Below are 57671 nucleotides of genomic sequence, written 5' to 3' on the forward strand. Positions count from 1 at the left end.
TATCACCTGCAACAAGAACGGCGTGCCGTTTGACCCGGAAAAGCCGACCATCACGTCGGGCATCCGCCTGGGCAGCCCCGCCGGCACCACCCGCGGCTTTGGCGAGGCCGAGTTCCGCCAGATCGCCGACTGGATCATCGAAGTGGTCGACGGCCTGGCTGCCAACGGCGAAGACGGCAACGCCGAAGTCGAAGCCCGCGTCCGCGCCCAGGTCGCAGACCTCTGCAACCGTTTCCCCATATACCCAAACCTGTAAGCCGAAAGGTCCCAACCATGAGCTTTCATTCGATTGAACAAGCCCCCGCCCGCCTGAACCGCAGCGAGCTTGCCGTGCCCGGCAGCCAGCCCGGAATGTTTGAGAAGGCTGCGAAATCGGACGTGGATGTCATCTTCCTCGATCTGGAAGACGCCGTCGCGCCCGATGAAAAGGAACAGGCGCGCAGGAACATCATTCAGGCGCTGAACGATATCGACTGGGGCAACAAGACCATGTCGGTGCGGATCAATGGTCTGGATACCCATTACATGTACCGGGACGTCGTGGATGTTGTCGAACAGGCGGGCCAACGTCTGGACCTGATCATGATCCCCAAGGTCGGGACAGCTGCAGATGTATATGCAGTCGACATGCTGGTGACCCAGATCGAAGACGCCAAGGGATACAAGAAACGGATCGGGTTCGAACACATCATCGAAACCGCGCTTGGTATGCAGAATGTCAGCGCGATTGCGGCTGCATCAAAGCGCAATGAAAGCCTTCATTTTGGTGTCGCGGATTATGCCGCCTCAACCCGCGCGCGAACCACAATCATCGGGGGCGTGAACCCGGATTATTCGGTTCTGACCGACCCGGATGCCGACGGCGGCCGCCTGACCCACTGGGGCGACATGTGGCACTATGCCCTTGCCCGCATGGTGGTTGCGGCGCGCGCCAACGGGCTACGTCCGATTGATGGGCCTTTTGGCGATTTTCAGGACCCCGACGGCTATAAGGCCGCGGCCAAACGCGCCGCTGTTTTGGGGTGCGAAGGGAAATGGGCCATCCACCCCAGCCAGATCGCGCTTGCCAATGAGGTGATGTCGCCCTCGGATGCCGAAGTTACCAAGGCACGGCGTATCCTTGTCGCCATGGCCGAGGCCGAGGCAGACGGAAAAGGTGCCGTGTCTCTGGATGGTCGTCTGATCGACTATGCCTCGATCCGGCAGGCCGAAGTACTGGTTGAAAAGGCAGGCCAGATCGCTGCGGCCTGATCGCCCCGCACCAAACCTGACTTGCGTGGGCGCACTGTCCACGCATATTCTCCAGCGCTTTGACGGGCGGACCACGGCGCTAACGTAAACCGCCACGACAGAAGCGCGGTTTGTTTCCGAGTTCGACACCTGAATCCGGCTTCCCGCCAGCCCGGGCTCATCGCCCCGACAGGTTTCCGTTTCGAAATGCGGTCGGCGTCTGACCGAACTCGGCCTTGAACGCACGCGTCATGGCGCTGGCATTTTCGTATCCACAGCGCCCCGCGATCTCGGCGATGGATTGTTCCGTATCCTCGGCCAGATTGCGTGCGCGGTTCAGGCGCAGACGCCGGTACAGCGCTTGAGGAGTTGTTTTCAGTTCCGCCTGAACACGCGTTTCAAGCCGTTTTTGCGAACACCCGATTTTCCGGGCCACACTTCGGACTGACAGCGGTGCTTCAAGATGCGCCTGCATGACGGTCAGCGCGCGATTGACCAGCGTGTCCTCGGATTTCAGAGGCAGGTCATAATGGCCGCGCCCGTTCCGGCTCATGAACAAGTGCTCGACCTCCATCGCCAGCAGCGGGCCGTGATCCCGGCGGATAAGGGTCAGGGCCAGATCAAAGGCGGCCATGGCCCCGGAACAGGTCAGCCGGTTGCCATCGATGACAAACCGTTCCTGCACGGCCTCCACCGCCGGAAACCTTTCCTCGAACCGCGAAAACTCGTCCCAATGAATGGTTGCCCTGTGGTCATCCAGCAATCCCGCGCTGGCAAGCAGCCAGCTTCCCGTATCCAGCCCGGCCAGGTGCTTGTGTTTCTTGGCCGCAGCCAGCACGGCACGCATGGTCGACCGCGTATCCAGCTTCAGGTATCCATATGACGGCATGACAACAAGAAAATCCCCCTGTTGATCGCCGATGGCCCCGTTCGGGGTGACGACAAGGCCGCTTGAACTTTGAACAGGGTTGCCGTCAAGCGAACAGAAGCGCCATGCATATAATGCCTGCCGTGACAGGGTGTTCGCCGCCCGCAACGGTTCGACCATGTTCGCAAGGCAATGGTTCGAGAACCCGTCGAACAGAAGGACATTGTATTGCTGCGATAATATTTTCGAACTCGGCATGAAAATGATCTATCTCTGCATGCCGCGACCATGAGCGATGGCGTTTGGTTGGTCAACCACCGATCCAGGGAACACGCGCCATGCAGTTTGGTCTGACAGAAGAACAGGACATGATCGTCTCGACGGTCCGCAGCTTTGTAGAAAAAGAAATCTACCCGCATGAAGACGCGGTCGAACGCAGCGGAACGGTCCCGCCGGAGCTTGGCAACGAGATCAAGCAGAAATGTATCGATCTGGGGTTCTATGCCTGCAACTTCCCCGAAGAAGTGGGCGGCGCGGGCCTGTCGCATCTGGATTTTACACTGGTCGAGCGTGAACTGGGCCGTGGGTCGATGGCGCTGACGCATTTCTTTGGCCGCCCGCAAAACATCCTCATGGCCTGCAACGACGAACAGCGCGAACGCTATCTGCTGCCCGCAGTGCGCGGGGAAAAGATGGACGCGCTGGCGATGACCGAACCGGATGCCGGATCGGACGTGCGCGGCATGAAATGTCAGGCGGTGCGCGACGGTGGCGACTGGGTCGTCAACGGATCAAAACACTTCATCTCGGGCGCGGAACACGCGGATTTCTTCATTGTCTTCGTTGCCACCGGCGTGGATGAGACCCCTAAAGGCCCCAAAAAACGCATCACCACCTTCCTGGTGGATCGCGGCACACCGGGCTTTGAAGTGCGCGACGGCTACAGATCCGTCAGCCACAGGGGCTATAAAAACTGTATCCTGTATTTCGACAATTGCCGCCTGTCCGATGCGCAGGTTCTGGGCGAGGTCGATGGCGGTTTTGCGGTGATGAACGAATGGCTTTACGCGACCCGTCTGACGGTTGCGGCCTTCTCGGTCGGGCGCGCGCGGCGCTGCTTTGACTATGCGCTGAATTACGCCGCCGAGCGCAAGCAATTCGGCCAGCCCATCGGCAAGTTTCAGGGCGTTGGCTTCCAGATTGCCGACATGATCACCGAGATTGACGCCGCCGATTGGCTGACCCTTGCCGCCGCTTGGCGTCTGGATCAGAACCTGCCCGCAAACCGCGAGATCGCCTCGGCCAAGCTCTATGCCTCCGAGGCATTGGCGCGGGTCACCGACACGACGCTGCAAATCTTCGGCGGCATGGGCCTGATGGATGATTTCCCGATCGAACGGTTTTGGCGCGACGCCCGGGTCGAACGGATCTGGGACGGCACCAGCGAGATTCAGCGCCACATCATCAGCCGCGATCTTCTGCGTCCGCTGGGCGCCTGACCATGACCAAAGACCTGACCCGGCTGCTGCGCCCGAAATCCATCGCAGTCATTGGCGGCGGTGCATGGTGCCAACAGGTTATTCTGCAATCCGAACGCATGGGATATGCCGGTCAGATCTGGCCGGTCCACCCCAAGGCTTCGGACATTGCGGGCCACAAGGTTTATGGCCATATCGAAGACCTGCCCAACGCACCTGACGCGGTTTTTATCGGTATCAACCGCCACGCCACGATTGAAGCGGTTCAAGTCCTGTCCAGTATGGGTGCGGGTGGCGCTGTCTGCTTCGCCTCGGGCTTTTCCGAGGCCGTGGCCGAGGACGACACCGGCGGGGATTTGCAGGATCAACTGATCGCAGCGGCCGGTGACATGCCCATTCTGGGCCCGAACTGCTATGGGTTCATCAACGCGCTGGACGGGGCATTGCTGTGGCCGGATCAGCACGGGGTTGTGCCCGTCGACAAGGGCGTGGCGATCCTGACGCAAAGCTCGAACATCTCGATCAACCTGACCATGCAGAAACGCGGGCTGCCGATTGCCTATATGGTCACCTGCGGAAATATGGCTCAGACCAGTCAGGCGCAAATCGCCTCGGCCCTGATCGATGACCCGCGCGTGACCGCAGTGGGCCTGCATATCGAAGGCTTCAAGAACATCCGCGAGTGGGAGGCGCTGGCCGCCAAGGCCCACGCAAAAGGCATCCCTCTGGTAGCCCTCAAGGTCGGCGCATCGGAACAGGCGCAAGCGGCAACCGTTTCCCATACCGCATCTCTGGCGGGCAGCGATGCCGGGGCGCAGGCGCTGCTTGACCGGCTTGGCATTCCGCGCGTTTCGGCACTGCCTGACTTCCTTGAAACGCTCAAACTGTTGCATTGCTACGGGCCGCTGCCGGGGGGCAACATTTCCTCGATCAGCTGTTCGGGGGGCGAGGCGAGCCTGATTGCCGATATGGCCGTCGGCACGGGGTTGCAATTTCCACGGCTGAGCGGTGAAAAGCTGACCCGCCTGCGCGGCGCGCTCGGGCCAATGGTCGCGCTGAACAACCCGCTGGATTATCACACCTATATCTGGCGTGACGAGCAGGCGATGACGCGGGCCTGGTCGGGCATGACGGGTGACGATATCGACATGACATTCTCGATCGTCGACTACCCGACCACCGACTCCACCGATTGGGCCTGCGCAACGCAGGCAGCGCTGAACGTACGGGCAGAAACCGGCGCCCGGTTTGCGATTGTCGCCACCTTGCCGGAACTTTTGCCGGAAGACATCGCACAACAGCTGATGGCCGGGGGTGTTGTCCCCTTCATGGGCCTGCGCGAGGCGCTATCTGCGACCCGCGCCGCAGGGCAGGTCAAGGCCCCATCCGCTGCGCCCGTTTTGCAACCGGGTATGATGGAACCAACCCAAACCCTGACCGAAGGCGCCTCGAAGGCGGCGCTGGCGGAATGCGGCCTGCGTATCCCGCAGAACCGGACGGTGCGGGGCGCGGAAGCTGCCCGTGCCGCAGCGGACCAGATGGAAGGCCCCTTTGCCGTCAAAGGTGTCGGGCTTGCGCATAAATCCGAACACAGCGCCGTTCGGCTGGGCATCCGGGCCCAGGACGTCGCGGCTGTCGCGGCAGATATCGGCACCGAAGACATCCTGATCGAGGAGATGGTCACCGGACCCGTTGCGGAACTTCTGATTGGCGTGGTGCGTGATCCCGCCCATGGGTTTGTTCTGACCCTTGGGGCAGGGGGCGTGCTGACCGAACTGCTGCGCGATACGGTATCCGTGCTGGTGCCCAGCCCGCCCGAAGACATCCGCTCCGCCCTTAGCCAATTGAAGATCGCCCCGCTGCTGGCGGGCTATCGCGGTCAACCGGCGGCTGATATGGATGCGGTTGTTGCCGCGGTCGAGGCCGTTCAGACCTATGTCATGCAAAATGCCGACACGCTTGGCGAGGTCGAGATTAACCCGCTCCTGTGCACGCCGGACAAGGCCGTTGCCGTGGACGCCCTGATAAGAAAGGCCTGAGATATGGACCCGATCAAAACCCGCCGCGATGGTTCGATCCTCGAGGTCACGCTGGACCGCCCTAAGGCAAACGCGATCGATCTGATCACCAGCCGCAGAATGGGCGAGGTCTTTGCTGAATTCCGCGACGACCCGGACCTGCGCGTGGCCATCCTGACCGGCGCGGGCGAAAAATTCTTTTGCCCCGGCTGGGATCTGAAAGCTGCCGCCGACGGCGACGCGGTGGACGGAGATTACGGCGTCGGCGGGTTCGGAGGCCTGCAAGAGCTGCGCGACCTGAACAAACCCGTGATTGCCGCCGTCAACGGTATCGCCTGCGGCGGCGGGCTAGAGCTGGCCTTGTCAGCAGACATGATCCTTGCAGCTGACCACGCCACTTTTGCCTTGCCGGAAATCCGCTCGGGCACCGTTGCGGATGCCGCCAGCGTCAAACTGCCCAAGCGCATCCCCTATCACATCGCGATGGAGCTGCTTCTGACAGGCCGCTGGTTTGATGCCGAAGAAGCCAACCGCTGGGGTCTGGTGAACGAGATCGTCGCCGCTGATCAGCTGATGGACCGCGCGTGGGACCTCGCCCGACTGCTGGCGTCAGGGCCGCCTCTGGTCTATGCGGCCATCAAGGAAATCGTGCGCGATGCCGAAGACGCCAAGTTTCAGGACGCCATGAACCGCATCACCAAACGGCAACTGCGCAGCGTGGATGTCCTCTATTCCAGCGAGGACCAGCTTGAAGGCGCGCGTGCATTTGCCGAAAAACGTGATCCGGTCTGGAAAGGCAAATAATAACGCGGTGTGTTTGTCGCGCGGATCCGGTAAATTTCCCATTTACTGATCCGCGCCACAGGTGCACAGTTGGGCATGCCTTATTTCGAACGAAAACCATACGTTAGCACGCCACTTCCGGTCAGCCCGATCGCGCCGCAGCCGGATGCGCAACCGATCTCGGATATCGCCCGCCGCGTGCTTGGGGCTGAACGGGACACGCAACAGCCGCTTGAGGGGCCATTTGCGTGCCGCAAAACCTGCCACCCCGGCGGCACCGCGACCATATTGCTGTCCTTTGATGCGCCAAGTGGCGGCGGGCCTGTCGCACTACAGTTCGAACCGGGTGACCTGATCAACCGGAACGGCGACACTCTTCCGGCAAACCGGGTCAATGTTGTCCCCCCGCGAATCCAGTTAAACCCCGGCGAGTCAACGGATGTTGCCGTCATTGTAACCGTACCGGATCTTGCCGATCCCGGCGAATATCACGGCCGGATCGCCTGCACAGGCACAGTGCAAACGTCGATCGTCGTGATGTATGAGGTGGCGGGCGCTCAAACCTGACGGGTTACGAGATAGTCCATGAAATGGCCCAGAAACGCGCGCGGCACTTCTTCGGTGGCTGCAAAAACCTGCGCAAACTCCTGACGGGCCGAGGCCAGCAAGTCATTGGCCGCGTCCTGTGCATATCTGATGCAGCCATAGTGATCCATGCGATCCAGAACCCAGCTGACATCCTGCGTCGAGCGGCTGTCGCGCGGGTTTGACAACATCTCCGACAGGCGCGCTTTTTCGGGCTCGTCCGCCTGCAAGCTAAGCCGCCCCAGCATCAGCGTGCGTTTGCCTTCGTAGATGTCCCCGCCGATCTCTTTGCCATATTTGTCCTGCGAGCCCACGAGGTTCAGAACATCATCCTGTATCTGAAACGCGGCGCCCAGAAAAAACCCAAACGCGTTGAAATCGTCCAGGTTCAACACCCCGGACGCGACATCATGCGGTCGGGCAATCAGCGCCCCGATGCGCATGGGGTGAATGAAGCTGTACCAGCAGGTCTTTTTCAGACACATCGTCAGATAATCCGATGCATCCACGTTCAGCCGGTTGTCCCGTATCCAGCCAAGCTCCAGCGCCTGACCTTCAATGGACTGCTGCAAAAGGTGATCAAACTCGTCCACCACGCGTATACCCGTGTCAGGGCCCAGCGGCCCAAGGTTCTGGCGCAACAGGCGCAGGGCCAGCGATTGCATCCCGTCACCGGTATTGATCGCCAAAGGGACCCCAAGACGCTTATGCATACATTCGCGCCCGCGCCTGAAATCGCTTTGATCCTCGATATCGTCATGGATCAGAAACGCGTTATGCAGCAGTTCAAGAACGGCGGCTGACACTCGCGCGGTCTCGCTGTCACCACCGAAAGCCTCGCAGGTGGCCAGCAACAGCGCGGGCCGCAACCCCTTGCCCGAGGTTTCGATGTAATCCCGCATCGGCCCGTACAGATAAGCCTGCGGCTCGCCTGTCGGCAGCAGCTGCAAAAGCGTCTCACGGGCCCGATCCCCGTATGAGGTCAGCGTTTTCAGAAAATCCTGCTGTGCCGCAGGATCCAGATGTGCTGTGCCAGTGGCCACAGGGTCATCCCTTCTGGGTGATGATCACACGGGTTTTGGTCTCGTTCCTGCCCGTTTCGGCAAGGTTGGGTCCGGTTGCGGAAAAAGGTGAATCCGTCAGCGGCAAGGCTTTGGACAACACCCCCGTCTGGCCGCTGTCCCGTCCCAGATCAAAGGCAACATCCTCTGCAATCTCCTCTCCCGGGATCGGAAGATCAGCGGTCGGCTCGTAGGCCGCCATCAGGTCAAACAGCTCTTTCGGAGGGCAGATCATGCGCAACGCGTCCGCAATCGCAGGGTCTTCGGTAATCCCGCCGGGTTTTGAATACTCAGCCGCTGGTTCCCCAATGACGGCAAGCGGCCCTTCACCGCCACGCTCAACACCCACGGAATCCTGTCCCATCCTCAGCGCGGCTTCGACTGCAACCGCAAACCGGTTGTCCCAGGGCAGGCCGGCCTGATAGCGGGCAAAATCATAGGCGCGCAGCGGTTTCAGGATATCCGGCTCGTGCAGGTCCCAGATCTGGCAGGGCTCAGCTTTTGATCCGCCGCGTTGCAGGATGGCATTGACCGCCCGGCGCGCCGCTTCGTTCGCCCCTTCCATGGTGGCAAGATCGGTGTAGGTGCGCACATAATCTGATGCCAGCATGAAGTTCGGGATCAACGTGGCCGCCTCAGGGCGCAACCGCCAGCTGTTGATGCGATTGACCAAAAGCGGCTCCACATTGGTTTGGCGCTTGGGGTCGTTGGGATCCTGCACAATATCCGGATCAAGGAACCAGTAATGCATGTCCTCGTCGCGCAGGACGGTCTGGCCATCCACGTTGACGCTCCGCTTGAGTTGTTCCCAAACCTCGTGCGCAATCTCCTCACGGCTGCAATCACGCGCGGTTTTTCCATTCAGGCCCGGCTTGTCCCATTCCGAGATATCTATTGAAAGCAAACCCTTGGTCTTGCCTTCTGCCCAGTTTTCAAAGTTGATGGCCGACCAGAACTGTTTTTGTGAAACAGCGGTCAAGGCCCAGGGGCTGTCAATGAAAATGACATGGCCGTGCGTCAGTTCAACATCCTTGGTCAGGTAGAACTGAATTCCGTTCATCCATTGCACGTCTTCGGCCAGCAGGGGCAGCTTGGCCAGAGACGGGTCAATTGCCGTCATCGCAGGGGTGATCAGCGGCGCGATCCGTTCGATCGGCATCGCACTGATGAACCAATCCCCGGTGACCTGCTTTTCCTCGCCATCCTGTTCAACCGTCGCGCTGACGATGCGGCCATCCTGGCAGTCGATGCCCGTAACCTTTGAGTTGAACTTGTACACGACCCCCTTGCTTTTGAGGTAATCCAGCCACGGCTGTATCCAGACAAGGTTAGTGGGGCCGTTCAACAGCCGGTTGCCATGCGGCTCGGGCGTCGCGATACCCAGCTGAAGCTGAACCGCAATGTCGCCCACGGTCTTTGTACTGGCAGTTGTCGCCTTCGCGGCCACCAGCGAACGGGTCAGGCCAATGGCCAGAAACTTCTGATACGCTTCCGAGCGTTGTTCGGCACCGATGAAATCCCACCACCCGATGCGCTCATATTCATCGAACCGGCGTTCCTTGCAAGATGTCGCGATGCGCCACATGCAGGCGATGAAATGTTCGACATCCTCATAGGCGATCTGGTCCCGGGGCGAGAGCGTGAATGCAACCGTCTTGAGCACGTCGGCCACGTCTTTCAGCGTGCGGGGAAACCTTTCGGGAACAATGATGCCTGGGTCGTCGAACTGGCTGACCAGAACCTGAGTGGTGGACACCAGATTATCGTAACAGGTGCCTTTGCCGTAATAGGGCGTGCGCGCCATCGTATCGGTGATATGGCGGTAGAAATTCGGAAAGAACCGGAACCCATGCTCGCCGGGCAGCCAGGGGCGTTTCACACCGGGAGGATAACTGGCACCGTCCATCTCGGCCCATTGTTCAAGCGCCTTGATGTGTTTCGCCTTAGACCCGTGATCGCCTTCGCCCTTCATCACGGGGATGCTGCGTGCCTTACCGCCGGGGATCAGCTGGCGCTCGTGAATCTCGACCTCGTACCCGCGCTCGATCAGCTCATGCGCGGCGCTCATTCCGGCCACGCCACCGCCCAGTATGACAACCTTTTCAGCCATCGGATGTTCCTTTCGCGGAATAGACGTCAAAGCGCAGGGTGATATCGGACAGGCTGGCTTCGCCGATGCCGAACCCCTGCAACCTGTTCATCCAGGCATAATTCGGGTTTGACGTCAGGTATCGCGGTGCCAGCCGGACCGGGGCCGAGGCGGGCAGAGTGCCCTTCGCCAGCCCGGCATACCCATCCGGGCCAAAATCACACACGCCGGTATCTTCAAACAGGATCGGCGCACCCCCTTCAACGGGTTGGATAAGCGCTCGGGCGTGCAAAAGCCCAACTCCGTCGGATCGCACGCGCATCCAGTCGCCCCCCAGCGGATCGATCGTCCCCTTCAGATGAGGTCCTTCAACCGTTCCGCCCTCTTTGATCCCGAAATGCAGCCAGATGCCGTCCGGTGTTTCACCTGACGGATAGAACTCGTCGGTGAACGGCACCACAAACCTGCCAACGTGTTCAAGCGCGGGCATTTGCGTGACAGGCTTTGCCGGGCTTGGCGGCGCAGGCTCGGGGGCCTTTCCGGGGCCGGGATCATATTCGCGACCACCGGTCGTCAGCACCGGTCGCCAGGTCAATGTCTTTTCCTGGGTCACAGATGGCAGCATGGCTGCAAACTGCTGAAACCCCGTCATCGGGTCGCATTGCAAGGGCCAGCCGCGAATGGCGCGTTCGGGGCCGCCATCTTCGGAACAGATCACGCGGACCACGTCATGCGAAGACACAGCGGGTCCGGCTTCGATCAGCACCCGATTAAGCCCATTTTCGTTGATCAGCTCCGACCAACGCAATGTCACGCCCCGGTCTGTAAACTCCCCCATGACCAGATCTCCGGTCAGCACGTAATGGTGCAGATCGCCTGTGCTTCCTTGATCCTCAGGTGGAACTTCTGCTGCACGCGGAAGATGTGCTCACCGTCAGACGAGGTTTGCAGATACTTCACCGCGATATCCGAAGGCACGACAATCTCGACCGGCGCACCTTGCAGCGATACAAGTGCTGCCTTGTTTGCGGGCAGGGTGCCCGATCGCAGCAGCGGGCCGTCAAGGAACGGAAGAATACTGTCACGCGGCAGCACCATCGAGTTTTCGATCGGCGTGGTCACGGCCTGAAACAGCCCATTGCCCATCACGCAGGCAAAAGGCCCAAGGTATCCATGCGCTTCCAGCTTGTTGATGCCCGCGACCACGGCCTCGAAAACCTCGGGGCCGGAACAGGGTTTTTTCTTCCCGTTGATCGATATGGATTGACCTTCGCCAGCCTCCAGCAGCCCCGGGTATTTGCCGCCACCGCTGACGGTATAGATCGGCGGTAGATCCGCAGGTGCGCCACCGGCATGTTTGGGCGCTTCGCTGCTGCCTGGCTGGCCGTTGAAAACGATGTCATCCTCGACCTTGGCCACGACGGCGGCGGCCCGGCGGAACATGATCATGGCCGCGGCCAGTTCCGGATCAGCCACCTGCGCGCCTTTCAGGTAGACGTTGACGGAAACCGTCGTCAGCCGCAGGGTGTCATAATCATTCACTTCCAGACGCTTGGCCGCGCCTGATGCGTTGTCGACCAGACCCAGCTTGTTCAGGGGAATAGATTGCGTGTCCGCCGGCAGCGGCCCATAAAGCGGCAGAAAACTCGCAGCCACCCGCGCACGCAGCGCTTCATCATGGACGGCCTTGTTAACGGCATTCCACTGTTCGGTGTTCCAATCCAATGCGTCGGTCATTGTAAATCCCTCTTGGTGATGCTGCCCTGTTTGGCCGGGCAGTCCGTCTCGTTCATTCGGCTTTCGTCAAACTGTCCAGAAGTGCCTCGGCGCGTTGTTCCTGAACAACGGCACCACATTCGCGGGCAAGCGCCAATGCCAGTTCACCCTCGGCAATCGCGCTATCCCGATCACCCTTGGCAGCAAAGGCTTTGGCCCGCACGCGGTGATATTCCGGTTTGTTCAGCGTTTCTCCTCGTTCCCAACCGGGGGTACACACGGTTTCAAGCCGGTCCAGGGCCTGATCAATATCCCCGTGATCGATCATCAACTCAGACAGAACAATCTGATTCTGCGGAAAAGTAAAGTTTCCACCAGACTTTGAGATCAGGTTCATGCAGGCCTCGATATGGGCCGGGACGCCCTCGATGTCACCTTTTCCCGCCTGCGCAAGACCCATGTAGATATCCTGCATGGCGTGAAGATACAGGAACCCTTCCTCATCGGCGATCTTGCGCGCTTCTTTCATAGTGACGTCCAGCCGGTCCCATTCGCCCGCGTAGGGCAGGAACATGCTGCACGCGCCCATGACATAGACAAGATTGGGTGCGTGGTTCAGTGCCCGGCTGACGTCGATGGCTTTCAGACGTGCGGCCTCCGCCTCATCAAACTTGCCCTGCTGCCACAGAAGGCACCCCTGAATGGCCAGCAACGACGCCGTGGTCGAGGACTGGGTCATCGGCATCATGGCCATGTCCAGCTCAGGCGTGATCAGCGCAAAGGCACGGTCAAGCTGCTGCTCGCAATCCGCGAACTCCCCGCGGAAGTAATGCGTGAAACTCAGCGCGCGGGCTGCCAGCACGTTGGCGACAGGATCGCCACTCATACCGGCCATCGCGTCCAGAGCCTGTCCCATCTCCATTGCCCGGTTCATCTGGCCTGCCACAAAGAAATTGGTCCAGCGGCAGAAGGTGGCCGCGAAAAGGGTTTCGCCATCGCCCAATGCATGGGCAAGCTCCATCGCGCGGGCGGCTGTCTCTCCGACCTGATCGGAGGACCATCCATAGATCGCCATGTAAGCCGGAAGGATATTCATCTGCACCCGAAGCTCGAACCCGTCACGCTCGGCATTGGCGGGCATCGTTCCGATATTGCGCAGTGCCGCGCGAAATGCCGAGATTGCAGGCAGGTTCGCCAACCGCGTCAGGGCTTGTTCGCCTGCCGTAAACCAGTTGGACACCGCCTCATCCTTCAACCCGCCATGGTCGCAGTGATGCGCCACGGTATCGGGGGCAGGGTTTCCGAATGCGTTATGTCCGGCCAGCAAGGCCCGTGCGATTTTAAGATGAACCTTCTGCCGGTCTTCGCGCAGCAGCGAGTTATAGGCCGTATCCTGAACCAGCGCGTGGTTGAACGTGTAGGTGGCCGTTCCGGCTTCGCCCGTGATCAGCACAACGCCAGCCGCCATCAGCTGCATCAGCGCGCTTTCCACATCCATGTCTTCCTGCGCCACCGCCTGGATCATCGCCGAGGTGAAACTGCGCCCGATAACAGACCCAAGCTGCGCAATGGGCTTGGCGTTTTCCATCCGGTCAAGACGCGACATCAACGAATCCTGAAGGGTTGCGGGGATACTCAGGGCATCCAGAACCTCGGCGTTGATCGGCGCATCTTGCGGCAGCTGGTCCAGAACCGCCTTGGTCATCTCTTCGATGTAAAGCGGCACGCCATCGGCCTTCTCGACAATCTGCCTGATCAGGATGACCGGCAAACTGTATGGCTCGGCCACGCGCCGGACCAGTTCCGAGGCTTCACTGCTGGCCAAAGGCGTCAGATCGATGCGCGCCGCGCGGCCCTCGTAATGCTCAGGCGGCTCGTATTCAGGGCGATGCGACAGGACCACCAGTATCGGGAACCCGTCCAGACCTGATGCCAGCGCCTCCAGCACGTCCAGCGTGGTTGCGTCAGCCCAGTGCACGTCTTCCACCACCAGCAGCAAGGTGCCGCGCCTGTCACACAGGCTGCCAAGGCTGCGCAACAACACGTCCAGCGATTTGCGGGCCTTCTTCAGGGGGTCTGGATCCGGCTCTGCCCCCGTTTCGACCCCGGCCATATCGAGAAGAACAGGCAAATCCGCGTCGCTCAGACGAGAGGCGGCCTGAACAAAATCGGAAATCGCGCCCCGGATGCTGTCATCGGACTTGTCGCCTGAAACACGCCTCAACTCTCCCACGATCGGGTGAAGCGGAAGGCTGGCCAGATGCGGAATGCACTGCAAGGTAAAGGGTTTGACGCCAATTGTTTCAGACAGGGACTTGATCAGCCGCGATTTGCCAATGCCTGCGGCGCCACCGACAAACGCAAACCTGCCGGAGCCCGCCTGTGCATCTTTCCAAAGCTGGGTCAGGACCGAAAGATCGTCGCCCCGGGCGACAAGATCAACGGCTGACTGTCCGACACGCGCATCGAACCGGCTGGTCGCGACGCTTTCGGAAATGGCGCGATAGACGGTGCGCTGATTGTCAAACCCTTTCAGGTTCTGGCTGCCACGGGGCTCGAATTCGAATGCGCCTTGTGTCAATCGCCACGTCTCTGCGGAAACGATCACCTCACCCGGCTCGGCCAGACCTTGCAGGCGGGATGCAAGGTTCGCGGTTTCACCGACCAGAAAGTCCTGCGACCCAAGACTTGTCGACGAAACCACCCCTACAACAACCATACCGGTGGCAATTCCCGCGCGCAGATCCAGTTTTTCGCCAAACCTGTTTTCAAGGTTTTGTACGGCTTCGATGGTCTCCAGCACGGCGCGAACGGCGCGCTCGGCATCGTCCTCCATGGCTTTGGGATATCCGAAATAGACCATGATCCCGTCGCCCTGCCTGTAGGCCAGATGACAGCCATGCTGTTTCAGGGTGCCGATCGCCGTATCCAGATACAGATTCATGATCTGCATCAGGTCTTCCGGGTCATACCGCTGGGCCAGATGCGTGGACCCTACGAGATCGCAGAAAACCAGCGTAAGCTGCCGCCGTTCGGCTTCCGACCTAAGCTCCTGCCGGGTCGAAGCTTCCTCAGATTTCAGACGCGCCTGCGCCTTGCGAAACCGCTTTCTTTCACCAACCGTCAGCCCCAGATCGCGCAGTTCGGGATCTGTCAGCTCGTCCAGAATATCATCATCCACGCCTTCCTGCCGAAACAGCGTGGCATGGTTTTCCAGATCAGCCAGTTGAAGAACTTTTGAGATACGCGGCGATGCCTCAAGGACCCCCGTCATCGTTCTGCGCCCCCGCCCATTTTCCTTCCCCCCTTACTCCCCTCAAAACATATTGTATTTGTATAAGCAAAAATAGAGAGGAATTTACGTTCTATCCACATGACGCAGGGACACCATTATTAACTTGTTATCTGCTGTGACAGATGTCGTTTCGAATTTCCACTCCACTTTGAATTTTTCTTGTCAAATCATTGGCTTTCGGTTTCATATTGATTTTTCACGCGCAAATCTGGGCCGGGCCTGCTGCCTTGCCGCACGGAATGGGAATGGGTGTTTTTCCCTAGGCTCTAGGGCCTCATGCGATTTCATTGAAGTTGTGGAAATGCGAAAATCACACCCTGCCAATTTTTGGCGCCACCGCGCGCCTTAAACGCTTCCCTAGCGTCAATAGACGCGTCGCGCGCGGCACAAGCATCTGCTTTGGCGCGGGAAACGTGACCCGGCAGGATACCGGCTCCACCAATGGGCAGAACCGGTTTCTTCTTCAGACGGTTGCGCCTTTCAGGCGGATGGCAGTGCCAAGGCTGCCCGCGCAAAGCCCGACCAGAACCGAGATACCAAGTTCCAGCGCTTCCACATGGGCAAACTGAAAGCCCGCAAAAACCAGCGTTTCCAGAATGCCGACAACGGCCCCCAGTGCCGCGCCCAACCACAGCTTGCGGGTCATCATTCCAAGCGCCAGTCCCAGTATGCCGGGCAGGCCCAGGACATTGGCACCGATTGTTCCAAGTAAGTCTAACATGTCTGCCCCCACCCTAATTCGAGCTGTTGTTCAGAAACGCGCGGATGTCGCTGCCCGAGGCGGATGCATGTTCCTGAAGAACCACGCCCTCCACGGCCTCGCTTATCTTCTGGTATTGTTCCAGATAGTTCGCGGGCAGATTATGCGCGATGCCCTGATGGCAGTCGATGCATGTCATGCCGGTGTCGATGGCGCGCTGGTGTTCCGACGCGGCGCGGGTTTCCTGAATGGTAAAGTCCATGTAGTCAAAGTTGTGACAGTTGCGGCATTCACGGCTGTCAGATTCCTTCATCTTCTTCCAAACGGCCGAAGCCATGCTCAGGCGATGCGCCTCGTACTGCTCGGGTGTGCTGATGGTTCCAGCCAACTCATGATAGACGTCTTTGACGGCCATGATCTTGGCTTTGATCTTGTGGCTCCATTCATCCGGCACGTGGCAGTCGGAACAGATCGCGCGAACGCCGGAATGGTTGTTGTAATGGACCGTTTCGCGATACTCGCCCAGGTTGGTTTCCATTGTGTGGCACGAGGTACAGAATTCTTCGGTATTCGTCAGCTCAAGGGTCCAGTGAAATCCACCCCAGAACAGGATACCGGCCAGAAATCCGGCCAGGACAAGAAAGCCTGAACTGAACAGCACCGTCGGCGTCCAGATCGCATTCCAGAGGCGACCAAGCAAGCCGCGGTTTTCAGGAGAGTCGGCCATATCGGTGCTCCTTTCAGTCTTGCGTTGGATCAATTGCCGGCGGAGGGCTGGAACACGTTGTCGACCAGCGGCGGGGCGTCGGCCTGCGGTACGTGGCACTGGTTGCAGAAATACCGGGTTCCGGCGATCCGATCCAGTTCGCGGCCTTCACGGTCCAGGTAATGAGTCATCGACAGCGTCGGCGCGTTGCGGTCACCGGCTTTGGTCCAGTCATGGCAGGACAGGCACTGGTTGGTACGGATGTCGATCTGGTACTGTTCGACCGAATGCGGGATGACTGGCGGCTGCTGACGGTAATTGCGCTGCTGGCGCCCTTCGACATTGCGGTGGATCTGGTCCAGCGGCACCGGCTCATCCACGTCCGCACCGCGCAGGGATTCAACCTGAGCAGATTGCGCGAGGGCCCATCCGCTCAGCAATAATACGGGTAGAAGGGCAATTCCGCCTGTAACGATTGATTTTTTCATCTTGGCACTCCCCTAGATAGGTCTGGCGGCGCGCGGCTCGGGCGCGGCAACTGGATCGGAAGGTTGGACGACATGGTCGTCGAACCGGTGAGTAAAGGTAAAGACGTCGACCGCGCAGACATCGATGCAGCGGCCACAATTCGTGCAGTCGGGTGACAGGATCAGCGGGGTACTTCCCGGTTTGCCCTTCAGCGCGGGCGAGATCACCTGATTTTCCGGGCAGACCGCATAACAATCCATGCAGTCATCGCAGGCGGCGCGGTTTGCGGCGCTGATCCGCAGCAGGCTTTTTGCTCCGATCAGGCCATAGAACGCGCCCACCGGGCACAGGTGTCCGCACCATCCGTGGCGCGAGACAAAAACGTCAAAGACAAAGATGGCTGCGATCAGGGCCCAGACAAAGCCCATTCCAAAGACCAGCCCGCGATGCAGCATGGTGATCGGGTTGATCAACTCCCACGCGATCATTCCGCTCAGACCCGAAACAAGCAGGACGGTTGCCAGAATCCACAGGCGCGTCCCGCGCTTGGGTTGCCAGCCTTTCGGCAGGTCCAGCTTGCGGTGCAACCAATTGGCCGCGTCCGTCACCGGATTGATCGGGCAGACCCAGGAACAATAGACACGGCCACCAATCAGCGCGTAGACCACCAGAACGATCAGCCCACCGATCAGCGCGGTCACCTCGGGCCAGTGGCCCGCAACCATGCTCTGCAACAGGATGAACGGATCGGTCAAAGGCAGCACGCCCAGCGTCAGCGACCCGGCCAGCGTGCCCTGAACGACCCAGATGCCGAACCATGGGCCCAGCAGAAACAGAACCAGAAAGAACAGCTGGCTTGCACGGCGCAGCAGCAGATAGCGATGCGCGCCGATCCAGCCCTTGCTGGCGATGGCCTCGTGACCTGTGGGCATATCTGTGCGGGCGCTCATTGTCCCACCCCCGGCAGATCATATCCCGGTGCAAATCCGCCGGGCGTGGCCAGATTGTCCGTGCCCGGTCCGGGCAAACGGTCCGGCAGGTCGATGATCCCCTCGACCACCGGCGCGCCTTTCGCGGCCTTTTCTTCCCAACCCTTGCGGTAATGCTCTGCCGAACTGCCCCGCGCCAGCCGGGCAGGCAGCACCTTGATGGCGGCCTCGGGCAGAACACAGCTTTTCTCGCACATGCCGCAGCCGGTGCAGCGGTCGGCGTGGACGGTCGGGATGAACATCGCGTGATGACCCGACCGCGTGTTGTGCGTGGTGTCCAGCGTGATCGCCTCGTCGATGACGGGGCAGACGCGGTAACAGACATCGCAGCGCAACCCGAGGAAGTTCAGGCAGTTCTCCTGATCGACCAGAACCGCGACCCCCATCTTCGCATCGTCGATATTGTCCAACGCCGGGTCCAGTGCCCCGGTCGGACAAGCGGTGACACATGGGATGTCGTCGCACATCTCACAGGGAATATCCCGCGCGGTGAAAAAGGGTGTTCCCGTCGCCACCGCGTCCGAGCCCAACTCGGCCAGTTTCAACGTATCATATGGGCAATCCCGCACGCATAAGCCGCAGCGGATACAGGCTGACAGGAACTCCTTTTCCGACAGCGCGCCGGGCGGGCGCAAAGCCTCGGCCGGCAGGGCGTGGGCGTCGCGGGCCAGATAGGCCAGCACCGTCCCGGCGACCACGCAGCCGCCCGCCGCCCGCGCCGAATCCTGCAGGAACCGGCGCCGCTGCGGCGAAAGGGGTTTGTCGGCAAAAGACATGAGGATTTACCCGTACGATCCTTGTTGCCTATGCGCGCTCGACCTTGCAGGCGCATTTCTTGAAGTCGGTCTCTTTCGACAGCGGGCAGGTCGCGTCCAGCGTCAGCTTGTTGGTCAACTGGCCTTCGTCGAACCACGGCATGAACACCAGACCGCGCGGCACCTTGTTGCGCCCACGGGTCTCGACCCGGCTGGTGACCTCGCCTCGACGGGTAGACAGAACAATCTCCTGACCCCGGCGCAGATCCCGGTCCTTGGCGTCCTGCGGATGCATGTAAACCACAGCCGCCGGGTAGGCGCGGTGCAGCTCTGGGACACGGCGCGTCATCGACCCCGAATGCCAGTGTTCCAGCACACGACCGGTGCACAGCCACAGATCATATTCCGCATCCGGTTCCTCGGCCGCAGGCTCGTAGGGCGCAAAGATGATGCTCGCCTTGCCATCCTTCTTGCCATAGAACTTCACGCCCGCGCCTTCGGGCACATAAGGGTCATAGCCTTCGCGGAAACGATACAGCGTTTCCTTGCCATCCACGACCGGCCAGCGCAGGCCACGGGCTTGGTGATAGGTTTCAAACGGTGCCAGATCGTGCGCGTGGCCGCGTCCGAAATTGGCATATTCCTCGAACAGACCCTTCTGAACGTAGAACCCGAAATGCTCGGATTCGTCGTTGTCAAAGCCCTCGGCAGTTTCCGACAGCGGGAACTTGTCGACGCTGCCATTGGCAAACAGAACCTCGTACATGGTCTTGCCGCGATGTTCCGGCATGGTGGCCAGCAACTCTTCGCCCCAGACCTCTTCAACGGTGAAACGTTTCGAGAATTCCATCACCTGCCACACGTCCGACTTGGCCTCGCCCGGTGCCTTGACCTGCTGCCGCCAGAACTGTGTACGGCGCTCGGCGTTACCATAGGCGCCTTCCTTCTCGACCCACATGGCGGTGGGCAGGATCAGGTCGGCGGACACGGCCGTGACGGTCGGGTAGGGGTCTGAAACGGTGATAAAGTTCTCGGGGTTGCGATACCCGGGATAACCTTCTTCGTTGATATTCGGTGCCGCCTGCATGTTGTTGTTGCACTGCACCCAATAGGCGTTCAGATCGCCATCCTTCAGCTTGCGGTGCTGCAGTACGGCGTGAAAGCCGGGCTTGGCCGGAATGGTACCCGCAGGCACATTCCAGGCGGTTTCGCAAATCTTGCGGTGCTCGTCATTCATGACAACCATGTCGGCAGGCAGACGGTGGGCAAAGGTGCCAACCTCACGCGCGGTTCCGCAGGCCGACGGCTGACCGGTTAGCGAGAAGGGCGAGTTTCCGGGCTCGGAAATCTTGCCCACCAGCAGGTGCACGTTATACATCAACGAGTTCACCCACGACCCGCGGGTATGCTGGTTGAACCCCATGGTCCATAGGCTCATGACCTTGCGGTTCGGGTCGGCATATTGCTGGGCCAGACGCTCCAACTTGTCCGCCGGAACACCGGACAACTCCGAAGTGTATTCCAGCGTGTATGCCGATACCGCCTCGGCATATTCCTCAAAGCTGATCGGCTCCATCTTGCCGACATTGGGGTTCGCGGCCTCTTGTTGCAGCGGATGATTGTCGCGCAGGCCATAACCGATATCGGTGGCGGTCTTGGTAATGTTGACGTGGTTCTTGACGAACTCTTCGTTCACCGCGCCATTCTGGATGATGTAATTGGCGATATAGTTCAGGATCGCCAGATCGGTCTGAGGGTTGAACACCATGCCATTGTCGGCCAGCTCGAACGAGCGGTGCTCGAAGGTCGACAGAACATGCACTTCGCATCCCGGCTTGGTCAGGCGCGTATCGGTCAGGCGCGACCACAGGATCGGGTGCATCTCGGCCATGTTCGACCCCCACAGAACAAACGTATCCGCGTGCTCAAGGTCGTCATAGCAGCCCATCGGCTCGTCGATGCCGAAGGTACGGATAAAGCCGACCACGGCCGACGCCATGCAGTGACGCGCGTTGGGGTCGATGTTGTTCGACCGGAACCCGGCCTTCATCATCTTGGCCGCCGCATAACCTTCCCAGACGGTCCACTGACCGGAACCGAACATGCCCACGCTGGTCGGGCCTTTCTTGGCCAGCGCCTCTTTCCACTTGGCCGCCATGACGTCAAAGGCTTCGTCCCAGCTGACCGGCTCAAACTCGCCGTTCTTGTCATATTCGCCGTTGGTTTTGCGCAAAAGCGGCGTGGTCAGGCGGTCCTTGCCATACATGATTTTGGACAGGAAATAGCCCTTGATACAGTTCAGACCCCGGTTGACCGGCGCATCTGGGTCGCCTTGCGTGGCGACTACGCGGCCATCCTTGGTGCCCACCAGAACCGAACAGCCTGTGCCGCAGAACCGGCAGGCGGCCTTGTCCCAGCGGATATCAGGCGCAGCGGCCTGAGCGCTGGCCGAACCAGCGGCCAGTGGGATGCCGGCAGCCGAGGCCGTGGCAGCCGCTGCGGACGCTTTCAGGAATGTACGACGGGATTCAGAGATGGTCATTGCATGGGCCTCCTGCTGGACGGTTGGCTTGGAGCATCAGGACGCGGAGCAACCTCCGCGGGATCTTCGAAATGGTGATAGGTCAGCGATAGCGAGATCACGCCGGGGATCTGGTGCAGATCCATGATGGTTTCCGAGGCCAGCCGGTCGGCTGTATCCTCGACAACCACGACGAACCGGCCATCCCCGGCCTCGGCATGAAGCTCGACGCCATCGGTGCCGGTCATCGCCGCGCGCGCGGCGTCGGTGTGATCGGGGGCGATGTGGACAAGACAGCCACAGATATTCATTGGGTCACCTCCGGGTGCAAAGGGGCGGGGCGGTGCATCGTGATGGCCCCGGCGGGGCAGGCGGCAGAACATGTGCCGCATCCGATGCAGGTTTCGGTTTCAAGCGCCGGTTCAGCCCGCCCGCCCAGTTGCAGGCGAAAGCGGATGGCTTCCTGTTCGCAAGTGTCCTGGCACAGGCGGCAGCTCACCCCGTTCATCGACAGGCAGCTTGCAGCCTCGATCCGTGCGCGCCACGGCCACTCTGCCACACGCTCGGGTAACAGCGCCGGGGTCGGACAAACCTCGGCACATGCACCGCATAAGGTGCAGCCGCCTGCAGAAAGACCCAGAACCGGAAAGCCGCTGTTGTCGAATGTGATGATGTCTTCCGGGCAGGCCCCGGCGCAGTCTTCGCAGCCGGTGCACAGATCGGCAAATCCTGTCACGCCCGCACCCGGCGGTCGGATCGCATCAGGATCCTCCCGTAGGATACGTGCGCTCAGAAATGCGCGTCTGCTGGTCAACTGGCTCATGGCTGGCGACTCGAGTGTGGATAGATTGGTTCGCGCCTATACTTCCTAGCGGCCTGAAGCGTCGCACGAATTGACTTATATCATATCTTTGCTGATTTTGTTGATCGGTTTTCGGTTTGTGGTCCTTCTCTATACGTTCAACTCGACCCGAGCCTGCGGGAAATGGCGCGCTATTTCAGTGGCTTGGCTGCCAGATGCCGCGCAAATTGCTGTGGACAGGCCATCTGCCACCACCGCGTCAGGGGCAGAAACCGAAACCGTTCTGTCCCGGTTTGCAGGCCCGTCCAGGGTGATGATGTGACCGAAACCTCGTCCCAGCCGCGTCCCCAGCGACGATGATGTTGCGACCGCGCGGTCACGCAGCGCGACCCGCTTCAGAACCCGCTGATCCGGCGCGGCCAACCCGACTTTCCACGGGGCGCCGTCGCCTCGTGTACCCATGGCGGCAACCTCTCCCATATCGACCAGAACATCACGCAAGCCAAAACCCCGCAGCAGCGCGGCGATCCGATCCGTGATGGCCCCTTGGGCGATACCGTTCAGCGTCAGGGCCGACTGGCCCGGCACCGGCAGCCGCACCGACGCAGCATCGAAAGACACCCGTTCCCAACCCACAGCAGCGCGGGCGGCAGCCAGATCTCCGGGGCCTGCCCCTGTTGCCAAAGCATACCACAGGGGCTGAATGCTGGGATCGAAAGCGCCGCCGGAGGCCTGATGCAGCGCACTGCTCAGGCTCAGCACATTCAACAGCTCAGGCGCGGGTGCGGTCAAAACACCGTCGCGGTTCAGGCGGCTCAGCTGTGACTGCGGACGGTACAGGCTGAAGATATCCTCCAGCCGGGTCACCTCACCCTCGACGGCGGCAATGATCGGTGCGGCCTCGACATCCGCCAGCCCAACCAGCCGCAGGCTGGCCGCAGCCCCAAGGGCTGTGCCGCGCCAATGCGCGTCCGAAGCCATGGCCGGGGTGGCCGCACAGGCAGCTGAAATGATCAGAAAACGGCGACGGGACAGGGCGGTCATACGGGGGTCTCCAATGTCAGATCAAGATCGACAGGGCCAAGCACTTCGGCGTCGGGAATGTCGGGCAGGCGCATCGCGGTCCCGCCATAGGTCTCCGCGAAAACCTGCGCATCGGCAGGATCAGCAAAGGGCACCACTTCGCGCGCCCCCATGCCACCTGCCACATCGGCACCAACGACAAAAGTCGCACCATCCGCAGCGATCCAGTTCGAAATCCCTGGCTGCCGCCAGCTTGGCGCGACACCCATATCGCTGACATATATGGCAGTGATATCCGCATCGCGCTCGGGGCTTTTCAGATAGGCCACCATGTCCCGCACCTGCGCGAAAAACAGCGGGGCCGGATAGCCTTCCAGATGAACCTGCCCCTTGGGGCCGCCATGCTCGGTGACATTCATCTGACAGAAATAGCTCAGCGCATCGGGTGTCAGATCGACCGGGTCAGGGGCCTCTGCCAGCTCTTCCTTGCAGGCCGCCAGTGCAAGCAATGCGATCAGGGCAAGATGCCTCATGGCTCGACCCTCCGGAAAGCCAGCCGGGCGAGGGCAAAGCCCAGCACCGGCCAGATCAGCAGCGACGCGGGTGCGGCCCAGACCGGCAGCGCCTGTGCGGCCCCGGTCATGCCCGAGGCCATGGCAACGCCTTCCGTCGCGGCGATGTTCCACAAACGGAACGCGTCGGCCGGGTTGGCCACCATCACCCATGGAAAGACGGATTGGGTGAATGCGCCGCCCTTGTCCATGACGACGGCCCCCAACAGGCCCAGATCATAAAGGACGACAAAAACCAGCCAAAGCCCGGCCGACAGACCCGCTGCCGCCGTGGCGCCCCTCGCCAAAGCGGACAGCAGGTATCCAAGCGCCAGAAACACGGCGCCCAGCAGGATCGAGGTCAGGATAAGTCGCACCAGCGCCATCAGGCTTTCCGGCCCCGCACCACCAAAGAACGCGGCTACCGCGCCTGCGGTGCCAAAACCCACGGTCATGGCAAAGGCCAGCGCGGCCAGATGGGCGCAGAACTTGCCCAACAGGATTTCCCCGCGTCCAGCCGGATAAGACAGCAGCAGCGACAGGCTGCCCCGGTCCACATCGCCCGCGATGGCATCGAAGGAAATCATCAGCGCCAGCAAAGGCGCAAGGTAAACCGACAGCGTGGTCATCGACGCGACCGAAACGGTCAGCATATCAACACCCAATGTGCCGGTGGGCGCGCTGCCCGCAAAGGTCAGCGCCAAGGCGAACAGCACCATGATCAGCGTGGCAACCAGCAGCCAGCGGTTGCGGCGCAGGATCAGCATTTCAGTTCGGGAAATGGCAAGGAAGCGGGTCATGTCCTCTCCTCCTGTGCGTAGTGGCGATAAAGGTCCTCCAGCTTGGGCGGTGTCATTTCCACATCCGCCACCGCATCGCCCAATCCGGCGATCCGGCGCAGGGCCTCCATCTTGTCTTCGGGTGTGCACAGCAGCTCGACCGATGCGCCGTTGATCCGGTTGCCGCCCAGTTCGGCGGCCAGGGCATCCGCATTGGCGCTGGCGCGCACCTTCAGGCGGATCGGCAGACCGGCCAGCGCCGACAGGTTGTTCAGCGTGTCATCGGCCACCATCCGACCCTTGCGCATGATGGCGATCCGGTCGGTGCGCGCCTCAACCTCGGTCAAGGCATGGCTGGCAATCAGCACGGCGGTACCCTGCGCGGCCAATTCGTCAATAATGGCATAGAGGTCCTGCCGCGAGATCGGGTCCAGGCCCGATGTTGGCTCATCCAGCAGCGCCACTTTCGGCTGTCCCAGCAGCACCTGCGCCAGCCCCAGACGCTGCCGCATCCCCTTGGAATAGGCACCGATCCGGCGGTCCAATGCGTCGCTCAGGCCAACGCGCTCCAACAGGCCGGGCACATCGGCTTTTGACCCGGACAGTTTTGCAAACAGCGTCAGCTGCTCGCGTCCGGTCAACGCCGGGTGAAACGAGACCGCCTCGGGCAGATAGGCCGTATCCCGCCGCGCCTGCGCGCTGCCGGGGGTGGCGCCCCCGATCCGAATGGCTCCGTCCCGAATGGGCGTCAGGCCAAGGATGGATTTGATCAGGGTCGACTTTCCCGCGCCGTTATGGCCCAGCAGCGCCACGCGCTGACCGGGGGCAAGGGACAGGGTGATATCGTCAAGAACGCGGGTTTTCCCCCGGTTCTTGCAAACATGGTCAATTGACAGGGCCTTATCCGTCATGAGGCACCTTTTTCATAGCTGGGGGTTCAGGGGCTTGCATCAATGGGTTGCTGTCCATCACACCCCCCGGCAACAACGCCGGGAAGGCCGATTGCGACCAGCGCACCAGCTGCACGGCAGGCGAGCCGAGCAGCAATTTGGCTGCGGGTTGGGTCCACAGCACATGGTCCATACTGTCATTGGGTCGATAGGGGACATCGGCGATGCCGTTGCCATCCACATCATAGGCGGCAAAATCGGACCAGTAATTGCCGCGCCCGTCCTCGGACCACTCGACCCACTTGGTCGAGACATATTTCACCTGCGTCCGGTTTCCGATGAATGAATTGCCAACAATGCGGTTGCGTTCGCTGCCAGCGGTAAAGTGGATACCGATGCCACATCCCTCGAACCAGTTGTCGGTGAATTCGTTCTTGTTCGAGTTATACAGGAAAGTGCATTTTTCCTTGGCACCTTTCACCACATTGCCGGTGATGACGCTCTTGTTGGCATAGTTCAGCATCACGCCATGTTCGCGGTCCCCGATCGAGATATTGTTGGCGACCCGCACATTGGTCGTGAACATCACCGCATAGCCCAGATCGTTGCCGATCGAGACATTGTCGCTGACAACCGAGTCGTCGGCATACATGTAGTGAACGGCAAACCGCAGATCGCGGAACAGGTTGCCGGTAAAGGTGTTCTTCTTGGACGAATTCACAAAGATCCCGTCGCGCCCATAGCGGATGTCATTGCCTTCAACCACCGCACCCGGCGCGTTCCAGACATAGACACCATTGCCGCGCGCGTTCATATGGCGATCCTGTCGCCCTTCAATCCGGTTGCGTCGTACGATGCTGTCCTGCGCACCGTGGATGTCGATGCCGTAAAGATTGCCCAGCAGCACGTTATCCTCGACCACCGGCGCGCGCGCCGTCTTGGTCAGCTGGATGCCGCTGTCGATGCCGTCATGATCCGAGCCTGATCCGATCACCGTCAGCCCGCGCAGGGTCACGCCCGGCCCGGTCACTGTGATCACGCTGCCTTGGCCTTGGCCGTCGATGGTGGCCTGTCCCAGCCCGTCGAGGGTCACGGGCCGGTCCAGAACCAACTGCTCGACGTAAACGCCGGGGCTCAGGCGAAGGGTGTCCCCATCCGCCGCCTGCGCCAGTATCTCGTTTATGGCCCCCGCCCGGTTGGGCACATCCCAATCCGCCGCCCAAAGGGGCGAGCCGAGCAGGAGCGGTATGAGCAGGGGCCAACGCATGTTTATGCGCTCCGCGGCTCAACAAACATCCGGCCGCGCATCTCCATGTGCAGCGCGTGGCAGAACCACTGGCAATAGAACCAGTGCACGCCCGGCCGGTCGGCAATGAACGTGACCGAGGCGGTGGCCTGCGGTGCAACTTCCATCGCGATACCGAAGTTCGACAGACAGAAGCCGTGGGTCACATCGTCCACGTCGTCCAGGTTGGTGACATAGACGGTCACCTCGTCACCCTGTTTGACGGTGAACTTCTCCATGCTGAACACGGGCGCGGTCGAGGTCATGTAGACCCGCACCTTGTTGCCATCCCGGATCGGCTCCTCGGCACCTTCGTCCAGATCGACACCGTCAGCGGCAGCCTGCGCGCGCGCCTCTTCCCACATCGGGTCGTTGCGGTCCCAGACGTTGACCGGGTTCACCTTGGACCGGTGAACAATGATCGAGTCATGCGGCTCGGCAAAGGTCGGGCCGTCATGGACCACCTTCATCTTGTCGCCGGAAATATCGATCAGCTGCTCATTCTCGGGCTTCAGAGGACCCACGTTCAGGAAGCGGTCTTTCGAGAACTTGTTCATCGAAATCAGCCACTTGCCATCGGCTTCGGCAGTTTCACCCATCGAGGTCGAGTTGTGGCCCGGCTGGTAATGCACGTCGACCTTGTCGACGATCGGGTCAACATCGGCACCCGCATAGGCCTCGATCGCCTTGGCGATGTCCCACTTCACCACCTGGCTGTCCAGGAACAGGGTGGTATAGGCGTTGCCCTTGCCGTCGAATGCCGTGTGAAGCGGGCCAAGGCCCAGCTGCGGCTCGGCGACAACAGCGGAACGCGGATCGGCGTTTTCGCTGAACAGCGCATCGACCTTTTCCACATCGATCACGGATACAGTCGGCGACAGCTTGCCGTTGATCATGATGTGTTTCTTGTCGGGTGCCGCATTCACACCGTGTGGCGAGTTCGGGATCGGGATGTACCGGGTCAGGTTTCCACCCGCCTCTTTACGCCCGTCCACGACCTTGACGCCGTTCAGTTCCTGATAGTTCCCGGCCGCTACGGCTTCTTCGATACCTTTGAGGTTGAACACGACCACATGGTCCAGCTCGTTCTCGGTCATCTCGGCCAGGTTCATACCCATTTCCGAGTTATACGAGGTCGAGAAGGCGTATTTGCCCTGATAGTCGCAGTCGGTGTTGTCGAGGTTGCCCGACACCATCACCTGCCATGCAACTTCCATGCTGTCGCCGTCGATGGCGGTAAAGATGTTCACATATTGCGACGGATCATCAAGGATCTGGCCGTCATTGACCAGCGGGGCCTCGTGCTCACCATTGGCAAAGACATAGCCGGTGCGCGGGAATTTCTGCGGACGCAGGCCGTGGATGTCATGCGCGTTCGGGATCTCGATGATCTTGTCGCATTTCATCACGTCACAACGCACACGGGCCACGCGGGTGTTGGCCTTGTCGTTCATGAACAGATAACGGCCATCATAGGTGCCGTCGGTGAACGACATATGCGGGTGGTGCAGGTCGCCGTTGTCATAGGTGACCTTGCCGTTTGCAGCCAGGAATTCCTTGGTTTCAGGCAGCAGGCCTTCGGTCAGAACCTTCAGCGACTCGTTGGTCTGGCCCCAGCCCGTGGCCGAGCAGCGGTTGAACACCGGCACCCGCATCAGCTCGCGCATGGACGGCACGCCCAGAATGCGCAGCTCGCCAGTCTGGCCCGACGACCAGAAGCCGTAATATTCGTCCAGCTCGCCCGGTTCCAGATGCTGCTTGGCGGCAGCGCTGGCCTCTTTCGCGGTCATCAGGGTCGATCCCAGACCGGTCCCGGCGATGACGGCACCGGTGGCAGTGGCCCCCAGCATTCCGCGGCGCGTGATGTTCAGTTTGTTTTCTTGGTCCGACATGGTCGTTCCTCCTTTTTAGGAAACGGTTTTCGGTTTGGCGTTCGGATGGTTCGCCGGTGGTTGCCCGAGGGGGGTCTTAGGTGTGACCGACCCGGTCTTGGCCCGCCGTTTCAGTTGGCGGATAACGACGGGACATTTGTCCTCGGACTGATAGAGCACCTGACAATGCAGGCAGGTGACGCACTCGTTCGGATTGATCTCACCGGTGGGGTGGATCGCCTGAACGGGGCATTCATTGGCGCAGGTCTGACAGGGCGTGCCACAATCGTTGTAGCGGCGCAGCCAGTCGAACATGCGGATACGGGCAGGGATCGCCAGCGCTCCGCCCAGCGGGCAAAGATAGCGGCAATAGAACCGTTCAACGAACAGCCCGATCCCCAGCAGGACCAGCGCAAAGACCACAAACGGCCAGTCGCGCATGAATTTCAGAATGATCGCGGTCTTGAACGGCTCGATCTCGGCATATTGCTCGGCCAGCGGGATCGATACGAAACTCAGGCCAAAAAGACCCAGAAAGATCATGTATTTCGCAGGCCAGAGACGCTCGTTCAGGCCCCAGGGCAAAGTCCATTGCGGCACTTTCAGCGCCCGCGCGATCTTGTTGGTCAGCTCCTGAAGCGCGCCAAACGGGCACAGCCATCCGCAATAGGCCCCACGACCCCAGAACAACAGGGCTGCGGCCACGGCAAACCACTGGATAAAGACCAGCGGATCCAGCAGGAACGCATCCCACGAGAACCCCGTGCGCAAACTGCCCGCCAGCGCCATCAGGTTCACCACGCTCAGCTGTGCATTGGCATACCAGCCGATGAAGAACAGGGTTATCGTCAGGTACCCGATGCGGAACCAGTAGAAGACGCGCGCATTCATCGTGGCGTGGAACTGGAAGAAGAACGTGGCCGTCAGCACCAGCAGCATGACACCAAGCCCGGCGATCTCGACGGTGCGATCCTTCCAGATGCGCTGCCACAGGGCGGCCTTGGCGGCCGCTTCGCCTGTTGCATCATCCACGACCGAAGGCGCGGTGACGGGCAACAGGTACTGTTCCGGCAGTTTGTATCCCAGATCGAAGGTCAGAAAGGTCTTTTCAACCGCCCCGACGGCACGCTGCACCAGCAATTGCAGGCGGAACGGCTCGGCCGGGTCAAACTCGGCATCAGCGGGAATCTTGAAGATATCCAATTCGGTAAAGCTGGGGGCATCTGGCGCGGCAACCTCACCCAGACGGCGCTGCTGCTTGTCAAAGAACCGCACCGAGCTGTCGCCCTGGATCAGTTGAATCCGGTCAAAGATCCCACCCCGGACATAGCCCGAGCCCTTGAAGCTATAGGCCCCGCGCCCCAGAACCAGAATGGCCTGTTCACCTTCGTCCAGCCAGTTGGTCAGGTTCTGGTATTCAGCCTCACCCAGCAGCGACTTGCCGATAGACGGGACCGAAACAAGCGCCATGTGCATGTCGATGAAGGTGTCATCCGGCGCGCCCGGTTCGGGTCGCTTGATCGCGCGCTGATCCCCGGTGGCTTCAAAGGCGGCATTGACCTGCCCGACATCCAGCGTCATCCGCCGGACCGAGCCGTCTCCAGACAATGTGGTCCAGTCGTAAATGGCATCCTGCGCCATATCGACTTCGCGCTTCGGACCTCCAGCCTGCACCGGAGACAATCCGCCCAGCCCCAGCGCGCGGGCCACTTTGATCCCTCCGCGCACAAGGCTGTCATCGATCACCATGATCGTCACGGTCGCACCCGAGATAATGTCTAGGTCATGCCCCTCACCCCCGGTCTCGGCCTCTCGTTTCAGGTCAAGTCCCGCATAGCCTTCGGTCAGTTCCACCATCCGGGAATTGGGAATACCGATCAGCACGATGGGTTCGGAATGCTTGACCAGCTGAACACCGGTCAGAACAGCATCCGCGTCGATGGCGGCAACCACGTGAATGGGTTTGCCGGAATATCCGGTCGTACCGACAAAGTCCGAAGTCAGAAAAGCCCACGCGATGGTCTCGGCACCCCGAAGGACCGGGGCAACCTTCACGTCGCTGCGTACCGGGCCAAACGCGTCGGCACCCGGGGCCAGGTCAGCCGGATCGATGTCAGGAAGAAAGCTGGCAAGACTGTCGGCGCGTGCACTGATTGCGACACCGCAGGACAGAATGAGGGCCAGAAGGAAATGGATTGCGCGACTTATGACCACGGCGCACCTCCGATCAATTGGGTGGACGCCATGGACGCGCGCGGGGCGCGTTCAGATTCTTCTAGGGTCGTGAACGGGGGCCCCCGGGTTTCGGGCCACAGGTGTTTGGGGCTGTACAAAATGCACTGCCCCCCATGTTCAAAACGTACATTTTGAACATTTCCGACGCTTGCGGGCTGCAAAGCGCCCGGCATCGGTGCTGACACCGTCACCGCACAAAGCGCACAGTCCGCGCATTTCGGGCAGGGCGCGGTTGGATCGTTGTCGCCTTCTTCTTCAAGGTCAACTTGAACCCAGACCGCGCCCGCCTCCGAGCAGATCTCCACCCACATGCTCTCACCGGGACTCGCCAGAACCGGGCCAAGCATTTGCAACAACAGAAGGAAAATACCTGCCAGTCCACACGCCGCACGTAACGCGCGATCAGGGAGGGTGTGGAAGGAGTTAAAGGCAGGCATGGAGAATCCAACTCGGTATTCTTTCCCGAGTCGTAGGCGGTTTTCCCTGTCCGATACTTGACTTTCGTCAGGCCTTTGGAATTTCCCTTCAGCCGTCCGCTTCGTCCATCAACCCACGCACCCATCGCCCCGCCAACCAGGACGCGGGTATGCCCAAAGGTATTGACCAAAGGATCGCTGGAACCGGTCCAATCACCCCGAAACCGGCGCTGTGCAGGATCAGCCCGGCCAGAAACAGGTTGATGGCCACGGTCAACATGGTGGCTGGATAAAGCAGAATGGCCAGTTTCCAGACCGGCCATTTGCCCTCAGTGGCTGGTGCCTTCCGAGAAGGTGATTTTGTTCCAGACATTGTACTTCCCAGACGGTTTACGCATCGGCAAGCGGCGCACTTCTTCCAGCGTCTGCGCATCATAAACGATCACCGCGCCGTCATCTTCCCAGATCGAGACCAGCGCGTGGCGGCCATCCTTTGTGAATTCGACATGGGCCACGGTCTTGCCCGGGGCAGGGCGCAAAGTCTTTACGATTTCAAGGCTTTGCTTGTCTATCACATGCATGGCGTCCTTGTTGGGACCAAAGAAGACATCGGCCCAGACGTAAGGCGAATTCTCGTGGCTCCGCATGAAGAAGCCCGGCCCTTCGGTCTTTATCCGCTTGATAGTTTCCCAAGTCCCCATGTCGATCACCGACACCGTGCCGTCGGTCAGATGCGGTGTGGCCATGACGGTCGTATCGCCATGCTTCCACGTAATCCCCGAGCCCAGATGCGGCATCCCCGGCAAGTCCAGATCGGCCACCTTGTGCCCAATAACAAGGTCGATCACCTGTCCGCCCTTGCCATCGCGCGCGGCACCCATCACGTATTCATAGCTTTGATCGAAAAAGAAATCGTCCAGATAGTCGGGCGTGGTGATCTTGCGCACCGGGAAGGGGTCGGGGTTCTTGAACTGCCCTTCGATGCGGAAGTCGTGACCCAACCCGGATTGCGGCGGGTTGGCTCCGTAAAAGACCTCCCAGATCTCGGGAACATCCTTGAGCGCCAGAACAAAGCTCTCGCGCGGGGGGGCCTGATACACCGCGGATACGCGGCTGGATTTCCCCGCTTTTCCTTTGATCGCAATGACTTTTGCCACCGACAGGTCTTCGGTCGACAGCAAGGTCAGACTGTTGGGCAAATAATTCGCGACGGCCAGCCACTTGCCGTCGCCGGACATTGCGATGTTTCGGCTGTTAAGCCCCGCCCGTACGCGCCCCACCTGTTGCAGGGCCCAAATGTCGTATTTCTGAACCCAGCCATCCCGGGACATGATGAAAACGTAACGCCCACCCGGGCTGAACTTCGGCCCGCCGTGAACCGCAAAAGGTGTCTCGAACCGGTCCAGAACCTGAAACGTGTCACCATCCAGCACACTGACGTGATGGTCCCCGGTTTCTACCACCAGAGTGATGTTCATCGGATCGCTGGCCCACACTGGCGCATCAACCGGGATATAACCGTCATCCAGCGTGCGGCTGTCCATGATATGGGCCTCGCCCCATTCGGGGTCGGTTTCCAGCGGTGATTTCAACCAGCCGGCCAGCTCTTCAATCTGCAAAGCATCGAGTTCGTGCGAGAAAGCAGGCATTTGCGTCGCCGCGCGCCCTTCCGCAATCACCGCCGCGATACGCGGCCCACGCATGCGTTGCAGCGTCTCTGGGATCAGTGCCGGGCCCACACCGCCCAGGCGGTTTTCACCGTGGCAGGACGCACAATGCTCGGCATAATCCGTTGGTGCATCCGCCCAGGCACCACCGGCGCCCAGTACAGAACACATCAACACGACCTTCATCTTAAAAAAAATACTCCCGCCGGAGGCTCCGTTACGTGTCTCTGGCGCCCATGTCGAAGGTTCAGAGCAGACAGGATCAAAAGAACTGATGCGCCGGATCATGGCTTTTCCCCCGGAACGGCGTAACCCGCAGGCGCTCACCTGCGTCGTCAACACCGATTTCTTCGTTTGTCAGGTAACAGGCCGGATCTTCGGCCCAGGGATCACCGGTCAGTTGCAGGGCCCGGATGCGGGTGTTGCCACCGCAGACATCCTTTAGCTCACAGGCCCCACAGCGCCCCTTGAGGGGGCGCGGACGCGTGCGCAGCATGGCCAGCATCGGATCGTCGCTGGTCCAAAGTTCGGAAAACGATGTCGTCTTAACGTTGCCGACTGTGTAATCAGACCAGTAGGTGTCAGGATGAACCCGGCCCAGATTATCGATATTGGCCACACCTAAACCGCTGGAATTTCCTCCCCAAGCGGCCAGGTGCTCGCGGACATGCGCAGCCTTCTCGGTGTCGAAATGCGTGCGAATCCAGTTCAGGAAATACCCCGCATCTGCGTCATTGTTGCCAGTCACGATATCCAGCGGGCGACCGCCCAAGGCAGCCTCCCACGCGCGCTCCAACAGCAGATCCATTCCCTTGCGGGTGCGCTGATGCTCGGCATCTTCACCACGGTTCTTGTCACCGCGCCCGGCATAAACCAGATGCGAAAGGTAGAACTTGTCGACGCCCTCGTCGTCGCATAGCTGAAGCAGGTCCGGCAGGTGATGCTGCGTGCCTTCGGTCAGGCAAAACCGCAAGCCAACCTTGATGCCGCGCCTCTTGCATTCACGCACACCGCGCAGGGCGTCTGCAAAAGCCCCTTCAACACCGCGGAACCAGTCATTCGTGGCCCCGATCCCATCCAACGAGATGCCAACATAGTTGAATCCGACATCGGCAATCATGTCGGCGGTCTCATCATGAATTCGTGTCCCGTTGGTCGACAGCGCCAGCATCGGCACAAGGTTTCGGGCACGTTTGGCAATGTCGAAGAAATCGAACCTGTCCAGTGGTTCCCCACCCGAGAGGATCAGGGCCGGGACGCGAAACTGGCCCAGATCCTCAAGGGTTACCATGGCTTGCTCGTGGCTGAGCTCGCCCGGGAACGCAACATCCGCCGAGACGGTATAGCAATGACGGCACTTCAGATTGCAGCGCCGCGTCAGGTTCCAGATCACCACCGGCTTCACAGGGCCGGGGCGGCGTTTTCGCACGGGGGTCGGTTTGACCAGCTGGTGCATGTATTCGGTCAGGCGAAACATCGTCTCAGCCTTTCTTTTTCAGGCGCAAACCGGTCTTTTTCAGGATGCGCGTGGAATAGAGGATATCCTTGGCCCGGCAGGCGTCACCCAGGATCACAGTGATCTGGGCGCGTTTTTCCTCGACTTCATCCCGATCCGAACCGTGAACCATGGCAAACAGGTTATAGGGCCAGTCGGGCAAGGCGCGCGGGCGTTCATAGCAATGGGTGACAAAGGGTAGGGCACCGATCTGAGCGCCCAATTTGGCGATGCGGTCATCTTCGACATCCCAGACAGTCATGCCGTTCGAGGTCATGCCAAGCTTGTAGTGGTTGGGGGCGGCCGCGATGCGGCGGATTACGCCGCGCGCTTTGAGAGCTGACAGCCTCTCAAGCAGATCGGCTTCCTGCATCCCCAGATCATCAGCAAGCTGAGCATATGGAGCAGAAACCAGAGGCAATCCGCCCTGTAGCGCTTGGATAATCTGTCTGTCTGTTGCGTCGATCATGCCGCCACCCGAAAGCCGATGTAGAATTCCTGAAGTTTGGGGAAACAAAGAACCTCGATCCCCGTTTCCCGTTCGATTGCATCGGCTGTGGCCCTGATGCCTTCGGGCGTTTCAGTGGCCAGTACGAACCACATGTTCAGCCGGTGCGTGCGTTCATAATTATGGGCAACCTCGGGGTGTGCATTGACTTTGGTCACGACGGCTTCAAATTCTCCGGCTGGAACGGCCATCGCGCAGAGGCAGAAGGCACCGCCCATTGCAGCGGCATCGAAGAACGGCCCAAAACGTGTGATGACGCGTGTCTCTTTCATGCGCGTCAGGCGCGCCAGCAATTCGGCCTCGGACAGGTCAAGTTCTTTGGCGACTGTTGCGTAAGGATGTGAAACCAGTGGCAGATCGTCCTGCATACGGTTCAGGATCGCACGGTCAGTTTGGTCCAGCGTCATGCGGCGACCTCCTTGGTTTGAATCAGCGCACCGGTCTGCTTGAAGCAGCGGGTTGAGAACAGAACCTTGTTCCGTGCACCCGTCAGTTCGGGCAAGGCCGTCGCACGGGCCAGTACGTCCAATGCTTCGCTGCGGGACCGCGCGTGGATCATGGAATACAGGCGATATGGCCACACACCGGGCACCGGGTTGCGCTCGTAACACAATGTCACACCGGGGAAAGCCGCCAAAGCGGGGCCGGCTGTGTCGATCTGCTCTGCTGGCAAGTCCCAGACAACCATCGCATTGGCCGACCAGCCAAGCGCCCGGTGACGTACGATGACACCCAGCCGCGAAATGATACCGGCAGCGTGCAACGCGATGATCCGCGCCATCACCTCATCAACGTCCCGGTTCAGCGAATGTGCCAAAGCTGCATAAGGTTCGGCGACCAGAGACAGTCCCGAGCTGAGCGTTTGCAGTAGACATCGATCGCCGTCGCGCATGGCGGATGCATCCACCTGACGCGCTGTGGGCACCTTTTTGATCCCTCCGATCATGCGGAACCCAAGATCAACGTTGAAAGGGCGCACCAGCCGCAAATCCAGTACCAGCAGCCCGGTGACCCGGCTGATCCGTGCGAGGGTAGCATCCACATGCGCCCGATCCGGGCCGGTAGCGACGAACCAGAGGTTCCAAGCGTCCTCGCGCTGATAATTGTGGTTTACACCCGGCTCGGCGTCGATCAGGGCGGCAACCTCTTCCAGCCGCTCCTCCGGGACGGACACTGCTGCCAGCGTACTGGCCGTCACCACGCCGGGTGTGATGGTTGCGCCAACCCGCGTGATGCGGCCTGTGGTGCGCATTCTGGTCAGGCGGTGGATGACTTCGCTTTCGTCCAGTTCAAGAGCGGTTCCAAGAACCTGAAACGGGCGTTCGGTCACCGGGAAATCACGCTGAAATTCATCCAGCAAGCGGCGGTCGATCGGGTCTGTAATGTGTTGCATAACTTACAGACCCGTTTTGTGCGCACGCGCAGTAAAGAAGATACCCGACGGGCTTTCGGCCTCGATCTCACGTAGTTTTTCGAAGCTACGCGTGTCATAAACCATGACCTTGTTCGCATCGCGCACACTGATCCAGACCTCGTGCCCGCGCGGTGTGAATTCCATGTGCAAAACGGCAGGGCCGGGCTTGAATTCGTGGATGATCTGTTTGCTGACGGTATCGATGACCTGAATGGTATCGTTCAGCGGGTGGGCAAAGTTAACCCAGACCTGCCGCCCGTCCGGGCGGGCCATGGCAAAAACCGGCTGTCCGTAGGTTTGCGTGCGTCCGGTCTCGGTCAGGGTGGTGGCGTCGATCCACAAAACCTCGTGGTGGCCAACGGCGGGCAAGACAAATTCGGACCCTGTCAGCGCCCAACCTTCCAGATGGGGCATCTTGTAGACCGGCATTTCCTCCTGACCATGGCCATAGCCGGGTAGAACGCGGATCGGTTCCGGGTTGTCGGACCACAGATCAAGCGCGGTCAGACCATCCTCGCCAAACAGGCCGGTGATATAGGTGCGGCCATTGGCAGTGATCAGCGCGTCATAAGGGTTCTTGCCGATATCGGGGATCTTGGTGATCTCGGGCGTGCCTTGTGCGAAATCCGCGATCCATGTCTCACCCGTGTCCCACATGGTGAAAACGAAACGGCGACCCGGCGCGTCGACCAGACCAATCGTTTTGCTGCCGGTGGGAATGTCAGCCACCATCTCCAGCGTTTGCGCATCAAACACGCGCACACCGCCGGGTTCATAATTCGATACAGCTACAAGGGCTCCATCGTCCGAGATTGCGCCGCCAATGGCGTTTCCGGATTGCACAACACGGTTCACGATCTGGCGGGTGACGATGTCAACCTTGGTCAGGCCTCCGTCACGGCCAAAGACATACGCAAAACGTTCATCCGGTGAATAGACCAACGAGGCGTGGGACAGATCGCCCAATCCTTCTATCCGGGCCAGAGCTGCACGGTCGGACTGGTCCACCAACAGGACCGATCCGCTGGCACGTTCGATCACCAGCCCAAGGTCTCCTGTCGCCATCGGCTCGGCCTGGGCCGTGGTCATCATCAATGTCGCCGCAAGGCTGAGGATAAGGTGTTTCATTGTGCCTCCTGTTCCAGCAGGTATCGGGCAATCCATTCGGCCTCTTCTTCGCTGATCAGGGGCCGCCACGGGGGCATCGCCGTATCGGGGATGCCGTCAAGGATGACGCCGGTCAAAACCTCGGCGTCATAATGCTCCAGTGTTTTCGAGCGCAGATCAGGCCCCAGGCCGCCTTTCAGCGATAACCCGTGGCACGAGCCGCAATCCTGATGCACTAGTCTTTTCAGTGCGTTGGGATCAATGACATCCGCAGCAAAGGCGGACGTTGCGGCCAGAACCGCAGTTGTCAGAAAGGTTCGGGCGATCCACCCCTTGTGGCCGGGCACATTTCTGTTCGGTGCGGGACACGGCACACGATTTCTGCACCCTAGCTTAGCCATGGGCCCGTTCCAGAATGTCCGCCACGGGCTGTTCGGCGTAAAGTGAGACAACTTTGCCGATGATGAAAAGCGTTGGTGCCTTCAACCCGGAGGTGCGCACGTCGTTGGCCAATTGGTCCAGCCGTGACACCTGCCGGCGTTCATCAGGTGTCGTCGCATTTCCGATGGCCAGAACCGGTGTTGATCCCGGTAGGTTTTCGGTCATCAGCCCCATGGCGATCTGGCCGATATTGGCCACACCCATATAGACCACCAGTGTCGTGTCCGGGTCGGCCAGGCGTTTCCAGTCCAGATCCAGCACTTTGTCAGCCTGCCGGTGTCCGGTGACATATTGAACCGAGGTGGCCAGACCGCGATGGGTCAGCGGCACGCCGGTCGAACAGGACGCGCCCTGCGCCGCCGTGATCCCCGGTGCGTATTCGACTGCCACGCCATGGGCCATCAGATAAGCGGCTTCTTCCGAGCCGCGGCCAAAGATCATCGGATCGCCACCTTTCAGACGGGCGACCGTGTGACCTGCGCTGGCCTCTTCCAGAAGGATTTCGTTGATCCGGTCCTGTGGGACGGTGTGGCATTTGGGCGCTTTCCCAACAGGGATCAGCCGCGCGCCTTCGGCGTGCAGATTCAGGATATCAGCAGACACCAGCCTGTCATAGACCACCACATCTGCTTCCTGCAGCATTCGCAGGGCACGCAGCGTCATCAGTTCGGGGTCGCCGGGGCCTGCACCAATCAGAAAAACCTTACCGCTCATGTTCAAACTCGCTGGGTCTGAATGTCTTCGAAACCCGGGGTTTCCTGCGCGAATCCAATGCTTTTGCGGGACGTTGCTGGGTAGGCCGGGCGTGTCATGAGGGCAGATTGGCGCAATCGAAAACCAACCTCCTTGACATAAGTTAAGGAGCGCGGGATTTGCGCCCGCGCCCCTCTGTTCAGCCTATGAAAACACCCGGGATCAGGGCTCGACAGTGATCATCCCGATCATGTTCTGTGTCTCCCAATGGGGCCCGCAGAGATAATCCTGAGGGCCGGGTGTCAGGAAGGTCATTTCGACCGTTTCTTCCGGGAACAACCGGTCGCTTTCGGGTTCGCTGCCATCTTTCAGCAACACACTGTGGCTGGTGCGCTTGTCGACATTCACCCATCGGACAGTTGTACCTGCCTTTACGGTCAGTTCGAACGGGCAGAAATTGTAGTTGTACATCAAAACCACTTTGGCGTCCTCGACCGAGGCCGAGGGGTGGCCGAACAGCTCGACATAACGTTCTTCGGCTTCGGCGCAGATCTCGGCGGTTTCATCAGACCAGGCTGGCGCGGCAAGAAGCAGCAGCGCGGGAAGAAGGCGGTGGGGTTTCATGGTCCATGTCTCCTTTCCAAAGTAATTGGGGCCGGGAGAACCGGCCCCAAACTGTTATTGCTTGACCACGTTGATAAACGCGCTGTCATCGTCCAGCGCTAGGCTGGTATCCAGCGTTACGTGGTGGAACCGTGCGGCGGCAAAATCATCATGGATTGCAAAACCGACCGTATAGGTTTGACCGGCCTCCAGCGGAACATCGCCGGGTGCGCCTGAGTTCAGCGGACGTGTGAAAACAACCGTCCACATGCCACCAGACAGGTTTGCCGAGGCTGCAATCTCACCATCATTGACCACCCGCTGTTCCAGCAGATAACCATTTGTGGCACTGCCGTCCGCGTAGACACGCATCAGGTCAAGATAGGTACCGTCAGCCAGATACTGCTCGATTTGTTCGGCGGCCTGCAACTTGTCCCAACCGCCCAAAGCCTTGCCGCCTCGACCTTTGATCTCGATCTCGGTGCGGCTTTCGCTGAGGTACTTGGTCACGGTGTCCTGAGCGGTCAGGCGACCGGAAACATCCCCGTTTGCGGCAATTGCATCGGCCTCAGGCGCAAAGGGCATATAGGTGTTGTCGGCGTGGCACGACGCCCAGCACCCGACCTGATCGCCCAGCTCGATACCGGTTCCGGTGATCATCATAGCGACCTTGATCTGGTTTTCAGGATCCATTTTGCCGCCATCGACAAACGGAGCAGGGTTGTGCCCCGCATCCGGCCATTGCAGACGGATGTACAGGTTTTCGTCATCATGTGCCGCCTGAACGGTTGCGTCGATCACACCGCGTTTGCCGGGGATCGGAGTGGGTTCCAGCTCGCCACCGGCAACGATCTTGTTACCAATCGCATCCAGTTCCTTGGCATGACAGGTCGAACATTGATCGCCACCTTTGGTCAGCGGACGGGCCCCGCCATGGGTTTTTCCGTTCTGCACCCATTCAAACGACGCCTGGCCTGGATAGAACAGTTTCAGGTCCGCACTGGCCACCGCATTCCAGTCGATGTTGGCACCGACATCGCCGCTTTCACTGCTGGCAGGTGTTGCCGAACCATCGGTTGCAGCCGTTGCCCGCTCTTCCGCGACGGCCGCATCAACTGCTGCCGCAATCTGGGCCTGAACGGCCTCCTGCTGGGCTTTCTTTGCAGCTTTTTCGGCCTCGGCGTCGGCAGCTTCCTTGGCTTCGATCCGCTCAAGGCTGGCAAGGTATTCTGGCGGAATTGGCCGGATGAAGGCCGGGTTTGGCGCTTCAAGCTCTTCCAGATACTCGTCGGTTGCGCGGTCTCGGATGTTCGAGTGGGCTATGCCCTTGTGGCAGTCGATACAAGTCTGACCGGTTTCCATTGCGTTCAGGTGCTGCTGACGCGCACGGGGACGCTGGAATTCGGGCATCATCGATTCAAAGTCATGGCAGTTTCGACACTCGCGCGAGTCCGTTGCTTTCATCCGCTCCCACTCATTCATGGCAAGATGAATGCGCTTGGCTTCGAATTTCTCGCGGGTGTTGATGGTACCGACCACCTTTCCATAAAGCTCTTTCGAGGCTTTTATTTTGCGGATGATCTTGTGGGTCCAGTCCTTGGGTACGTGACAGTCCGAGCAGACCGCACCAACGCCCGAACGGTTCACGTCGTGGATCGTGCCCTGGTATTCCGCATAAACAAAATCCCGCATCTCGTGGCACGAGACACAGAATTCCTTGGTATTTGTGGCTTCCATGGCGGTGTTGAACCCACCCCAGAAGATGATGCCGGCGGCAAAGGCCGCAGCAATGCCGGCCACGGGCATTCCCCACAGGAAATACCGGCGCCAGATCGGTTTTTTCTTATCCGGTTCGGAAGTCATATCCGGGCTCCGTTTTGGCTGTCTTGTCTGGCCTTGGGTGGCAGGCCGGTGAGTTTGGCGGATCTGTCAAACGAGGAAAGGGCGGGCGAGGGGCCCGCCCTTTCCGGTTTAGGTTGCGAACCCCTCAGGTGACGTGGTTCGACCGGTTGTGGACATTGAACTTGCCGGTTGGCGCGTAAAGTCCGTCAATCCGACCGATCTCTTCCAATGTCTTGGCGTCGAAGATCACAATCTGACCGTTGGGTTCCTTCGAGTCCGACAGGTTCCACTTGGAAACCCAAACCTCGGTACCATCGGCGTTGAATTCGAAGTGAACAGCGGCGCTGCCTTCGTCTTCGGTGATCTGAATGGTTTTCACGATCTCGCCTGTCTCTTTCGAGATGACCTGAACCGATTGCTGAATTTCCGGCTCGGGGTGTTTGGTCTGGTCAGCCCAGATGTAGTCCGAGTTCGGATGGGTACGGACAAACAGGCCGGGGCCGTCGGTTTCCACCTCGTAACAAGTTTTCCAGGCCTGATCCGGGTGACCTTCTGGGTCGTTGCCCCAGACTGTCACGGTACCGACACCCAGGTGGGTAGTACCCGCCACAGGTCCGCAGTTCGGGTCAATCCAGTTGGCGCCCGGACCGGGGTGCGGCAGAGCAGCGGTGTCGATCATCGCCTCAAGCTTGTGCGTTTCGGTATCGACAACGACCATCTTGTTGGATGCGTTTGCCGCGATCTGGAAGTACCGGCCTGTCGGGTCGAAGAACCCGTCATGCAGGAACTTGGCGCTGTCGATCTTGTCGATCCGCAAATTGTCGAGGTCGGTGTAGTCAACCTGCCAGAGCTGACCCAGCTCTTTCACGGCAACAATCCATGTGGGTTCATTCGGTGTGGTGTAGATGGCGGCCACACGGCTTTCTTCCACATATTCACCGTCCACGTTGGTTCCGCGCGTCGAAACGACTTTCAGCGGTTCCATGGTCTGCGCGTCAACGATTGCGAAATGCGGCGGCCAGTATCCCCCACCGATGACGTATTTACCGTCACCCGACACGGCAACATCTCGCGCGTCATAGGCAATCTTGACTTCTGAAACCAGCATCTTGTCCGGCGTTTGCCAGAGGTCGATCTTGGTCATCTTGCCGTCACGGCCCATTGTGTACCAGAAACGTCCGGGCGTTTCGGGTTCGGTGATGTTGTGATGCTCTGAAGCTTTCAGGACGTGCACGGCATAGCCGGTCGGAATATGCGTCAGCACTTCTTTCGTGTCACCGTCGATGACGGCGACCTTGCCCACATCGCGTTCGATGACGACAAAGAAGTTTTCCCAGTTGCGGCCGTGAAGCGGCTCGGTCGGGTAGTCTGCTTCTTCGACGTAAACCTTGCGGGTTGCCTTCATCTGTTCCAGCGACATTTCAGGCGGCTTTGGGGCCTCCATCATGATGTAGGTCGCCATATCCTTGATTTCCTGCTCGGACATGATGTCCGAGAAGTTGTTCATCCCGCCTTCAGTTCCCCAGGCGATGATTTTCTCAAGGCGTTCCTGACCCAGTTTCAGGGTGCCGCCTTCGGTTACGGTGCCGTCGGCTGCGGTCTTCTTCCAATGCGGCTCCAGGTTTTTACCGGTAGCGCCTTTGCGCAAAACCCCGTGGCAGCCTGCACATTGTTCAAAGTACAGTTGTTTCGAAGCTTCAAAGGCTTCGTCGCTAAGTGTTGGCTCGTCGGCAAAAGCTGGAGCAGCGACGCTGCCCAACAACATTGCCAATCCGACCCCAAAAGCGCGGCCGGTCTTGTTGTAGCTGATTCCAAGTGACATGATCACTCTCCATTTGCGTGGTGAGGCAATGCGGAGACTGATCCATCACGGGATTGTCATCCTTGACCAAAGTCAACGGGCGCGGCGCTAACTTCGTTCTTTGGGCAAAAACCAGACGCAGATTTCAGCAATAAAACCTGTTTTTTTCGCACATGTTTTTGTCGTCTTGATTTCGGTTAAGTGCCCGAATCCCGTCGGACAGTACTGCTTGTTGAAGGACGAGATGGGCCATGGAGAGCAGGCATGTCATCTGCAATATCGCGCATTTTCAGCGAAGGCTTTCGGGTATTTTTCCTTTCTGCCGGTCTTTATGGTGTGTTTGCTGGTGTCGCCTGGGGTGTTTGGCTGGCCTCACTGGATGGGCTCTTACCCTATGCCGAGCAAAGTTATGGAATGCCCCCGGTCATGTGGCATGCCCATGAGATGATTTTTGGTTATGCAACGGCAGCACTGGGTGGGTTCTTTCTGACCGCGGTTCCGAACTGGACCGGCACGCCCGAAGTGCGGGCGCGCTTTGTCACGATCGTAGCGCTGATCTGGATGGCGGGGCGGTTGGCGGTGTGGTTTTCAGGATCGCTCTCTCCGATTACCGTCGCGATTGTTGACCTGAGCTTTGTTCCGATTCTTGTCCTGAAAATTGCCAGCCAGCTGGTACGAAGGCCCAAGCCACAGAACATGATATTTCTGTATCTTCTGAGTTTGGTGTGGGTGGCCAACCTGATGGTTCATCTGGAATGGATAGGTGTCGCCGCAGACACGTTGAATACCGGCGTGCGAGCAGGGCTGCTGACCTTGTGTTCAATGATAGCGATACTGGGGGGACGTATTACTCCGGCCTTTACGCGCAATGCAATGAAACGCGACGGTGTTCCCGAAGCCCTGTGGCCGGTTTCAAACGCGGCGCTGGAAAAGGCCGTGATGGCGCTTGCCCTTGTGCTGCCGTTGTTGGTTCTGACCTTGGGCAGTGTTTTCTTGGCGGGTATCTGCGCGTTGTTGCTGGGCGGCGCCCAGCTGATGCGCATGGCACGGTGGAGAGCGGGTTGGGCGTTGCGGCAGCCGATCCTGATTGCTTTGCACCTGGGCCTGATGATGCTGGCCCTTGGGTTGTTGCTGTGGGGGTCTGCCGTCACCGGATATGGCAATGAGATCGGCGCGCTGCACATTTTGGGGATCGGGTGCGTTGGTGGCATGACCCTTGCCGTCATGAGCCGCGCCGCCCTTGGCCACAGTGGCCGGCCCCTTGTTGCTCCGTCGCCCATGGCGGTCGGATACGGGCTTATGGCGGCGGCGGCTTTGGTCCGCTGGCTGGGGTCCGGGCTAGCAGGTGGATATATGACCGCCATGCTGACGGCTGACGGGTTATGGATTGCCGCAATCGGGTTGTATCTGTTTTCCATGTGGCCAGCGCTGACGGGTCCGCGCGCAGCAAAGCACGGCTGACACGGAACCTTAAGCGCGGATTGCAGTTCAGAATATTAAGGGGCGTTCGTTCTTTACGTGGCGGGACACGAGCGCACGAGCGCGTCTTCCGTTTTCAGGTATGTGCCGCACAGACTGAGGAACGTGCCAAGGGGTCTCTAGTTCCGGAAACAGGTCGAAGATTTCTGCCCTTGCTTCTGGGGGAACGCTGGACAGAGCCTGTGCGCCGACAAAAAGGCTTTCCGACGGGGCACCTTCTGCGAAGATGATTTCATGGCGGTCGAACAAAAGATGGTAATACGTGACTGACACAGTGTCTTCTGCAACGCTGATACCGGGGCTGGCAGTAAGAATGCGCGCGGGGACTAGGATTTCCTCTGCGTCAAACATTCTGACGGCGATCCGGGATCGAACCAGCATCCGGTGCTGTGGCGAAACAAGCAGGTCGCGTTTTGGCAAGTCACACCCCAAGGCCCCGGCTTTGATGAGGATTGGAAGCAGCTTGGGTTTTTTCACCAGCTCCTCATGCGATAGATTTCGCTTTCCGATCCAACGTATATGTTGCGGTCCATTGTCGGCAGTCACGACCATGTCACCCACCTTCAGATCCTCGATGGGCATCGGACCTTCTGGCGTCATGATAAGTGTTCCGGCAGTAAAGCACGGCACGTCAATGATGGCAGCCGGGTCAGTTGTGTCGGGCGCATTGGTCGGCGTGACGTTCACGATGTTCATCGAGTAGGTCGTACCGGGCACAAGAGGTTCAGAGGTAATATAGCCGCCCAATACGCCGTCAACTTCGACGCGATATACAGTAATTGTGCCCCCGCCTGGTTTGGACAGAACGTAGGATTCTTCCAGGTATATTGGGCCGCTTAGAAAGGTGGTCGAACCATCGAGGGTGGTGATAGTACCGGTCTGCGTCAGGTCATCACCGTCTTCGTTGTCAAAGCGGTCACCGTTGAAAACATCCCCTGTATCGGGGATAGGTGGTCCGCCGCCGTTTTGAATAAAACCACCAGCTGCGTCCGTCACGCTAAACAAACGACGATCCGTGTCGGGATCAAAATTGACATCCAACGTAACCGTGTCCGGCCCAATCGTATTCACCGTGATGACACCGGGTGTATAACCGATATAAGAATAGTTCGCCATTTTTGCCCATCAATCTTTGAAACGGAATTTTCACCTTTTCTCAGGTGGTTGATTACGTCCGGTATATCAAGAAGTCGACGCGAAAGTGTTCACAATTGCCTCAGATTTCAAGGCGACCCTAAGGTCATTTCGTTATTCTCGGTGTTTGCGGATCTCTGATCTCGTTCCTGAGGATACTTTAGAAGTCTTGACTTTCGTTAAGGCAGCCCTGTGACCCGCACGTCATGTTGCCTGCACTAGCTAATCTGCGCAAAGGAGAGCGCGATGCGAGAAGTCATGACAAAGAGCATGGCTCGCAACATATTCTATGGCGGGTCACTGTTCTTCATCCTCATCTTTCTGGCTCTATCAGCCCATTCACATCTGTATATCGTCAATTCCGAAAATGCCGCGAAGCTCGACGAAAGTGTGGTTCGGGGCAAACATGTTTGGGAAAAACACGCCTGTATCAACTGCCACACGATCCTTGGCGAAGGGGCGTACTTTGCCCCTGAGGTCGGCAATGTGATGACACGTTGGGGCGTGTTGGACGACCCGGAATCGGCCTTTGAATCCCTCAAGGGCTGGATGGAGGCACAACCCACCGGCATTCCCGGTCGTCGGCAGATGCCGCAATTCAACCTCAGCGACGAAGAGATCCGGGATCTGACCAACTTCCTGATCTGGACGGACAATATCGATGCTCAGGACTGGCCGCCCAACGAGGCTGGCTGAGAAGGGGAATGGAGCAATGAAATATGAATCCCAAAAAATCGCCTATGCCTACTTTGCGGTAGCCATGGCGTTGTTCGCGATCCAGGTGATCGGCGGCCTGCTGGCCGGTCTGATCTATGTGTCGCCTAACTTCCTGAGCGAGCTTCTGCCGTTCAATATCGTGCGGATGCTGCACACCAACTCGCTGATTGTCTGGCTGATACTGGGCTTCTTCGGGGCGGCCTATTTCCTGATCCCGGAAGAGGCCGAGCGTGAAATCCATTCGCCCAAGCTGGCCTATTTGCAGCTGATCATTCTTGTGGTCGGTACGTTGGGCGTGGTTTTGACCTATGTCTTCAACCTGTTCGAAGGCAACTGGCTGCTGGGCAAAGAGGGGCGCGAGTTCCTTGAGCAACCCAAATGGGTCAAGGCCGGTATCGTCGTTGCCGCGCTGATCTTCCTTTACAACGTGTCCATGACCGTTCTGAAGGGCAAGAAGACTGCCATCACCAACATCCTGTTGTTGGGTCTATGGGGTTTGGCGCTGCTGTTCCTGTTTGCCTTCTACAACCCGGGCAACCTGTCGCTGGACAAGCAATACTGGTGGTATGTTGTCCACCTGTGGGTCGAAGGTGTGTGGGAACTGATCATGGCGTCGATCCTGGCGTACCTGATGCTGAAGCTGACCGGTGTTGACCGTGAGGTGGTCGAGAAATGGCTTTATGTCATCGTCGCCGCCGCGCTGTTCTCGGGCATTCTTGGAACAGGTCACCACTACTATTGGATCGGTACCCCCGGTTACTGGCAGTGGATCGGTTCGATCTTCTCAAGCCTCGAGGTGATCCCGTTCTTCGCGATGATGGCCTTTGCCTTCGTCATGGTCTGGAAAGGCCGTCGTGACCACCCCAACAAAGCCGCTCTGTTGTGGTCGCTGGGTTGTGCAACGCTTGCCTTCTTCGGTGCCGGTGTCTGGGGCTTTCTGCATACGCTGCACGGGGTGAACTATTATACCCACGGTACGCAAATCACTGCGGCCCATGGTCACCTGGCCTTCTACGGCGCCTATGTCTGCCTCAACCTTGCGATCTTCAGCTACGCGATGCCGATCCTGAAGAATCGTGATCCTTACAATCAGGTGCTGAACATGGGCTCGTTCTGGCTGATGACCAGCGGTATGGTCTTTATGACCTTCGTGTTGACCTTCGGTGGTACCGTGCAGACTCACATGCAACGTGTGGTCGGAGACTACTTCATGGACGTACAAGACCAGATCGCAATCTTCTACTGGATGCGTCTGGGTTCCGGTATCGTCGTGGTCCTTGGTGCGCTGCTGTTCATCTACTCGATCTGGGTTCCCCGGAAAGAAGTCATTGAACCCGGCGCAGCTGAAACCCCTGCGGAGTGATGGATATGGACGGTTCCATGAAACTGAATGAGGGGGCGGCAAACGCCCCCTTCTACCTGCCCCAAGGCGATGAATGCGATGTATTTGCCGCAGCGTATAACAACGATTTGCCAGTTCTTCTGAAAGGTCCGACGGGCTGCGGCAAAACCCGCTTTGTCGCCCACATGGCCGCAAAACTTGGCCGCCCGCTTTATACCGTAGCCTGCCATGACGATCTGGCCGCCGCCGACCTGATTGGCCGTTATCTGCTGAAAGGCGGGGAAACCGTCTGGGTTGATGGCCCCCTGACCCGCGCGGTGCGCGAAGGCGCAATCTGCTATCTCGATGAGGTGGTCGAGGCCCGCAAGGACGTTACTGTTGTTCTGCACCCGCTGACCGATGACCGGCGCATCCTGCCAATCGACCGCACCGGCGAAGAACTTGAGGCCGCACCCGGCTTCATGCTGGTCGCCTCATATAACCCCGGATACCAGAATATCCTAAAAACCCTGAAACCTTCGACCCGGCAGCGGTTCATCTCTCTGGAGTTCGATTTCCCGTCCGCGCAGATGGAAGCCGAAGTGGTCGCGCAGGAAAGCGGTCTGCCGCTGGAACGTTGCAAGCCGCTGGTGCGACTGGCGGGTAAGCTGCGCGGGCTCAAGGGTCAGGATCTTGAGGAAGGCGTCTCCACTCGTCTGGTTGTCTATGCCGCGACACTGATCGTACAGGGCATGTCCACCGACCGCGCCATCCTTGCCGCCATGATCGAACCTCTGACAGATGACGAGGATATCAAACGCGGGCTCCTCGATCTTGTTACGGCTGTCTTTGGGTGAGGCCAGCCAATGGTCAAGATCGATTTTGAGCCATGGGAACCCGAAGAAACGATCGGGAAACTGTGGCACTCCCTTGCCAGCCGCCTCGATGCACCACAGGTGCACGATGGAGCCGCGGTCGACCTTTCTGAGGTCGCGGGGCGGCTGGCCGTCCTCTTTCGAGGGCTGGGCGGTGGTCCGGGCGTAGAATTGCGCCCGGTCTCGCCCGAGGTTTCACACCACCGTCTGGGTTGGCGTCGTCGTCTGGCAACCGAGGCAGAACTGATGCCCCGCGCCTCGTTCGACGGTGAAGTTCTGCGCCTACCGGACCGTCTGGCGGTTTTTCCGGCCCGCGAAGCCAACGGCGCGTTGTATGTCTGGCTGGCCGCCGCGGCTGCCCATGCCGGAACGCGAATTGATGAAGACGACCCGCTGCGCGCCGACCTGCGCGTGTTGATCGCCGCGCAGAGCATGGTTGATGCGACCCTGGACGACGCCCCCGGCCTGCGCCCGCTTTATACCGAACTTTGCAAGGGCGTTTTGCATCAGCGCGATATCCCCAACCTGCCACCGGTTGAGGACGCAGTCGAAGAGCTGATCCGCCATAAGTTGGGCGACCCTCAACCGCTGTCGGCCAAAGCCGAGCAGCTTCTGACATTGGACGATGACCTGATCGCCCCCCGCGGCTATCAGCCTATGCGCCCGGTTCCCCTTTGGCCTGAACTGCGCGCAGTTGGCTTTTCCGAACATAACGAGGTGGAAAACCCCGAAACTGAAGGTCCACCCGAGGAATCCGGTGAGAAAACCCACCGCGCCCGTCGTCGCAAATCGGATCAGGCCGAGCGCAGCGACAGTTTCATTCTGCATAAGTTCGAAGCCATCCTCAGCTGGGCCGAGTTCCTGAACATCAACCGCCGCATCGACGAAGATGATCCCGACAATGCCAAGAAAGCGGCCGATGATCAGGAAGAAATTGGCCTGGGTCAGATATCAAAAGCCCCCCCAACGCGGCTGAAGCTGCACCTTGATCTGGCACCCGAGGATGTGAACCGCGAGCGTCTGTCCGGTCGCATCCTCTATCCCGAATGGGACGTGCGATCGGGCCGGTATCTGCCAGATCACGTCAACGTCCTGCTGTCGGATGCGGATATCCGCGACGACGCTGCCGCCTTCGGCAAGGACCCTGCCACCGCCCGCCGCATCCGCGCGGTCAAACGCCAGTTCGAGGCGCTGCGCCCTGGTCGTGTGATGACACGTGGCCATCTGGACGGTGACCAGCTGGATATCGAAGCCGCCGTGCGTGCCGAAACCGACCGCATGGCCAGCGGCGAAAGCAACGACCGCATTTGGCAACAATCCCGTCCCGAGGCGCGCGACCTGGCAGTCTCGATCCTGCTGGATGTCAGCCGTTCCACCGAAAGTGCCGTAACCGGCCGCGCCGTGATCGACATTGAACGTGAAGCTCTGGCCGCTTTGGCATGGGGTCTGAACGCCTGCGGTGACGATTTCGCCATTCATGCCTTCAGTTCGCTGAAACGCCAGCGCGTCTATATCCAGCGATGCAAACGGTTTGATGAGCCGATGGGTGCCAAAGTTGAACAACGTATCGCGTCGCTGCGACCAGGCCATTACACGCGGCTTGGGGCCGCGATCCGTCACTGTTCAAAGGATTTGGCAAGTCAGGCCCGCAAACGCCGCCTGTTGCTGGTGATCACCGATGGCAAACCCAATGATCTTGACCATTACGAAGGGCGCCACGGGATAGAAGACACCTGCATGGCCGTTCGCGAAGCACGCCGCGCCGGGCAATCGGTATTTGGCGTCACCATCGACAAAACCGGCAAAAGCTGGTTCCCACGCATGTTCGGACAGGGTGGGTTTGCGGTTATTCCTGACCCACACCGCCTGACCATGGCCCTACCGCAGATCTACCGCCAACTGGTCGGAGCATGAGCGAAACCTCTTTCATCGACGAGTTGCCGGGCGAATTGCTGATGTGGGTTCTGATTATCAGTGAGCTGCTGGTTTTTGGTGCCGGGCTGATCGCGTTCATGGGTGTTCGCCTGACCGACCCCGCAGGCTTTGCCGAGGCGCAATCGCATCTTTATCGAACAGGTGCAGCCTTTAACACCGCAATACTGGTCACATCTGGATATCTGGCCGCGCACGCGCTGAGCTGGCGCCGCGCAGCATTCCGGTTCAAGGCCAGGCTTGCCCTGACAGGCGCTGCCGTACTTGGGATCGCATTCCTGGTTATCAAAAGCGTGGAATATGCTGGAAAGGCGGGGCAGGGCATTACCTATGAAACCCACCCGTTCTTCATGTTCTACTACCTGCTGACGGGGTTTCACGCGGCGCATGTTCTGGCCGGGGTGGGCATTCTGCTGCTTGTCGCGTGGCGCGATGATCCTCGTAACATCGAAGCGGGCGCACAGTTTTGGCACATGGTCGATCTGGTCTGGATCCTGCTGTTTCCTGTGATTTATCTTCTGGGATAAACAAGATGTCGGCAATTTCATCTTTTGCTAAATACTCCCGCCGGAGGCGTACGAACTCACTCACCAGCGCGTGGATGGTGCTTTTGGCGCTCAGTCTGGCCTCAACGCTTTTGACCCTGATGAAAACGCCTGACGTACTCATTGCAGGCGGTATCCTGCTCCTTGCACTGATCAAAGCCCGTGTGATTCTGGCCCGATATCTGGACCTGGTTGAAAGCCCGGGCTGGCTGCGGGGCTTCACCATGGTTCTCACGGGGTTCTCTGTGGTGATCTTCGCACTGTACCTGATCTGAAAAAAGCCGCCCCCCAAAAGGGGCGGCAGGTTACCAAGCAAAGGGACGCTTAGGTTATTGTGCGGCCATTGGCATCCGCGCGATCTGACAGCGCTGCCACAGCGCCGACAGGGCGCCCACCAGATGATCGATATCCTCATCCGTATGAACGGGTGACGGCGTGATCCGCAGGCGCTCGGTTCCTTTTGGAACTGTTGGGTAGTTGATCGGCTGAATGTAGATGCCAAACTCCTCAAGCAGGGTGTCCGAAATGAATTTACACTTCACAGGGTCGCCAACCATCACCGGGATGATATGGCTGGGGTTGGGCAAATGCGGAATGCCCTCGGCGTCCAAACGGGCGCGTACCTGCGCCACGCGGGTTTTTTGCAAGTCACGCTCGGCACTTGAATGTTTCAAATGCCGGATCGATGCGGCGGCGCCGGCTGCAATCGATGGAGGTAGGGCAGTGGTGAAGATGAAGCCACTGGCAAAGCTGCGGACAAAATCACACAGCGCGGCTGAGGCCGCGATATACCCACCAACCACGCCGAACGCTTTGCCCAACGTGCCTTCGATGACGGTCAGGCGATCCATCAATCCTTCGCGTTCGGCAATCCCGCCACCGCGCGGGCCGTAAAGGCCGACGGCATGAACCTCGTCCAGATAGGTCATCGCGCCGTATTTGTCGGCCAGTTCGCAGATTTCCTTGATGGGAGCGATGTCGCCATCCATAGAGTAAACCGATTCAAATGCGATCATCTTGGGTGCGTCGGGATCCGCTGCGGCCAGTTTGGCGTCCAAATCCGCCAGATCGTTATGTTTCCAAATCACCTTCTGGGCACGCGAATGCCGGATACCTTCGATCATCGAGGCGTGGTTGAGCGCGTCAGAAAACACGATCAGCCCGGGAATTCGCGCCGCCAATGTCCCCAAAGCAGCCCAGTTCGACACATATCCCGAGGTGAATAGCAACGCGGCTTCTTTCCCATGCAGGTCGGCCAGCTCAGCCTCAAGCAGAACGTGATCATGCGTGGTGCCCGAGATATTGCGTGTACCGCCAGCGCCAGCGCCGCAGCGATCCAGTGCGTCGTGCATGGCAGAGATCACCGAAGGGTGCTGCCCCATGCCCAGATAGTCATTCGAGCACCAGATCCGCACATCCCGCTGGACCGGTCCGTCAGTTTGACGCGCGTTCGGAAACGCACCGCGACGGCGTTGCAAGTCGATGAATATCCGGTAGTTGCCTTCGTCTTTCAAAGTGTCGAGGCTCTGGCTGAAAAATTGCTCGAAGTCCATCTGGCGTGCTCCCCGGATAATTGAAATCTCGTTGAACCTATGCCAGTGGGGCGCGCCCTTACATGACAATAGTCAAGTTGGAGATCGAGAAAAGGGTGGCACCCCCGCGCTGGCTTTGGCATAGCATGTCACGGGGTTGATCATCCGGGGGTGTTCCCGGAGCGGACGAATAAGGGGCTGCCTTCTTGTCACACGAGGCACAAAAGATAATTGCGCGGCAGTCACTGCTCTTGCGAAGCCTGCCAGAGCAACATGTCGATACTCTGCTGCGTCAGGCCGTCTGGCGGCAATACGACCGGGGCGAGACGATCTTTCTGCAAGAGGAAGAGGCCAAGGCCGTACATGTTGTACTGGCTGGTTGGGTCAAGCTGTTTCGCATTTCCCCGACCGGTGCCGAAGCCGTGGTGAGCGTTTTCACGCGCGGTGAAAGCTTTGGCGAAGCCGTTGCGCTGCGCAATGTGCGCTATCCCGTTTCGGCCGAGGCGGTATCCCCCTGCGAGATCATGCACATCCCAAGTCCGGTGCTGCTGTCGCTGATGAAGCAAGATCCGGAAATTTGCGTATCAATCCTGGCGGCCACATTCACGCATCTGCATTCCCTGGTGGCGCAGCTCGAACAGCTAAAAGCCCAGACCGGTGCGCAGCGTGTCGCGGAATTCCTGCTGAACCTGTGTGATTGCGATGCCGGCCAGTGCGAAGTTGAACTGCCGTATGACAAGATGCTGATCGCCGGGCGTCTGGGGATGAAACCCGAAAGCCTGAGCCGCGCTTTTTCGAGGTTGAAACCAGTCGGGGTTAAGATCAACCGAAACCACGCGGAAATTGCAGATATGGATGTATTACGGAATTACGCGGAAAGCGACCCGAGCGAGAAATAGAGCCGCGTGGCCGTTGCTCTGTGCAGTAAACTGGCCATTCCCGGTCTGCGATCTTTCCGGCAATCACTATCCTTCCTATTCTTGCTGGACATGCCCTATCGGGCGCGATCCTGAGTGGGTGAGTTGATGGAACACAGACATGACGATTGAACAGCTACTGGTCGGTTTTCCCCGCGCGAGACTGATGACAGCTGCTACGCCGGTCGAACGGCTCGATCGTCTGTCCGACCAGCTTGGTCTGGATCTGTGGATCAAGCGGGATGATCTGACAGGGTTGAGCTTTGGCGGCAACAAGACCCGGCAGCTTGAATTCTATATGGGCGAGGCACAAAAACAGGGGGCAGATACCATTCTGATCACCGGCGCTGTGCAATCCAATTTCGTGCGCACGGCTGCCATGGCTGCATCGAAGCTTGGGATGGAGGCCGTGCTTCAATTGGAAGAGCGTGTGCCGGATATGGGAGACCATTATTATTCCTCGGGAAATGTACTTCTGGCCCGGCTTCTGGGTGCCGAGCACATGCACTACGGTACCGGAGAAGACGAGGCCGGGGCCGACAATGCCCTTCACGCGCGGGCAGATCAGCTGATCTCTGAGGGCCGAAAGCCATATGTAATTCACTTGGGCATCGATCATCCGCCCTTGGGGGCGTTAGGTTATGTGGCCGGGGCTGCCGAACTACTGGATCAGATCGCCGATTTCGACGTGGCGGTGGTGCCATCCGGCAGCGGTTCGACCCACGGCGGGTTTTTGGCCGGGCTGCGGCTGGCTGGCAACACGGCACCTGTTTATGGCATCTGCGTTCGCCGCGACCGCCACCTGCAACATGCGCGGTTGCAAAAGGTATTGGAACGGTTGGCGGGTATGATGAAGTTTGACCCGGCTCTGGTCATGAAAGACATCATCACATGGGACGGCGCATTGCCCCCTGGATACGGGCGGATAGGTCCGTCCACACAGAGGGCGCTTGAACAGATGGCGCGTGCCGAAGGTATTTTTCTGGATCCTGTCTACTCGGCCAAAACCTTTGCAGGTTTGTTGGAATTACTTGAAAACGACACAATTCAACAGGGCCAGAAAGTTGTGCTGTTGCATACGGGTGGGCAACCGGCGCTGTTCGCATATCAGGAAGAGCTGTTCCCGGCCTGAGAGCCATCCGAGAAGCCACTATAGCGGAAGTCGCGCTTGGCCAGCCAACCCGTCGTTTCGAAGCGCGCGACGCGGTTTCACGTGACCTATGTCAATGACAGTACCGCGGATGTCGTGTCGGTTGAGCGAGCCTAGCCCACCTTAGAATGGATGGAAGGCATGTTCGCAGAGTTGGAGGCTGGATATGGCTGATGGATGCGGCTGTGATCGACACGCGCATGTGTATCTGAGCGTGGATGAGGCCCTGCTCCGTGGCCTGTCCGCTGCTGATCCGATCACAGAAACGGAAACGCTGCCTTTGGCCGCTGCAATTGGGCGAGTATTGGCCTGCGACTGTTTCAGCAAGGTCGATATGCCCGCTTTCGACAATTCGGCAATGGATGGCTATGCGGTTCGAACAGCCGATCTTGGCGATACCGACCTGTTCCAGATGCCGGTGGCGGGTCGCATCGCGGCGGGGGACAGCGGATCTCATGCTGCTCCTGCGGGTAGCGCGCTGAGGATTTTTACCGGAGCGCCCGTTCCCTCTGATTACGACGCCATCGTCATGCAGGAAGATTGTGATGTTGTAGAGGGGCAAATCCGCTTCAGCCGCCGTCCAAAGCCCGGGCAACATATCCGGCGTGCCGGTGAAGACCTTCATGCCGGAGCGCCGATCCTGCGGCTCGGCTGCGAGATTGGCCCGCGTGAGGTGGCAGCCCTTGCTTCCGCCGGGTATGGCGAGGTCGTGGTGCTTCGCAAGCTGAAGGTTTCGATCTTTTCAACCGGCAGTGAGTTGCGCCAACCGGGTGAGCCCCTTGGGCCGGGGCAGATCTATAACTCGAACCGTTACATGCTGCTTGCGCTGTTGCAGAAACCCTGGATTGACCTCACGGACCGGGGGCAGGTCGAAGATGACCCCGAGCTTTTGAAACAGGTCTTGCTGGACGCGACTGAAACCTCTGACCTGATTATTACAACCGGTGGTGTTTCTGTCGGCGATGAAGATCATATGCCGCGTCTGTTCACCGAGATCGGTGGCGTGACGGATGTGATGAAAGTCGCAATGAAACCGGGCAAGCCCATCATGTTCGGTCGGCGTGGCCGTGCGCTTTACATCGGTCTGCCGGGTAACCCGGTTTCTGCTTTTTTGACTTGGCAAATTATCGGATCGCAGATGATGGCGCGCCGCGCCGGTCTGCACCACACACCGCAGGCAGCCGTGCAGGCAGTTCTGTCGGAACCTTTGTACCGTACCGCAGGCCGACAGGAATATCGCCCGGTTCAGATTGACGGTTACACACCGGACGGACGGCCCCGATTGCGTCTGATGGAGCCGTCCTACAGTGGCCGCGTTGCTTTGCTTGCACAAGCGGATGGATTGGCGATCATCCCGGCAGAGGTGACGGAATATCCCGAAGGGCAACGCCTTGAGCTATTGCGGTTTTAAGCCCTAAGCGCTTTTCCTGCGGCATCAAAGGGCGGTTCATGCAGGATTGTGGCCCTGTGTGGGCGCCCCAGAACCATAACCTCGACCTCATCACCTGGCTGGGCATTTTTCACATATCCCAAGGCCAACGACATTCCGACGGTGTAGCCATAGGTGCCCGAGGTCACCCGGCCGATCCCTTCACCATTCTTGAAGATCGGCTCACCACCTGTTGCATCCGCGTTGGACGCTGTCACATCCGCTTCGTTCAGGTGCAGGATCACCAGGTGTTCCCGAGCCGGGTTCTGCAACACTTTCTGCGCAGCTGCCTTGTTGAGGAAGTCCTTATCAAACTTGCAGAGGCGATCAAGACCCACTTCATGCGGCCAATATTCCGGGCTGTATTCTCGGCTCCAAGACCCATAGCCCTTTTCGACCCGCATAGACATCAGCGCCCGGCTGCCAACAGGGCCAGCCCCGAACTCTTTGCCTGCCTCAAGCAAGGCATTGTAGAGCCGTGCCTGATCTTGGGTGTCGCAATGCAGCTCCCATCCCAGATCGCCGGTAAAGGAGACGCGCAGGGCAAGAACCTGAACCCCCGCCAGCTCGATCTTGGCGGACCGCATGAAGGGGAAATCTTCGGTTGCCAGCGATGTGTTGGTCAGTCGTTGCAGGATGTCACGGGAGTTGGGTCCGGCCACGTTAAAACCGCACATCGCTTCGGTTTTGCTTTCGAAAGTGGTGCCTTCAGGCAGCGGAACCTGTTTGAAAAAGCGCTTGTGATACCGCTCTGCCATGCCCGAGCCGATCACCCAGAACTCCTCATCAGCCACGCGGGTGACGGTAAAGTCGCCTGCAATACCGCCGCGCTTTGAAATAAGAGGGGTCAGACAGGAGCGACCAACGGTTTTGGGCATGGTGTTGGCAAAGACGGCGTTCAGCCAGTCTGCCGCACCTGGACCCTTGCAGACATATTTGGCGAAGTTCGAGATATCGATGATCCCGGCACGGTCGCGCAGCATCCTGCATTCCTCGCCCACCGGTCCCCACCAGTTCTGATGGGTAAAGCCATTCGTGTCTTTGGTGTCGGGCGTTGCGGCAAACCACAGCGGATGTTCCCAACCGGCGTTCAGGCCAAAAACCGCACCCATGGCTTTCTGCGCCTCATAGATCGGGCGAACCCGTGCCGGACGACCGGCGCTGCGTTCTTCATTGGGGAAATGGATCGCGAACCGATGACTGTACTGATCTGCCACGCGCGCTTTGGTGAATGCCTTGGTGGCCCAGCTGTCAAAACGCGCCAGATCCCAGGCGAACATGTCGTATTCCGTTTCACCCTCGATGATCCATTGCGCTGCCATCAGGCCCATGCCACCCGATTGCGAGAAGCCGGGGATGATACCATTGCAGCAGAAATAGCCGTCGACCTCGGGCACCGGCCCCATCAGAACGTTCGAATCCGGAGACCAGATCATTGGGCCGTTGATGACACGCTTGATCCCGGCTTCACCAACCGCGGGCAGGCGTTCGATGGCGTTCATCATGTTCTCTTCGATCCGTTCCAGATCATCAGGGAACAGGTCGTGGGCAAAATCCAGCGGCGTGCCTTCTTCGGCCCAGAACCTCATGTCTTTCTCATAGGCGCCGACCAGCAAGCCGTTGCCTTCCTGACGCAGGTAATACTCTCCATCCCGGTCCGAAACAGACGGCAGGCGGATGCCGTGGCTTTTCACATCCGCCATGGATTCGGTTACGAAATACTGGTGCTCTGTAGGTTGCAGCGGCAGTTCGATTCCAGCCAGTGCAGCAACCTCGCGCCCCCACAGGCCCGCTGCGTTCACCACCCAGCGTGTCCTGATGTCACCTTTTGGTGTTCTGACGATCCAGCTGCCATCCTCCTGCTGCTCGGTTGCGGTGACCGGAGTGAAACGGTGAATCTGCGCCCCACGTTGACGTGCGCCGACCGCATAGGCATTGGTCACGCCCGACGGGTC

General features: G+C 59.4%; 51 protein-coding genes and 1 pseudogene (1 of these 52 running past the window's edge). 16 read left to right on the forward strand and 36 right to left on the reverse strand.

Annotated features, from left to right (window positions below):
- Both glyA and ACR0AP_RS16320 read left to right on the forward strand, forming a co-directional pair.
- Positions 1–256, forward strand: a pseudogene (gene glyA, locus ACR0AP_RS16315) (serine hydroxymethyltransferase); the annotation flags it as partial.
- A 17-nt stretch (positions 257–273) separates the two neighbouring features.
- Positions 274–1251: an HpcH/HpaI aldolase/citrate lyase family protein gene (locus tag ACR0AP_RS16320; RefSeq protein WP_480507857.1), complete on the forward strand. Its 978-nt coding sequence runs from the start codon at positions 274–276 to the stop codon at positions 1249–1251.
- A 157-nt stretch (positions 1252–1408) separates the two neighbouring features.
- Here ACR0AP_RS16320 and ACR0AP_RS16325 read toward each other — a convergent pair whose 3' ends face one another.
- On the reverse strand, positions 1409–2356 hold the full coding sequence (locus ACR0AP_RS16325; protein ID WP_480507860.1) for a GlxA family transcriptional regulator: 948 nt from the start codon (positions 2354–2356) through the stop codon (positions 1409–1411).
- An 80-nt stretch (positions 2357–2436) separates the two neighbouring features.
- Here ACR0AP_RS16325 and ACR0AP_RS16330 point away from each other — a divergent pair, with 80 nt between their 5' ends.
- From ACR0AP_RS16330 to ACR0AP_RS16345, 4 genes are all read left to right on the forward strand, one after another.
- The gene (locus ACR0AP_RS16330; RefSeq protein WP_209507018.1) at positions 2437–3597 is read left to right on the forward strand and encodes an acyl-CoA dehydrogenase family protein; all 1161 of its coding nucleotides are present in this window, start codon (positions 2437–2439) and stop codon (positions 3595–3597) included.
- Between the two features lie 2 nt (positions 3598–3599).
- Positions 3600–5615: an acetate--CoA ligase family protein gene (locus ACR0AP_RS16335; RefSeq protein WP_480507862.1), complete on the forward strand. Its 2016-nt coding sequence runs from the start codon at positions 3600–3602 to the stop codon at positions 5613–5615.
- Positions 5616–5618: 3 nt separating this feature from the next.
- Positions 5619–6398, forward strand: a complete 780-nt coding sequence (locus ACR0AP_RS16340; RefSeq protein WP_209597100.1) for a carnitinyl-CoA dehydratase — start codon at positions 5619–5621, stop codon at positions 6396–6398.
- A gap of 75 nt (positions 6399–6473) precedes the next feature.
- Positions 6474–6944, forward strand: coding sequence for a hypothetical protein (locus ACR0AP_RS16345; RefSeq protein WP_480507864.1), 471 nt, complete (start codon positions 6474–6476; stop codon positions 6942–6944).
- Here ACR0AP_RS16345 and ACR0AP_RS16350 read toward each other — a convergent pair.
- The 32 genes from ACR0AP_RS16350 to ACR0AP_RS16505 all read right to left on the reverse strand — a co-directional run bounded on the left by ACR0AP_RS16350 (position 6935) and on the right by ACR0AP_RS16505 (position 42706).
- Positions 6935–8005 carry a polyprenyl synthetase family protein gene (locus ACR0AP_RS16350; RefSeq protein WP_480507866.1) on the reverse strand — a complete coding sequence of 357 codons (1071 nt, stop codon included), beginning with the start codon at positions 8003–8005 and terminating at the stop codon, positions 6935–6937. The two genes, ACR0AP_RS16345 and ACR0AP_RS16350, sit on opposite strands and share 10 nt — an antisense overlap.
- A 4-nt stretch (positions 8006–8009) precedes the next feature.
- On the reverse strand, positions 8010–10133 hold the full coding sequence (locus ACR0AP_RS16355; protein ID WP_480507868.1) for a hydroxysqualene dehydroxylase: 2124 nt from the start codon (positions 10131–10133) through the stop codon (positions 8010–8012).
- Entirely contained in the window at positions 10126–10950 is an 825-nt protein-coding gene (locus ACR0AP_RS16360; protein ID WP_480507870.1) for a DUF3237 domain-containing protein, read from the reverse strand. The genes ACR0AP_RS16355 and ACR0AP_RS16360 overlap by 8 nt, the downstream gene beginning before the upstream one ends.
- A gap of 14 nt (positions 10951–10964) precedes the next feature.
- Positions 10965–11849, reverse strand: a complete 885-nt coding sequence (locus tag ACR0AP_RS16365) for an encapsulin (protein WP_480507872.1) — start codon at positions 11847–11849, stop codon at positions 10965–10967.
- Between the two features lie 52 nt (positions 11850–11901).
- On the reverse strand, positions 11902–15102 hold the full coding sequence (locus ACR0AP_RS16370; protein ID WP_480507874.1) for an adenylate/guanylate cyclase domain-containing protein: 3201 nt from the start codon (positions 15100–15102) through the stop codon (positions 11902–11904).
- Positions 15103–15586: 484 nt separating this feature from the next.
- Positions 15587–15844: a hypothetical protein gene (locus tag ACR0AP_RS16375; protein WP_480507876.1), complete on the reverse strand. Its 258-nt coding sequence runs from the start codon at positions 15842–15844 to the stop codon at positions 15587–15589.
- 13 nt (positions 15845–15857) lie between these two features.
- Positions 15858–16550, reverse strand: coding sequence for a NapC/NirT family cytochrome c (locus tag ACR0AP_RS16380; RefSeq protein ID WP_267363548.1), 693 nt, complete (start codon positions 16548–16550; stop codon positions 15858–15860).
- A gap of 29 nt (positions 16551–16579) precedes the next feature.
- Complete coding sequence (locus ACR0AP_RS16385) at positions 16580–17017, reverse strand: nitrate reductase cytochrome c-type subunit (protein WP_209507029.1); 438 nt, start codon at positions 17015–17017, stop codon at positions 16580–16582.
- Between the two features lie 12 nt (positions 17018–17029).
- Positions 17030–17947 (reverse strand): quinol dehydrogenase ferredoxin subunit NapH, encoded by a 918-nt coding sequence (gene napH, locus ACR0AP_RS16390; RefSeq protein WP_480507879.1) that lies wholly within the window; start codon positions 17945–17947, stop codon positions 17030–17032.
- A complete protein-coding gene (napG, locus tag ACR0AP_RS16395; protein WP_480507881.1) occupies positions 17944–18762 on the reverse strand; it encodes a ferredoxin-type protein NapG in 819 nt (272 codons plus the stop codon). The genes napH and napG overlap by 4 nt, the downstream gene beginning before the upstream one ends.
- Positions 18763–18790: 28 nt before the next feature.
- On the reverse strand, positions 18791–21283 hold the full coding sequence (gene napA / locus ACR0AP_RS16400; protein ID WP_480507883.1) for a nitrate reductase catalytic subunit NapA: 2493 nt from the start codon (positions 21281–21283) through the stop codon (positions 18791–18793).
- Positions 21280–21573 (reverse strand): chaperone NapD, encoded by a 294-nt coding sequence (locus ACR0AP_RS16405; RefSeq protein ID WP_480507885.1) that lies wholly within the window; start codon positions 21571–21573, stop codon positions 21280–21282. The genes napA and ACR0AP_RS16405 overlap by 4 nt, the downstream gene beginning before the upstream one ends.
- Positions 21570–22085 (reverse strand): ferredoxin-type protein NapF, encoded by a 516-nt coding sequence (napF, locus tag ACR0AP_RS16410; RefSeq protein WP_480507887.1) that lies wholly within the window; start codon positions 22083–22085, stop codon positions 21570–21572. Before napF ends, ACR0AP_RS16405 begins: the two co-directional genes overlap by 4 nt.
- Positions 22086–22214: 129 nt before the next feature.
- Positions 22215–23108 (reverse strand): FAD:protein FMN transferase, encoded by an 894-nt coding sequence (locus ACR0AP_RS16415; protein WP_480507889.1) that lies wholly within the window; start codon positions 23106–23108, stop codon positions 22215–22217.
- Positions 23105–23620 (reverse strand): nitrous oxide reductase accessory protein NosL, encoded by a 516-nt coding sequence (locus ACR0AP_RS16420; RefSeq protein WP_480488743.1) that lies wholly within the window; start codon positions 23618–23620, stop codon positions 23105–23107. The genes ACR0AP_RS16415 and ACR0AP_RS16420 overlap by 4 nt, the downstream gene beginning before the upstream one ends.
- On the reverse strand, positions 23617–24438 hold the full coding sequence (locus ACR0AP_RS16425) for an ABC transporter permease (protein ID WP_480484300.1): 822 nt from the start codon (positions 24436–24438) through the stop codon (positions 23617–23619). Before ACR0AP_RS16425 ends, ACR0AP_RS16420 begins: the two co-directional genes overlap by 4 nt.
- Positions 24435–25328 (reverse strand): ABC transporter ATP-binding protein, encoded by an 894-nt coding sequence (locus tag ACR0AP_RS16430; RefSeq protein ID WP_480507891.1) that lies wholly within the window; start codon positions 25326–25328, stop codon positions 24435–24437. Before ACR0AP_RS16430 ends, ACR0AP_RS16425 begins: the two co-directional genes overlap by 4 nt.
- The gene (locus ACR0AP_RS16435) at positions 25318–26574 is read right to left on the reverse strand and encodes a nitrous oxide reductase family maturation protein NosD (RefSeq protein ID WP_480484302.1); all 1257 of its coding nucleotides are present in this window, start codon (positions 26572–26574) and stop codon (positions 25318–25320) included. The genes ACR0AP_RS16430 and ACR0AP_RS16435 overlap by 11 nt, the downstream gene beginning before the upstream one ends.
- Positions 26575–26576: 2 nt before the next feature.
- Positions 26577–28484 carry a TAT-dependent nitrous-oxide reductase gene (gene nosZ, locus ACR0AP_RS16440; RefSeq protein ID WP_480488737.1) on the reverse strand — a complete coding sequence of 636 codons (1908 nt, stop codon included), beginning with the start codon at positions 28482–28484 and terminating at the stop codon, positions 26577–26579.
- A gap of 15 nt (positions 28485–28499) precedes the next feature.
- Positions 28500–30677: a 4Fe-4S binding protein gene (locus tag ACR0AP_RS16445; protein WP_480507893.1), complete on the reverse strand. Its 2178-nt coding sequence runs from the start codon at positions 30675–30677 to the stop codon at positions 28500–28502.
- A 546-nt stretch (positions 30678–31223) separates the two neighbouring features.
- The gene (locus tag ACR0AP_RS16450) at positions 31224–31487 is read right to left on the reverse strand and encodes a hypothetical protein (protein WP_209507042.1); all 264 of its coding nucleotides are present in this window, start codon (positions 31485–31487) and stop codon (positions 31224–31226) included.
- Complete coding sequence (locus tag ACR0AP_RS16455) at positions 31444–32952, reverse strand: cytochrome D1 domain-containing protein (RefSeq protein WP_480507895.1); 1509 nt, start codon at positions 32950–32952, stop codon at positions 31444–31446. Before ACR0AP_RS16455 ends, ACR0AP_RS16450 begins: the two co-directional genes overlap by 44 nt.
- 91 nt (positions 32953–33043) lie before the next feature.
- Entirely contained in the window at positions 33044–34258 is a 1215-nt protein-coding gene (gene nirJ / locus ACR0AP_RS16460) for a heme d1 biosynthesis radical SAM protein NirJ (RefSeq protein ID WP_480507897.1), read from the reverse strand.
- Between the two features lie 4 nt (positions 34259–34262).
- A complete protein-coding gene (gene ahbB / locus ACR0AP_RS16465) occupies positions 34263–34745 on the reverse strand; it encodes a siroheme decarboxylase subunit beta (protein ID WP_480507899.1) in 483 nt (160 codons plus the stop codon).
- Positions 34742–35191 (reverse strand): Lrp/AsnC family transcriptional regulator, encoded by a 450-nt coding sequence (locus ACR0AP_RS16470; RefSeq protein WP_480477381.1) that lies wholly within the window; start codon positions 35189–35191, stop codon positions 34742–34744. The genes ahbB (ACR0AP_RS16465) and ACR0AP_RS16470 overlap by 4 nt, the downstream gene beginning before the upstream one ends.
- Positions 35188–36177, reverse strand: a complete 990-nt coding sequence (ahbB, locus tag ACR0AP_RS16475; protein WP_480507901.1) for a siroheme decarboxylase subunit beta — start codon at positions 36175–36177, stop codon at positions 35188–35190. The genes ACR0AP_RS16470 and ahbB (ACR0AP_RS16475) overlap by 4 nt, the downstream gene beginning before the upstream one ends.
- Positions 36178–36180: 3 nt before the next feature.
- Positions 36181–37326, reverse strand: a complete 1146-nt coding sequence (locus ACR0AP_RS16480) for a cytochrome D1 domain-containing protein (protein WP_480507903.1) — start codon at positions 37324–37326, stop codon at positions 36181–36183.
- Positions 37323–37652, reverse strand: a complete 330-nt coding sequence (locus tag ACR0AP_RS16485; RefSeq protein WP_480507905.1) for a c-type cytochrome — start codon at positions 37650–37652, stop codon at positions 37323–37325. Before ACR0AP_RS16485 ends, ACR0AP_RS16480 begins: the two co-directional genes overlap by 4 nt.
- A gap of 46 nt (positions 37653–37698) precedes the next feature.
- Complete coding sequence (gene cobA / locus ACR0AP_RS16490; RefSeq protein ID WP_480507907.1) at positions 37699–38460, reverse strand: uroporphyrinogen-III C-methyltransferase; 762 nt, start codon at positions 38458–38460, stop codon at positions 37699–37701.
- Positions 38461–38661: 201 nt separating this feature from the next.
- On the reverse strand, positions 38662–39063 hold the full coding sequence (locus ACR0AP_RS16495; RefSeq protein WP_480484312.1) for a cupredoxin domain-containing protein: 402 nt from the start codon (positions 39061–39063) through the stop codon (positions 38662–38664).
- Positions 39064–39117: 54 nt separating this feature from the next.
- Positions 39118–40905, reverse strand: a complete 1788-nt coding sequence (locus tag ACR0AP_RS16500) for a NapC/NirT family cytochrome c (protein ID WP_480507909.1) — start codon at positions 40903–40905, stop codon at positions 39118–39120.
- A gap of 124 nt (positions 40906–41029) precedes the next feature.
- The gene (locus ACR0AP_RS16505) at positions 41030–42706 is read right to left on the reverse strand and encodes a cytochrome D1 domain-containing protein (RefSeq protein WP_209597150.1); all 1677 of its coding nucleotides are present in this window, start codon (positions 42704–42706) and stop codon (positions 41030–41032) included.
- A 243-nt stretch (positions 42707–42949) separates the two neighbouring features.
- On the opposite strand from ACR0AP_RS16505, the gene ACR0AP_RS16510 reads away from it, so the two are divergent.
- Positions 42950–44146, forward strand: coding sequence for an NnrS family protein (locus ACR0AP_RS16510; RefSeq protein ID WP_480507911.1), 1197 nt, complete (start codon positions 42950–42952; stop codon positions 44144–44146).
- Positions 44147–44173: 27 nt separating this feature from the next.
- On the opposite strand, the gene ACR0AP_RS16515 is transcribed toward ACR0AP_RS16510, so the two are convergent.
- Entirely contained in the window at positions 44174–45280 is a 1107-nt protein-coding gene (locus tag ACR0AP_RS16515; protein WP_480488719.1) for a Hint domain-containing protein, read from the reverse strand.
- A 264-nt stretch (positions 45281–45544) separates the two neighbouring features.
- Between ACR0AP_RS16515 and ACR0AP_RS16520 the strand changes: the two genes are divergently transcribed.
- Genes ACR0AP_RS16520 through ACR0AP_RS16545 form a run of 6 tightly spaced genes read left to right on the forward strand, consistent with a single transcriptional unit; the run spans position 45545 to position 50963 of the window.
- Complete coding sequence (locus ACR0AP_RS16520; RefSeq protein WP_209597154.1) at positions 45545–45994, forward strand: c-type cytochrome; 450 nt, start codon at positions 45545–45547, stop codon at positions 45992–45994.
- A 16-nt stretch (positions 45995–46010) separates the two neighbouring features.
- Positions 46011–47378: a cbb3-type cytochrome c oxidase subunit I gene (locus ACR0AP_RS16525; RefSeq protein ID WP_209507056.1), complete on the forward strand. Its 1368-nt coding sequence runs from the start codon at positions 46011–46013 to the stop codon at positions 47376–47378.
- 5 nt (positions 47379–47383) lie between these two features.
- Positions 47384–48193, forward strand: a complete 810-nt coding sequence (locus ACR0AP_RS16530) for an AAA family ATPase (RefSeq protein WP_480507913.1) — start codon at positions 47384–47386, stop codon at positions 48191–48193.
- Between the two features lie 9 nt (positions 48194–48202).
- Positions 48203–50125 (forward strand): nitric oxide reductase activation protein NorD, encoded by a 1923-nt coding sequence (locus ACR0AP_RS16535; RefSeq protein WP_480507915.1) that lies wholly within the window; start codon positions 48203–48205, stop codon positions 50123–50125.
- Complete coding sequence (locus tag ACR0AP_RS16540; protein ID WP_480507917.1) at positions 50122–50670, forward strand: cytochrome c oxidase subunit 3; 549 nt, start codon at positions 50122–50124, stop codon at positions 50668–50670. The genes ACR0AP_RS16535 and ACR0AP_RS16540 overlap by 4 nt, the downstream gene beginning before the upstream one ends.
- A 5-nt stretch (positions 50671–50675) precedes the next feature.
- The gene (locus tag ACR0AP_RS16545) at positions 50676–50963 is read left to right on the forward strand and encodes a cytochrome C oxidase subunit IV family protein (RefSeq protein ID WP_480507919.1); all 288 of its coding nucleotides are present in this window, start codon (positions 50676–50678) and stop codon (positions 50961–50963) included.
- A 54-nt stretch (positions 50964–51017) separates the two neighbouring features.
- Here the strand turns inward: ACR0AP_RS16545 and hemA are convergent, their stop codons facing one another.
- Positions 51018–52241, reverse strand: a complete 1224-nt coding sequence (gene hemA / locus ACR0AP_RS16550; protein ID WP_480507921.1) for a 5-aminolevulinate synthase — start codon at positions 52239–52241, stop codon at positions 51018–51020.
- A 185-nt stretch (positions 52242–52426) separates the two neighbouring features.
- Between hemA and ACR0AP_RS16555 the strand changes: the two genes are divergently transcribed.
- From ACR0AP_RS16555 to ACR0AP_RS16565, 3 genes are all read left to right on the forward strand, one after another.
- Positions 52427–53119, forward strand: a complete 693-nt coding sequence (locus tag ACR0AP_RS16555) for a Crp/Fnr family transcriptional regulator (protein WP_267365173.1) — start codon at positions 52427–52429, stop codon at positions 53117–53119.
- 139 nt (positions 53120–53258) lie between these two features.
- A complete protein-coding gene (locus ACR0AP_RS16560; RefSeq protein WP_480507923.1) occupies positions 53259–54269 on the forward strand; it encodes a D-cysteine desulfhydrase family protein in 1011 nt (336 codons plus the stop codon).
- 184 nt (positions 54270–54453) lie between these two features.
- The gene (locus ACR0AP_RS16565) at positions 54454–55698 is read left to right on the forward strand and encodes a molybdopterin molybdotransferase MoeA (RefSeq protein ID WP_480507925.1); all 1245 of its coding nucleotides are present in this window, start codon (positions 54454–54456) and stop codon (positions 55696–55698) included.
- On the opposite strand, the gene ACR0AP_RS16570 is transcribed toward ACR0AP_RS16565, so the two are convergent.
- Positions 55695–57671: the 3' portion of a GcvT family protein gene (locus tag ACR0AP_RS16570; protein WP_480507927.1), read on the reverse strand. 444 nt of this gene lie beyond the right edge of the window; 1977 of the gene's 2421 nt are visible here — the last part of the coding sequence; its start codon lies beyond the right edge, outside the window; the stop codon is at positions 55695–55697. The genes ACR0AP_RS16565 and ACR0AP_RS16570 overlap by 4 nt on opposite strands.

This window comes from Ruegeria sp. AF7 (genome assembly GCF_056541885.1).

Excerpts from the sequence above, each read along its gene's own strand:
- ACR0AP_RS16385 (WP_209507029.1), bottom strand. The coding sequence starts at position 17,017 with ATGAAAAAATCAATCGTTACAGGCGGAATTGCCCTTCTACCCGTATTA.
- ACR0AP_RS16470 (WP_480477381.1), bottom strand. The coding sequence starts at position 35,191 with ATGACGCTGGACCAAACTGACCGTGCGATCCTGAACCGTATGCAGGAC.
- ACR0AP_RS16450 (WP_209507042.1), bottom strand. The coding sequence starts at position 31,487 with ATGTCTGGAACAAAATCACCTTCTCGGAAGGCACCAGCCACTGAGGGC.
- ACR0AP_RS16520 (WP_209597154.1), top strand. The coding sequence starts at position 45,545 with ATGCGAGAAGTCATGACAAAGAGCATGGCTCGCAACATATTCTATGGC.
- ACR0AP_RS16365 (WP_480507872.1), bottom strand. The coding sequence starts at position 11,849 with ATGACCGACGCATTGGATTGGAACACCGAACAGTGGAATGCCGTTAAC.
- ACR0AP_RS16345 (WP_480507864.1), top strand. The coding sequence starts at position 6,474 with ATGCCTTATTTCGAACGAAAACCATACGTTAGCACGCCACTTCCGGTC.
- ACR0AP_RS16515 (WP_480488719.1), bottom strand. The coding sequence starts at position 45,280 with ATGGCGAACTATTCTTATATCGGTTATACACCCGGTGTCATCACGGTG.
- ACR0AP_RS16560 (WP_480507923.1), top strand. The coding sequence starts at position 53,259 with ATGACGATTGAACAGCTACTGGTCGGTTTTCCCCGCGCGAGACTGATG.
- ACR0AP_RS16495 (WP_480484312.1), bottom strand. The coding sequence starts at position 39,063 with ATGAAACCCCACCGCCTTCTTCCCGCGCTGCTGCTTCTTGCCGCGCCA.
- ACR0AP_RS16435 (WP_480484302.1), bottom strand. The coding sequence starts at position 26,574 with ATGCGTTGGCCCCTGCTCATACCGCTCCTGCTCGGCTCGCCCCTTTGG.
- ACR0AP_RS16480 (WP_480507903.1), bottom strand. The coding sequence starts at position 37,326 with ATGAAACACCTTATCCTCAGCCTTGCGGCGACATTGATGATGACCACG.
- nirJ (WP_480507897.1), bottom strand. The coding sequence starts at position 34,258 with ATGTTTCGCCTGACCGAATACATGCACCAGCTGGTCAAACCGACCCCC.
- ACR0AP_RS16525 (WP_209507056.1), top strand. The coding sequence starts at position 46,011 with ATGAAATATGAATCCCAAAAAATCGCCTATGCCTACTTTGCGGTAGCC.
- ACR0AP_RS16455 (WP_480507895.1), bottom strand. The coding sequence starts at position 32,952 with ATGTGTTCTGTACTGGGCGCCGGTGGTGCCTGGGCGGATGCACCAACG.
- ACR0AP_RS16545 (WP_480507919.1), top strand. The coding sequence starts at position 50,676 with ATGTCGGCAATTTCATCTTTTGCTAAATACTCCCGCCGGAGGCGTACG.
- nosZ (WP_480488737.1), bottom strand. The coding sequence starts at position 28,484 with ATGTCGGACCAAGAAAACAAACTGAACATCACGCGCCGCGGAATGCTG.
- ACR0AP_RS16535 (WP_480507915.1), top strand. The coding sequence starts at position 48,203 with ATGGTCAAGATCGATTTTGAGCCATGGGAACCCGAAGAAACGATCGGG.
- ACR0AP_RS16370 (WP_480507874.1), bottom strand. The coding sequence starts at position 15,102 with ATGACGGGGGTCCTTGAGGCATCGCCGCGTATCTCAAAAGTTCTTCAA.
- ACR0AP_RS16530 (WP_480507913.1), top strand. The coding sequence starts at position 47,384 with ATGGACGGTTCCATGAAACTGAATGAGGGGGCGGCAAACGCCCCCTTC.
- napF (WP_480507887.1), bottom strand. The coding sequence starts at position 22,085 with ATGAGCCAGTTGACCAGCAGACGCGCATTTCTGAGCGCACGTATCCTA.
- ACR0AP_RS16540 (WP_480507917.1), top strand. The coding sequence starts at position 50,122 with ATGAGCGAAACCTCTTTCATCGACGAGTTGCCGGGCGAATTGCTGATG.
- ACR0AP_RS16340 (WP_209597100.1), top strand. The coding sequence starts at position 5,619 with ATGGACCCGATCAAAACCCGCCGCGATGGTTCGATCCTCGAGGTCACG.
- ACR0AP_RS16415 (WP_480507889.1), bottom strand. The coding sequence starts at position 23,108 with ATGACCGCCCTGTCCCGTCGCCGTTTTCTGATCATTTCAGCTGCCTGT.
- ACR0AP_RS16320 (WP_480507857.1), top strand. The coding sequence starts at position 274 with ATGAGCTTTCATTCGATTGAACAAGCCCCCGCCCGCCTGAACCGCAGC.
- ahbB (WP_480507899.1), bottom strand. The coding sequence starts at position 34,745 with ATGATCGACGCAACAGACAGACAGATTATCCAAGCGCTACAGGGCGGA.
- ACR0AP_RS16375 (WP_480507876.1), bottom strand. The coding sequence starts at position 15,844 with ATGTTAGACTTACTTGGAACAATCGGTGCCAATGTCCTGGGCCTGCCC.
- ACR0AP_RS16335 (WP_480507862.1), top strand. The coding sequence starts at position 3,600 with ATGACCAAAGACCTGACCCGGCTGCTGCGCCCGAAATCCATCGCAGTC.
- cobA (WP_480507907.1), bottom strand. The coding sequence starts at position 38,460 with ATGAGCGGTAAGGTTTTTCTGATTGGTGCAGGCCCCGGCGACCCCGAA.
- ACR0AP_RS16405 (WP_480507885.1), bottom strand. The coding sequence starts at position 21,573 with ATGAATATCTGTGGCTGTCTTGTCCACATCGCCCCCGATCACACCGAC.
- ACR0AP_RS16510 (WP_480507911.1), top strand. The coding sequence starts at position 42,950 with ATGTCATCTGCAATATCGCGCATTTTCAGCGAAGGCTTTCGGGTATTT.
- hemA (WP_480507921.1), bottom strand. The coding sequence starts at position 52,241 with ATGGACTTCGAGCAATTTTTCAGCCAGAGCCTCGACACTTTGAAAGAC.
- ACR0AP_RS16355 (WP_480507868.1), bottom strand. The coding sequence starts at position 10,133 with ATGGCTGAAAAGGTTGTCATACTGGGCGGTGGCGTGGCCGGAATGAGC.
- ACR0AP_RS16500 (WP_480507909.1), bottom strand. The coding sequence starts at position 40,905 with ATGACTTCCGAACCGGATAAGAAAAAACCGATCTGGCGCCGGTATTTC.
- napG (WP_480507881.1), bottom strand. The coding sequence starts at position 18,762 with ATGTCTTTTGCCGACAAACCCCTTTCGCCGCAGCGGCGCCGGTTCCTG.
- ACR0AP_RS16380 (WP_267363548.1), bottom strand. The coding sequence starts at position 16,550 with ATGGCCGACTCTCCTGAAAACCGCGGCTTGCTTGGTCGCCTCTGGAAT.
- ACR0AP_RS16425 (WP_480484300.1), bottom strand. The coding sequence starts at position 24,438 with ATGACCCGCTTCCTTGCCATTTCCCGAACTGAAATGCTGATCCTGCGC.
- ACR0AP_RS16505 (WP_209597150.1), bottom strand. The coding sequence starts at position 42,706 with ATGTCACTTGGAATCAGCTACAACAAGACCGGCCGCGCTTTTGGGGTC.
- ACR0AP_RS16420 (WP_480488743.1), bottom strand. The coding sequence starts at position 23,620 with ATGAGGCATCTTGCCCTGATCGCATTGCTTGCACTGGCGGCCTGCAAG.
- ACR0AP_RS16430 (WP_480507891.1), bottom strand. The coding sequence starts at position 25,328 with ATGACGGATAAGGCCCTGTCAATTGACCATGTTTGCAAGAACCGGGGG.
- ACR0AP_RS16330 (WP_209507018.1), top strand. The coding sequence starts at position 2,437 with ATGCAGTTTGGTCTGACAGAAGAACAGGACATGATCGTCTCGACGGTC.
- ACR0AP_RS16565 (WP_480507925.1), top strand. The coding sequence starts at position 54,454 with ATGGCTGATGGATGCGGCTGTGATCGACACGCGCATGTGTATCTGAGC.
- napH (WP_480507879.1), bottom strand. The coding sequence starts at position 17,947 with ATGAGCGCCCGCACAGATATGCCCACAGGTCACGAGGCCATCGCCAGC.
- ACR0AP_RS16360 (WP_480507870.1), bottom strand. The coding sequence starts at position 10,950 with ATGGGGGAGTTTACAGACCGGGGCGTGACATTGCGTTGGTCGGAGCTG.
- ACR0AP_RS16325 (WP_480507860.1), bottom strand. The coding sequence starts at position 2,356 with ATGCCGAGTTCGAAAATATTATCGCAGCAATACAATGTCCTTCTGTTC.
- ahbB (WP_480507901.1), bottom strand. The coding sequence starts at position 36,177 with ATGCAACACATTACAGACCCGATCGACCGCCGCTTGCTGGATGAATTT.
- napA (WP_480507883.1), bottom strand. The coding sequence starts at position 21,283 with ATGACCATCTCTGAATCCCGTCGTACATTCCTGAAAGCGTCCGCAGCG.